This is a genomic window from Litoreibacter sp. (assembly GCF_039974535.1).
In the GTDB taxonomy this organism is placed as follows: Bacteria; Pseudomonadota; Alphaproteobacteria; order Rhodobacterales; family Rhodobacteraceae; genus Litoreibacter.
Genome location: NZ_JBDWIU010000012.1, coordinates 54,373 through 112,043, shown reverse-complemented (window position 1 = coordinate 112,043; position 57,671 = coordinate 54,373). Strand labels below are relative to the sequence as shown.

The 57,671-nt window shown below is 56.7% G+C and carries 55 protein-coding genes (2 of these 55 only partly in view); 26 read left to right on the top strand and 29 right to left on the bottom strand.

The window, feature by feature from the left end; all coding sequences use genetic code 11:
* The 3 genes in view from ABJN86_RS13485 to ABJN86_RS13475 are tightly spaced (at most 29 nt apart) and all read left to right on the top strand, a layout consistent with a single transcriptional unit that may run on beyond the window.
* Nucleotides 1-60: the end of an SDR family oxidoreductase gene (locus ABJN86_RS13485; RefSeq protein ID WP_348363582.1), read on the top strand. The gene continues 696 nt to the left of window position 1, outside the view; only the last 60 of its 756 coding nucleotides appear in the window; its start codon lies off the left edge, out of view; it ends in the stop codon at nt 58-60.
* 29 nt (nt 61-89) lie between these two features.
* A complete protein-coding gene (locus ABJN86_RS13480) occupies nt 90-983 on the top strand; it encodes a DMT family transporter (protein WP_348363584.1) in 894 nt (297 codons plus the stop codon).
* A 20-nt stretch (nt 984-1,003) separates the two neighbouring features.
* A complete protein-coding gene (locus ABJN86_RS13475) occupies nt 1,004-1,402 on the top strand; it encodes a hypothetical protein (protein ID WP_348363586.1) in 399 nt (132 codons plus the stop codon).
* A gap of 51 nt (nt 1,403-1,453) precedes the next feature.
* On the opposite strand, the gene ABJN86_RS13470 is transcribed toward ABJN86_RS13475, so the two are convergent.
* The 3 genes from ABJN86_RS13470 to ABJN86_RS13460 form a co-directional block, all read right to left on the bottom strand.
* A complete protein-coding gene (locus ABJN86_RS13470; RefSeq protein ID WP_348363588.1) occupies nt 1,454-1,831 on the bottom strand; it encodes an MAPEG family protein in 378 nt (125 codons plus the stop codon).
* 107 nt (nt 1,832-1,938) lie between these two features.
* Complete coding sequence (locus ABJN86_RS13465) at nt 1,939-2,727, bottom strand: transglycosylase SLT domain-containing protein (RefSeq protein WP_348363589.1); 789 nt, start codon at nt 2,725-2,727, stop codon at nt 1,939-1,941.
* Nucleotides 2,728-2,861: 134 nt separating this feature from the next.
* Nucleotides 2,862-3,182 carry a helix-turn-helix domain-containing protein gene (locus tag ABJN86_RS13460; RefSeq protein ID WP_348363590.1) on the bottom strand — a complete coding sequence of 107 codons (321 nt, stop codon included), beginning with the start codon at nt 3,180-3,182 and terminating at the stop codon, nt 2,862-2,864.
* A gap of 85 nt (nt 3,183-3,267) precedes the next feature.
* On the opposite strand from ABJN86_RS13460, the gene ABJN86_RS13455 reads away from it, so the two are divergent.
* From ABJN86_RS13455 to dtd, 11 genes are all read left to right on the top strand, one after another.
* The gene (locus ABJN86_RS13455) at nt 3,268-4,005 is read left to right on the top strand and encodes a hypothetical protein (protein ID WP_348363592.1); all 738 of its coding nucleotides are present in this window, start codon (nt 3,268-3,270) and stop codon (nt 4,003-4,005) included.
* Between the two features lie 82 nt (nt 4,006-4,087).
* The gene (gene gatB / locus ABJN86_RS13450; RefSeq protein ID WP_348363594.1) at nt 4,088-5,602 is read left to right on the top strand and encodes an Asp-tRNA(Asn)/Glu-tRNA(Gln) amidotransferase subunit GatB; all 1,515 of its coding nucleotides are present in this window, start codon (nt 4,088-4,090) and stop codon (nt 5,600-5,602) included.
* Between the two features lie 59 nt (nt 5,603-5,661).
* On the top strand, nt 5,662-7,377 hold the full coding sequence (locus ABJN86_RS13445; RefSeq protein ID WP_348363596.1) for a hypothetical protein: 1,716 nt from the start codon (nt 5,662-5,664) through the stop codon (nt 7,375-7,377).
* Nucleotides 7,378-7,641: 264 nt separating this feature from the next.
* Complete coding sequence (locus tag ABJN86_RS13440; protein ID WP_348363597.1) at nt 7,642-8,466, top strand: TerC family protein; 825 nt, start codon at nt 7,642-7,644, stop codon at nt 8,464-8,466.
* Nucleotides 8,467-8,618: 152 nt separating this feature from the next.
* Nucleotides 8,619-9,503, top strand: a complete 885-nt coding sequence (locus tag ABJN86_RS13435; RefSeq protein WP_348363599.1) for a 5-bromo-4-chloroindolyl phosphate hydrolysis family protein — start codon at nt 8,619-8,621, stop codon at nt 9,501-9,503.
* A gap of 4 nt (nt 9,504-9,507) precedes the next feature.
* Nucleotides 9,508-10,695 (top strand): toxic anion resistance protein, encoded by a 1,188-nt coding sequence (locus ABJN86_RS13430; protein WP_348363601.1) that lies wholly within the window; start codon nt 9,508-9,510, stop codon nt 10,693-10,695.
* Nucleotides 10,696-10,698: 3 nt separating this feature from the next.
* Nucleotides 10,699-11,652 (top strand): DUF2927 domain-containing protein, encoded by a 954-nt coding sequence (locus ABJN86_RS13425; protein ID WP_348363602.1) that lies wholly within the window; start codon nt 10,699-10,701, stop codon nt 11,650-11,652.
* A gap of 27 nt (nt 11,653-11,679) precedes the next feature.
* Nucleotides 11,680-12,819: an SPFH domain-containing protein gene (locus tag ABJN86_RS13420; protein ID WP_348363604.1), complete on the top strand. Its 1,140-nt coding sequence runs from the start codon at nt 11,680-11,682 to the stop codon at nt 12,817-12,819.
* A gap of 72 nt (nt 12,820-12,891) precedes the next feature.
* Complete coding sequence (locus ABJN86_RS13415; protein ID WP_348363605.1) at nt 12,892-14,001, top strand: primosomal protein N' (replication factor Y) - superfamily II helicase; 1,110 nt, start codon at nt 12,892-12,894, stop codon at nt 13,999-14,001.
* A 16-nt stretch (nt 14,002-14,017) separates the two neighbouring features.
* A complete protein-coding gene (locus tag ABJN86_RS13410) occupies nt 14,018-14,938 on the top strand; it encodes a carbohydrate kinase (RefSeq protein WP_348363789.1) in 921 nt (306 codons plus the stop codon).
* Nucleotides 14,935-15,378: a D-aminoacyl-tRNA deacylase gene (gene dtd, locus ABJN86_RS13405; protein ID WP_348363607.1), complete on the top strand. Its 444-nt coding sequence runs from the start codon at nt 14,935-14,937 to the stop codon at nt 15,376-15,378. The genes ABJN86_RS13410 and dtd overlap by 4 nt, the downstream gene beginning before the upstream one ends.
* 42 nt (nt 15,379-15,420) lie before the next feature.
* On the opposite strand, the gene ABJN86_RS13400 is transcribed toward dtd, so the two are convergent.
* The 7 genes from ABJN86_RS13400 to ugpB form a co-directional block, all read right to left on the bottom strand.
* The gene (locus tag ABJN86_RS13400) at nt 15,421-15,894 is read right to left on the bottom strand and encodes a hypothetical protein (RefSeq protein WP_348363608.1); all 474 of its coding nucleotides are present in this window, start codon (nt 15,892-15,894) and stop codon (nt 15,421-15,423) included.
* A 155-nt stretch (nt 15,895-16,049) separates the two neighbouring features.
* Nucleotides 16,050-17,705 carry a Na/Pi cotransporter family protein gene (locus ABJN86_RS13395; protein WP_348363609.1) on the bottom strand — a complete coding sequence of 552 codons (1,656 nt, stop codon included), beginning with the start codon at nt 17,703-17,705 and terminating at the stop codon, nt 16,050-16,052.
* 51 nt (nt 17,706-17,756) lie between these two features.
* Nucleotides 17,757-18,674 carry a glycerophosphodiester phosphodiesterase family protein gene (locus tag ABJN86_RS13390; protein ID WP_348363790.1) on the bottom strand — a complete coding sequence of 306 codons (918 nt, stop codon included), beginning with the start codon at nt 18,672-18,674 and terminating at the stop codon, nt 17,757-17,759.
* Nucleotides 18,667-19,719 (bottom strand): sn-glycerol-3-phosphate import ATP-binding protein UgpC, encoded by a 1,053-nt coding sequence (locus ABJN86_RS13385; protein ID WP_348363610.1) that lies wholly within the window; start codon nt 19,717-19,719, stop codon nt 18,667-18,669. Before ABJN86_RS13385 ends, ABJN86_RS13390 begins: the two co-directional genes overlap by 8 nt.
* Nucleotides 19,720-19,724: 5 nt before the next feature.
* Nucleotides 19,725-20,561 carry a sn-glycerol-3-phosphate ABC transporter permease UgpE gene (gene ugpE / locus ABJN86_RS13380; RefSeq protein ID WP_348363792.1) on the bottom strand — a complete coding sequence of 279 codons (837 nt, stop codon included), beginning with the start codon at nt 20,559-20,561 and terminating at the stop codon, nt 19,725-19,727.
* Nucleotides 20,562-20,587: 26 nt separating this feature from the next.
* On the bottom strand, nt 20,588-21,469 hold the full coding sequence (gene ugpA, locus ABJN86_RS13375) for a sn-glycerol-3-phosphate ABC transporter permease UgpA (protein WP_348363612.1): 882 nt from the start codon (nt 21,467-21,469) through the stop codon (nt 20,588-20,590).
* Nucleotides 21,470-21,546: 77 nt separating this feature from the next.
* Nucleotides 21,547-22,860, bottom strand: coding sequence for a sn-glycerol-3-phosphate ABC transporter substrate-binding protein UgpB (gene ugpB, locus ABJN86_RS13370; RefSeq protein WP_348363614.1), 1,314 nt, complete (start codon nt 22,858-22,860; stop codon nt 21,547-21,549).
* 133 nt (nt 22,861-22,993) lie between these two features.
* Here ugpB and ABJN86_RS13365 point away from each other — a divergent pair, with 133 nt between their 5' ends.
* Nucleotides 22,994-23,890, top strand: coding sequence for a LysR family transcriptional regulator (locus tag ABJN86_RS13365; protein WP_348363616.1), 897 nt, complete (start codon nt 22,994-22,996; stop codon nt 23,888-23,890).
* 331 nt (nt 23,891-24,221) lie between these two features.
* Complete coding sequence (locus ABJN86_RS13360) at nt 24,222-24,656, top strand: DUF4177 domain-containing protein (RefSeq protein WP_348363617.1); 435 nt, start codon at nt 24,222-24,224, stop codon at nt 24,654-24,656.
* 30 nt (nt 24,657-24,686) lie between these two features.
* Here ABJN86_RS13360 and ABJN86_RS13355 read toward each other — a convergent pair whose 3' ends face one another.
* Nucleotides 24,687-25,070: a hypothetical protein gene (locus ABJN86_RS13355; protein WP_348363619.1), complete on the bottom strand. Its 384-nt coding sequence runs from the start codon at nt 25,068-25,070 to the stop codon at nt 24,687-24,689.
* A 61-nt stretch (nt 25,071-25,131) separates the two neighbouring features.
* Nucleotides 25,132-25,389, bottom strand: a complete 258-nt coding sequence (locus ABJN86_RS13350) for a BolA family protein (RefSeq protein ID WP_348363620.1) — start codon at nt 25,387-25,389, stop codon at nt 25,132-25,134.
* A 74-nt stretch (nt 25,390-25,463) separates the two neighbouring features.
* On the opposite strand from ABJN86_RS13350, the gene ABJN86_RS13345 reads away from it, so the two are divergent.
* From ABJN86_RS13345 to ABJN86_RS13325, 5 genes are all read left to right on the top strand, one after another.
* On the top strand, nt 25,464-26,102 hold the full coding sequence (locus ABJN86_RS13345) for a J domain-containing protein (RefSeq protein ID WP_348363622.1): 639 nt from the start codon (nt 25,464-25,466) through the stop codon (nt 26,100-26,102).
* A gap of 146 nt (nt 26,103-26,248) precedes the next feature.
* Nucleotides 26,249-27,235, top strand: a complete 987-nt coding sequence (cobS, locus tag ABJN86_RS13340) for a cobaltochelatase subunit CobS (RefSeq protein ID WP_348363624.1) — start codon at nt 26,249-26,251, stop codon at nt 27,233-27,235.
* Nucleotides 27,228-29,105 carry a cobaltochelatase subunit CobT gene (gene cobT, locus ABJN86_RS13335; protein ID WP_348363625.1) on the top strand — a complete coding sequence of 626 codons (1,878 nt, stop codon included), beginning with the start codon at nt 27,228-27,230 and terminating at the stop codon, nt 29,103-29,105. The genes cobS and cobT overlap by 8 nt, the downstream gene beginning before the upstream one ends.
* Before the next feature lie 177 nt (nt 29,106-29,282).
* The gene (locus ABJN86_RS13330; protein WP_348363627.1) at nt 29,283-31,046 is read left to right on the top strand and encodes an aminopeptidase P family protein; all 1,764 of its coding nucleotides are present in this window, start codon (nt 29,283-29,285) and stop codon (nt 31,044-31,046) included.
* Nucleotides 31,047-31,126: 80 nt separating this feature from the next.
* Nucleotides 31,127-31,468 (top strand): DUF427 domain-containing protein, encoded by a 342-nt coding sequence (locus ABJN86_RS13325; protein ID WP_348363629.1) that lies wholly within the window; start codon nt 31,127-31,129, stop codon nt 31,466-31,468.
* A 40-nt stretch (nt 31,469-31,508) separates the two neighbouring features.
* On the opposite strand, the gene ABJN86_RS13320 is transcribed toward ABJN86_RS13325, so the two are convergent.
* The 14 genes from ABJN86_RS13320 to ABJN86_RS13255 form a co-directional block, all read right to left on the bottom strand.
* Nucleotides 31,509-33,119, bottom strand: a complete 1,611-nt coding sequence (locus ABJN86_RS13320) for a chloride channel protein (protein WP_348363793.1) — start codon at nt 33,117-33,119, stop codon at nt 31,509-31,511.
* A 161-nt stretch (nt 33,120-33,280) separates the two neighbouring features.
* Nucleotides 33,281-34,924, bottom strand: coding sequence for a DNA repair protein RecN (gene recN, locus ABJN86_RS13315; RefSeq protein ID WP_348363630.1), 1,644 nt, complete (start codon nt 34,922-34,924; stop codon nt 33,281-33,283).
* Nucleotides 34,925-34,962: 38 nt separating this feature from the next.
* Nucleotides 34,963-35,844 (bottom strand): outer membrane protein assembly factor BamD, encoded by an 882-nt coding sequence (locus ABJN86_RS13310; protein ID WP_348363632.1) that lies wholly within the window; start codon nt 35,842-35,844, stop codon nt 34,963-34,965.
* 103 nt (nt 35,845-35,947) lie between these two features.
* Nucleotides 35,948-36,868, bottom strand: a complete 921-nt coding sequence (lpxC, locus tag ABJN86_RS13305; RefSeq protein ID WP_348363795.1) for a UDP-3-O-acyl-N-acetylglucosamine deacetylase — start codon at nt 36,866-36,868, stop codon at nt 35,948-35,950.
* A 247-nt stretch (nt 36,869-37,115) separates the two neighbouring features.
* Nucleotides 37,116-38,705, bottom strand: coding sequence for a cell division protein FtsZ (gene ftsZ / locus ABJN86_RS13300; RefSeq protein WP_348363634.1), 1,590 nt, complete (start codon nt 38,703-38,705; stop codon nt 37,116-37,118).
* 361 nt (nt 38,706-39,066) lie between these two features.
* Nucleotides 39,067-39,477, bottom strand: a complete 411-nt coding sequence (locus ABJN86_RS13295; RefSeq protein ID WP_348363636.1) for a hypothetical protein — start codon at nt 39,475-39,477, stop codon at nt 39,067-39,069.
* Nucleotides 39,478-39,486: 9 nt separating this feature from the next.
* The gene (gene ftsA, locus ABJN86_RS13290) at nt 39,487-40,821 is read right to left on the bottom strand and encodes a cell division protein FtsA (protein WP_348363637.1); all 1,335 of its coding nucleotides are present in this window, start codon (nt 40,819-40,821) and stop codon (nt 39,487-39,489) included.
* Nucleotides 40,822-40,841: 20 nt separating this feature from the next.
* Entirely contained in the window at nt 40,842-41,729 is an 888-nt protein-coding gene (locus ABJN86_RS13285; protein ID WP_348363639.1) for a cell division protein FtsQ/DivIB, read from the bottom strand.
* The gene (locus ABJN86_RS13280; protein ID WP_348363641.1) at nt 41,717-42,631 is read right to left on the bottom strand and encodes a D-alanine--D-alanine ligase; all 915 of its coding nucleotides are present in this window, start codon (nt 42,629-42,631) and stop codon (nt 41,717-41,719) included. The genes ABJN86_RS13285 and ABJN86_RS13280 overlap by 13 nt, the downstream gene beginning before the upstream one ends.
* A gap of 84 nt (nt 42,632-42,715) precedes the next feature.
* Nucleotides 42,716-43,633, bottom strand: a complete 918-nt coding sequence (murB, locus tag ABJN86_RS13275) for a UDP-N-acetylmuramate dehydrogenase (protein ID WP_348363642.1) — start codon at nt 43,631-43,633, stop codon at nt 42,716-42,718.
* Nucleotides 43,634-43,782: 149 nt separating this feature from the next.
* A complete protein-coding gene (locus ABJN86_RS13270) occupies nt 43,783-44,829 on the bottom strand; it encodes a DUF475 domain-containing protein (RefSeq protein WP_348363643.1) in 1,047 nt (348 codons plus the stop codon).
* A 3-nt stretch (nt 44,830-44,832) separates the two neighbouring features.
* Nucleotides 44,833-47,307 (bottom strand): TRAP transporter large permease subunit, encoded by a 2,475-nt coding sequence (locus ABJN86_RS13265; protein ID WP_348363644.1) that lies wholly within the window; start codon nt 47,305-47,307, stop codon nt 44,833-44,835.
* Between the two features lie 113 nt (nt 47,308-47,420).
* Nucleotides 47,421-48,515, bottom strand: coding sequence for a TRAP transporter substrate-binding protein (locus tag ABJN86_RS13260; RefSeq protein ID WP_348363646.1), 1,095 nt, complete (start codon nt 48,513-48,515; stop codon nt 47,421-47,423).
* Nucleotides 48,516-48,660: 145 nt separating this feature from the next.
* Nucleotides 48,661-50,262 carry a GMC family oxidoreductase N-terminal domain-containing protein gene (locus ABJN86_RS13255; protein ID WP_348363647.1) on the bottom strand — a complete coding sequence of 534 codons (1,602 nt, stop codon included), beginning with the start codon at nt 50,260-50,262 and terminating at the stop codon, nt 48,661-48,663.
* A 93-nt stretch (nt 50,263-50,355) separates the two neighbouring features.
* On the opposite strand from ABJN86_RS13255, the gene ABJN86_RS13250 reads away from it, so the two are divergent.
* Nucleotides 50,356-51,135, top strand: a complete 780-nt coding sequence (locus tag ABJN86_RS13250) for an IclR family transcriptional regulator (RefSeq protein ID WP_348432274.1) — start codon at nt 50,356-50,358, stop codon at nt 51,133-51,135.
* A gap of 40 nt (nt 51,136-51,175) precedes the next feature.
* On the opposite strand, the gene ABJN86_RS13245 is transcribed toward ABJN86_RS13250, so the two are convergent.
* Nucleotides 51,176-51,967, bottom strand: a complete 792-nt coding sequence (locus ABJN86_RS13245) for an inositol monophosphatase family protein (RefSeq protein ID WP_348363651.1) — start codon at nt 51,965-51,967, stop codon at nt 51,176-51,178.
* 100 nt (nt 51,968-52,067) lie between these two features.
* Here ABJN86_RS13245 and ABJN86_RS13240 point away from each other — a divergent pair, with 100 nt between their 5' ends.
* Nucleotides 52,068-52,979, top strand: a complete 912-nt coding sequence (locus ABJN86_RS13240; RefSeq protein WP_348363652.1) for a DMT family transporter — start codon at nt 52,068-52,070, stop codon at nt 52,977-52,979.
* Here ABJN86_RS13240 and ABJN86_RS13235 read toward each other — a convergent pair.
* Nucleotides 52,976-53,929, bottom strand: coding sequence for a 2OG-Fe(II) oxygenase family protein (locus tag ABJN86_RS13235; protein ID WP_348363654.1), 954 nt, complete (start codon nt 53,927-53,929; stop codon nt 52,976-52,978). The genes ABJN86_RS13240 and ABJN86_RS13235 overlap by 4 nt on opposite strands.
* Nucleotides 53,930-53,952: 23 nt before the next feature.
* Nucleotides 53,953-54,870, bottom strand: a complete 918-nt coding sequence (locus ABJN86_RS13230; RefSeq protein ID WP_348363656.1) for a LysR family transcriptional regulator — start codon at nt 54,868-54,870, stop codon at nt 53,953-53,955.
* A gap of 87 nt (nt 54,871-54,957) precedes the next feature.
* Between ABJN86_RS13230 and metF the strand changes: the two genes are divergently transcribed.
* From metF to ABJN86_RS13215, 3 genes are all read left to right on the top strand, one after another.
* Entirely contained in the window at nt 54,958-55,821 is an 864-nt protein-coding gene (gene metF / locus ABJN86_RS13225; RefSeq protein WP_348363657.1) for a methylenetetrahydrofolate reductase [NAD(P)H], read from the top strand.
* Nucleotides 55,822-55,894: 73 nt separating this feature from the next.
* Entirely contained in the window at nt 55,895-56,383 is a 489-nt protein-coding gene (locus tag ABJN86_RS13220; RefSeq protein WP_348363659.1) for a PaaI family thioesterase, read from the top strand.
* Nucleotides 56,384-56,543: 160 nt separating this feature from the next.
* Nucleotides 56,544-57,671: the 5' portion of an MFS transporter gene (locus ABJN86_RS13215; RefSeq protein ID WP_348363660.1), read on the top strand. It continues 162 nt past the right edge of the window; the window shows 1,128 of its 1,290 coding nt (coding positions 1-1,128); its start codon is at nt 56,544-56,546; its stop codon lies beyond the right edge, outside the window.

Sequence of the window (57,671 nt, the reverse complement as noted above, 5' to 3'; positions counted from 1 at the left end):
ATGAGCAGCGGCGCTAGCTACATCACCGGCACCACGCTAGATGTCACCGGCGGGCGGTAAGCCTCTCCAGCACCACAAAGAAGCGATATGTGAATACTCAAACGCCCCCTGCCCGCAGCGCCAACTTCATTGGTGCCGTTCTTATGGTGGCCGCAATGGCTGCATTCGCGATTGAAGACGCAATGATTAAGGTCGCTGCGGCCCGTCTGCCACTCGGTCAGGTTATGCTGATATTCGGGTTGGGCGGCACCACAATCTTCACCGCCATCGCACTGTTTAACAAGGAGCGCCTGTATACTGCGGACGTCATATCCCCTGCCATGCGATTACGGGTCTTTTTTGAGATCGTGGGGCGATTGTTTTACGGATTGGCCCTAGCGTTGACGCCGCTATCGTCGGCCACCGTCATCATGCAGGCCACCCCTTTGGTTGTGGTTGCGGGGGCCGCGCTGATCTTTGGCGAGACGGTCGGCTGGCGCAGGTGGTGCGCTATTCTTACCGGATTAATTGGGGTTTTGATCATCGTTCAGCCCGGCGCTGATAGCTTCTCGGCTCTGTCGATATTGGCCGTGATCGGGATGCTTGGCTTCGCGGGGCGAGATCTTGCAAGCCGTGCAGCGCCCCCATCGATCAGCACCTCCATCCTAGGGCTCTACGGCTTCTTGGCGCTCGTCTTTATAGGGGGCGTGTACTCTCTATGGGACGCTCAGGCCTATATCTGGCCTGACCTCGCATCAAGCCTGTCGTTACTGGGCGCGATACTGGCTGGAACAACCGCCTATGCCTGCTTGATGCGGGCCATGCGGATGGGCGAGGTCTCAGCGGTCACGCCCTTCCGCTACACGCGCCTGCTGTTTGGCATTGGGCTGGGAGTGGTTTTCTTTGGCGAGACATTATCCCTCCCCATGGTCGTAGGGTCAGGCTTGATCGTGCTGTCCGGCTTGTTCATCATGTGGCGGGGGCAAAGGGCCACTCAACAATAACCAACCGAAAAGGTGCCGCCATGAACGACGCACAACCCAATGTGTTCCTTGCAATATGGGTGTCTTTTCGCGCCATGCCCATGTGGGTTCAGATATGGATGGTGGTCTGGCTTGTACCAGTCAACGCCGCCAGCATTTTCTTCATCTACGAGCCTTACGGAATACTGATCGCATTCCTTGCCATCATCGCGATGCTGCTGAATGTGCCGATCATGCTGATCGAGCGCCGCATGTCGAAAACCATGTCCCTGCCACATCTGCCATTTTGGACGCCACTGGTGTTGTTGATCTTGTGGATGTACCCTGATCTATCAACAACTTACGGCGCGTACCTGTGGGTGTTGGCGGCGACAAATATTGTGTCGCTCGCCTTTGATTTTGTCGATGCCTACAAATGGGCATCAGGGGACCGTGGCTAGCACTTTCCGGCCGATTAGCCGCTTGATGCGACGCTGGGCGATCCCGCTGGTCTAGCCGAAAACTGCGCCCAAAAGCGCCAGTAGCAGCAGCGCGGCGACTGCCCCGAGAGACAGCATGAAACCCAGTCCGCGCTTGGACGGGTTGCTTACATATGCCTGAGCATACAACCCGCGCCCCACAAGGTAGACGATGCCAATTGGGGCGATCAATAGGGCTGGCCAGTACTGCCCAGACAGCAACAACACTGGCAAGAACGGAACCAACACCTCAAGGGTGTTCATTTGTACACGGTAGGCGCGCTCAAACCCTTCATGACCCGTCATCGCGGGGGCCTTGAGGCCACTATCGCGGCGCTGAATACCAACCTTGTAGCCAAAGTACATAAACTGGGTGACGGCCAAAAGTGCGATTATTTCGATAAGTGGCATGCTCATATCCTATGCAATAATGAAACGCAGGCCCCTGATGACGCCTGCAAAATTAGGAAATATCTGTACAATTTCGGGCAAGATCACAAGCTGAAACGAACGGCACCTCAGTCTTGCGCAAAAACCGTGCGCACAGTCGCTGGGCGCTCCGCTGGCTTTATCTCGGCCAATCTTTGCTCCAAGGGCAATAGTGCTGCGATTTTTGCGGGGCGAGGCTGGGGTTTTGACGCACTTAACGGCTTGCAATACTTCTGTTTGCGCAGCCACCCAGCCATTTCCTTACGTTTGGACGATTTGGTCATTGGACCCCAATCCGCCGCAACGCCGCCGCGCTTGCCATTGGTCTTCCGCGCCACCGCGTTATCACGCTTAACCGTGACGGCCATGATGCGCACGGCACAACTGAGGTTGTCAGAGCCGTTCTTTAACGCCTCCCCCGTCCCGACACGGCATTTGTAACCGCGCGCAGTTCCGGGCAGTATTTGGGTAAGCCCGTACCACAGACCGCCCCCGCCAACTGCGCGGGGCTTCCATGTGCTTTCGTGCTTGGCCAAAGCGCTTAGGAAGCCGTTCCAGAACTCCGCACGCTTGTCCAAACCATTGGTCGAATATGCAGGGCACCAGTCGTCCATATCATTTGGAACCATCGTCAACAGCGGTAAGCCGTGGCCCTTTAGCGCCTCCAATGTGGTGCGGGTCCAAAGGCGCCCCTCGGGGCGAAAATCCCAACGCGCGGTTGGGATATGGTCATCGCGGGGTATTGGGCGGATGATCTCTGGCGTCGCGACACTCAACGACGCAGGTACAAGCGCAGGCTCAGCGCTTGCGTCTTGCTCCTGCGCAGCAGCAGGTGCGGCTGCCAAGAAGGCAGTAAATATGAGTGCGTGGCAGCGCATGACGGGCATAAAAAACAGAGATGAACGGTGCTGACAATGTTTATGTCCACATCAGCTCTCTATTGTTTCAATAGTCGCAACAAACCGCCAATAGGTTCAGCTTTACACGGCGAAATATAGCCAATCCGAGCCGTTCATAGGTCCGGCGTGTTGTTCATTCCCCAGTTGTAAAGCGCATCCATCACCGGCCCCAGCGCTTTGCCCTTTTCGGTTAAGCGGTATTCGGCACGTGGCGGATGCTGCGTGTATAGATGGCGGTCAATCACCCCAGAATCCTCTAAACGTTTCAAGCGATCGGACAACGTGTTTGGCGACAATTTCAGGTGTGACTGGAGGTCTGTGAACTTGCGCGCCCCCTCCAAGAAGAACTCTCGGATGATTAGAATAGACCATTGGTCTTTGACGATATTGGTCGCCCGTTGGATCGGGCAATTGGCGCGGTCAATCTGCTTCATGGCTTCGTGATACAATATGGAGTTGCTTTTGCATAGTCACTACATAATAAATAGTGACTATCGAAAATGATTCTAGGATTCACTTATGTTCGACTTCTTCCTTGAAGCCTATGTGCGCTTCTTCACCTCTTTCTTGCCGGCATTGGCCATCGGTGCCTTGGTTGTTTCAGCGACCACAGCAAAAGTTCCACCACCAAAAATCGGCAAAGCCGTCTTCATAACAGCTGGCTTTCTTGGCATTTGGCATGCTTTGGCCGCCTTCGCGACAGCGGAAGGGCTAGTTATGCCGCCGCCTACGATGATGGACCCGCCCTACGTCTTGATGCTCATGTTTGGTGGGGCATTTGGGGTGTGGGCCTTGGCCCGCTTAACCTCGCTCGGCAGAGCGATCACCGAACACACAGATCAATCGATACTAATGGCCTACCAACTGCCCCGCGTCATGGGTGGGGTGTTCCTGATCGGGTGGGCCAACGGCACGATTCCGTGGCAATTTGCCCTCCCCGCTGGAATTGGTGATATTTTGGCTGGCGTCGCGGCATGGAAAGCAATGCGGGCAACCCAAAGAGGCGACTCCATTGCGCGCCTTTTGGTATGGCGCGCGAACATCATCGGGCTGGTCGACTTTGCCGTTGCCATTGTGACAGGCCTCATCACCTCCGTGGGCTTTATGCACCTTCTGTCTCATGACGTGCCGAACATTATCAACGCATGGCCACTGGGCTTATTCCCCAGTTTCTTTGTGGGCACCTTCATGGCGGCACATGCATTGTCGATTGGCCAGCTACGCCGCGCCGACCGCAGGTCAACCCTCGCAGTATAAACAAAGCAGTCGGGCGGGGCTTTGCCACCTTGCCCGAGCTGCAATTTCTCACTAGAACGCACTCGACCTAGTGGAGATCCCCATGCTTGATTTGACCTATGAGACCCCGAAGCCCAAAGTTATTGCTGGTGCAAAGCAAGATTGGGAGCTGGTGATCGGACTTGAGGTGCACGCGCAAGTGTCCACCAACTCCAAGCTGTTCTCGGGTGCGTCGACCAAGTTCGGGGCCGAGCCAAACTCCAACGTGGCCTTTGTGGACGCGGGCATGCCCGGCATGTTGCCAGTGATCAACGAGGAATGCGTTGCCCAAGCGGTCCGCACGGGCCTTGGGTTGAAGGCCGAGATCAACCTCTACTCAGCTTTTGACCGCAAGAACTACTTCTACCCTGACCTGCCGCAAGGCTACCAAATCTCGCAGTTGTACCACCCAATCGTGGGCGAAGGTGAGGTACTGGTAGAGTTGGGCTCCGGCGTGGCGCGGACCGTTCGCATCGAGCGCATCCACCTTGAGCAAGACGCGGGCAAATCCATCCACGACATGGACCCGACCATGTCCTTCGTTGACCTGAACCGCACAGGCGTGGCGCTGATGGAGATCGTCTCCATGCCCGACATCCGTGGCCCTGAAGAGGCCGCCGCCTACGTCAGCAAACTGCGCCAAATCATGCGCTACTTGGGCACCTGCGACGGCAACATGCAAAACGGCAACCTGCGGGCCGATGTGAACGTGTCGATCTGCGCGCCGGGCCAATACGAGAAGTTCCAAGAAACCGGCGACTTTTCCCACTTGGGCACCCGCTGCGAGATCAAGAACATGAACTCCCTGCGCTTCATCCAACAAGCGATTGAGGTCGAGGCCCGCCGCCAGATCGCCATCGTTGAGGGTGGCGGCAAGGTGGATCAAGAAACTCGCCTTTACGATCCGGATAAGGGCGAAACGCGCTCCATGCGCTCCAAGGAAGAAGCCCACGACTACCGCTACTTCCCCGACCCCGACCTGTTGCCGCTAGAGATCGAGCAGCCTTGGGTGGACGACTTGGCCGCCAACCTGCCCGAACTGCCAGACGAGAAACGCCTGCGCTTTATGTCGGAGTTCGGCCTATCGGATTACGACAGCTCGGTGCTGACGGCAGACACTGCGGATGCGGCGTATTTTGAGGATGTTGCCAAAGGTCGCGACGGCAAGATGGCCGCCAACTGGGTGATCAACGAGCTGTTCGGCCGCCTGAAAAAGGACGACGACAAGGCCATCGGCGACAGCCCCGTCTCCCCCGCTCAGTTGGGCGGCATCATTGACCTGATCGCTTCGGATGCAATTTCCGGCAAGATCGCCAAGGAATTGTTCGAGATCGTCTACTCCGAAGGCGGCGACCCCGCAGAAATAGTCGAAGCACGCGGCATGAAGCAGGTCACCGACCTTGGCCCGATTGAGGCGGCCCTCGACGAGATCATCGCCGCAAACCCCGCGCAGGTGGAAAAAGCGCAAGCCAACCCCAAGCTGGCTGGCTGGTTCGTGGGTCAGGTGATGAAGGCCACGGGCGGCAAGGCCAACCCTAAGGCCGTGAACGAATTGGTGGCGAAAAAGCTGGGGGGGTAGCTGCTTGCAATTGCTTTCGAACTGAATAGTATTTTCAATAGTTCGAAAGCAATTTCTCCATGCCCCTCCCCGAAGACACTTACTCAACATCATTGCTGCTTGAGGCCTTCAAGAATTTCGAAAAAAGTTTTGAAGGCGAATTATCCCGAGCAAAAGAAGCTCTGGATACGCGTGCTGTTGTCCATCTAATTTCAAGCAATCTAACATCTGGCATTTCCGATAAGGTTAAATTCGACACATTTCGTATTGCAGTTCGAGCGTATCGCTCAAACTCACAAGAATCCGAACTCTGCTTCGAACTAAACGTGGCCATTGAGCTTGCGCAACTCAACGTTGATGTGGCTCAAAGTGAGGCGCAAGTTGCTTCTGCAAAGTTAGATTTAGCTCTTTGCCTCGAACGAAAGGGACATTGGACAGATGGCCCAGAAGGTACTTCTCTGCTGGCACAGTCTGTCGAACTATACCGAGACATTGCGAACCGCTTCGAGCAATCAGATGACCCAGAAGAGCTGAGCGATATCCGGTATTTACTGGCCAACGCGCTGCAGGCGCAGGGTCAAAGAACCCTCGGAACAGCAGGTGATAAGCTGCTAATCAAATCGATCGAAGCCCATAGAGATGCTCTATATGGATGGGCCCCTCAAGACACGCCGCTAGAGCGCGCTTCGGCCTTCAACAGCCTTGCTCGTGCCCTCGAAACTCGGGGAATAAATAGCGAAGGCGAAACTGGGCTAGACCTTCTAAGGCAAGCCGGAAATGCCTACCGGGCCGCACTAACGATATTCACAAAAGCTGACCACCCTTTGGATTGGGCGATGACAACCCAAGACTACAGCAATTTACTACAAGCCCTTGGAGAGCGTGCAAGTAGCACTGAAGGGCAAGCTCTCTTTCGGCAAGCAATCGCGAACTACCGAGAGACATTTGACGTCTACTCCCCACAGACGCACCCTATGGAATGGGCAATGGTCGCTCAAAACCTTGCTGTATCTTTAGAGAACTTGGGCAGCCGCATATTGGGTTCAGAAGGAACGGAGCTGATTGCGCAATCAGCGATAGCCTACCGAAATGCGTTAGAGGTTACCCCTAAATCCAGTCATCCTACCGAGTGGGCAATGACGACGCAAAACCTTGCAGTAACACTCTGCACTCAAGGTCAAAGAACAAAGGGGCGCAGGGGGGTCAAGTTATTGAGGCAATCTGTAGAGGCCTACAATGACGTGCTTACCGTTTTTACATTCGAAGAAGAGCCACTGTATTGGGCTTTCGCCAATTTAAACATTGGGAACACTCAATGCCAATTAGGTTTGCGTACGCGTCGAGCCAAAAGCACCCAATGGTTCCGGCACTCACTCGTTTCTTGCAACGAAGCCCTTAAGGTCCTGACAAGGGATGACTACCCCGTCCACTGGGGAATTGTAAAAAACAACATTGCCAATGCCTTATCTGCGCTGGGGACTCAAACAACCAAGGCAGAAGGGGTGGAACTATTAGAGCAGGCTATATCAACTTTCCAAGAAGCGCTTGAAGTTCGAACCAAGACCACCGACCCAGTCAATTGGGCGCTTACAATCGATAACATCTCCATTGCAGAGGTTGGCCTCGCTCAACACGTTAGAACAACAGCACCGGTCGAACATTTAGAATCTGCCCTAAAACACGTCGAATTAGCTTTGTCAGTCTTTAGCGCTGAAGACATGTCGTTCAACCACGATAAGTCCTCCCGAAGGCGTGACGATATTCTTGCACAGATCACCGCACATTCCTCAGCTTGAGTATGCCAACAGATACAACTAGATCGCGCGCGCCCTTAATCCGGATGAAGGATTTAAATCACCGTTTTGGGCGTCTGATCCCAATATTCCCAATCGATCGCCTGTAGGTCAGAGATATTGGCTTTGCCAAGGTAAAACGACCTATTCGCCATTGGCTTTAACCCAACACTCCCCAAACAAGGTTAAACTCCTTTAAGTAGAAACCTTGCCCCTGCCCTCATGTTCTGTATGCCTATGCGCAACGTGAATTAACGGAGGCTCACAATGGCCGATCTCATTACCGCCGAAAATATCGGCAACCTGCTCATGCTTTGCTTTTTGCAAGCGGTGCTAGGCTTCGACAACCTACTCTACATCTCTATCGAGAGCCAACGCGCGCCAGTGGCGCAACAAAAGGCCGTGCGCTTTTGGGGCATCATCATCGCCGTCGCCCTGCGGGTAATCTTGCTGTTCCTTATGGTAGAGCTTCTCGCCTCACTCACCGAGCCGTTCTACATCTTCACCTGGGAAGGCATTCTGACAGGCGGCGTGAACTTCGCGACCTGCGTCTTCATCTTTGGCGGCATATTCATCATGTACACGGCGGTCAAAGAGATCAGCCACATGCTGTCCGTGGAGCACCTCAACCACGATGTAGAGGGCAAATCCGGCAAATCGGCGGCCAAGGTTGTGGCCCTGATCGTCTTTATGAACCTGATCTTCAGCTTCGATTCCGTTCTGTCGGCGATTGCGATCACCGATGTGTTCCCAGTTCTGGCCGCCGCAATCCTGATCTCGGGCCTTGCGATGCTGGTTTTGGCCGACGGCGTGACTGAATTTTTGCAAAAGAACCGCATGTACGAGGTTCTTGGCCTGTTCATCTTGCTCATCGTGGGCGTGGTTTTGCTGGGTGAAGCTGGCGTTGCGGCGTCTCATGCGACCCACAATGAGGAGCTGGCTTTGAAGGTGTTCAACTACCCGGTCATTCCAATGTCCAAGTCGACCTTCTACTTCTCGGTGGTGGTCTTGTTTGCGGTTGAGTTCATTCAGTCTGGCTACGCCAAAAAGCTCGCAGCGGAACGCAACAGCAACCAAACCGGCACCCACTGACATCTGGTAAGTTGCACGGCGAATGCCTATGTTTGCCGTGCAACTTAATTAACTTTTTCCATCGGAGATGCTATGTCCGCCAACGTTATCCAAAAAATCGCATATGTGCTGCTTCTAGCCCTTGTTGCGATGGCATCGGCAGGCGCACTCTGATGGCGCAAAAATTTGGCGGCAAATTCAGCCCAGACGGCACACAAACGACATCTCAGGCGTCGACGCCCCCCTCCATCGCGAAACCCGCCAAGGGGCGTAGCCGTGCAAATCTTCTGTTTTTGGCAGCCCTTCCCATCGTGTTCACCTCGATCGGCGAAAGTGCAGCGCAGATGATTGTGGCCATTGGCGCCTTTGCGTTGATGGCGCTTGGCGCATGGCTAACCCGCGACGGCATTGATGCGCAAAGCGCCTATGAGGCCCGCACAATTGCCCGCCGCCCTGCCATTCCGCGCAAGCTGTTTGGCGCAGTGGCCTTGGGCTTGGGTGTTGGCGTCGCGACATTCGACACCTCGCTCATGGACGGCATCCTTTACGGCATCATCACCGTGGTGCTGCACCTGACTGCCTTTGGCTTGGACCCAATGCGTGACAAGTCTGTGGACGGCGTCGACACCTTCCAAACCGACCGCGTTGCCCGCGCTGTGGACGAGGCAGAACGCCATTTGCAAGCCATGTCTGACGCCATTGAAACCGCAGGCGACCGCACAATGACCGCCCGTGTGGAGCGTTTCCAAGCCACCGCGCGCAGCTTCTTTCGCACAGTCGAGAATGATCCGCGTGACCTGACCACCGCGCGGCGCTATCTGGGCGTCTACCTGCTGGGGGCCAAGGACGCGACGATCAAGTTTTCCAAACTCTACGCCCAAGGCCGCGATCCATCCGTGAAGGCAGATTACGCCTCGCTTCTTGACGATCTTGAGGCAAATTTCACCGCGAAAAATCAGGCGCTTCTGTCAGATAATCGCACCGATCTTGATATTGAAATTGATGTGCTGCGCGACCGTTTGCAGCGCGAAGGCATCCGCCTGAACGAAGGGGAATAACTTTATGTCCGACACTGTCCGCCAAAAGGCACAACAATCCACCCAAGCCCTAGAAGAGCTTGCAGCAGTGGTTCTCAAAGAACCCTCCACCGACTTGGTCCCCTTGGCCCAAGCAGATGCACCAGTTGCGGCCGACATTCGCCGCCGCATGGACGAAATCGACATGAGTGACACCAACTCGATTGTGTCCTTCGGCTCCAACGCTCAGGCTGGCTTGCAAGAGATCAGCCAATCCATGTTGGCGGACGTAAGGAACAAGGACGTGGGCCCTGCAGGTGGCAGCCTGCGCGACATCGTCACCACGATCCGTGGCTTCTCCATCTCCGAGATGGACATGCGCCGCGAACGCTCTTGGTGGGAAAAAATTCTGGGCCGCGCCGCCCCTGCCGCCAAGTTCATGGCTCGCTACGAAACCGTCCAAGGTCAGATCGACATGATCACCGACAACCTGCTGACCCATGAGCACACGTTGCTTAAGGACATCAAGTCCTTGGATGTGCTCTATGACCACACACTGAATTTCTACGACGAGCTGGCGCTCTACATCACTGCGGGTGAAGAAAAGGTCTCCGAACTCGACACGAAAGACATCCCCGCCAAGGAAGCCGCTGTAAAGGCCGCTGATGAAAACGCCCAAGTCATGGTCGCCCAAGAGCTGCGCGACCTGCGGGCCGCACGGGACGATCTGGAACGCCGCGTTCACGACCTGAAGCTGACCCGTCAGGTGACCATGCAGTCCTTGCCCTCCATTCGTTTGGTGCAGGAAAATGACAAATCCTTGGTCACCAAGATCAACTCAACGCTGGTGAACACCGTGCCACTTTGGGAAACCCAACTGGCGCAGGCCCTGACGATCCAACGCTCCTCCGAGGCGGCGGCTGCCGTGCGTGATGCGAACGATCTGACCAACGAATTGCTGACCGCCAACGCCGCCAACCTGCGCACAGCCAACAAGGCCGTACGCGAAGAAATGGAGCGCGGTGTCTTCGACATCGAAGCCGTCAAGCAGGCCAACGCCGACCTTATCGGCACCATCGAGGAAAGCTTGGCCATTGCCGACGAGGGCAAGCGCAAGCGGGCCGAGGCGGAAACCGAGCTGCAAAACATGGAAGGCGAGCTGCGCGACACGCTGGCCTCTGCCACCGCACGCGGCACTGCATCCGGCCACAACGTCGGCTCTGCCGCCGGTTAATTGGTGCGGGGGGCGCTTCATATCGCATTTGCAGGGCTGGCGGCGGTAACGCTGTCGGCCTGCGATGAGCCTGTGACCAGCCCCCGCCCCGAACAACGCGCGGCGGTCGCCCCTGCGCCCAAGGTCGTGCCAAAGGTCGCACGGCCATCCGCGCGCTCAAACGAGCTGTCGGCCTATTACGCCCAAGTACAGCGTAGCCTGTTGGCCCAAGGCTTGATGCGCACTGATGGTGGTGGCATCGACACGCCGTTCTCGAAGCATCAATTGGTCGATAATTTCGTCCAAATTGGCGTGTTCAATGAATTTACCCTAGTGGATGGCATCTACACCAACCTGCGCTCCGAGGGGCGTGTTCAGCGGTGGGAAAGGCCGGTCAATGTCTCGCTGCAGTTTGGGCCAGCTGTTTCCAAAGATATTCGAAGCAAAGACCAAAAGACCGTTTCAAATTATGCACAACGCCTGTCACGCGTCACAAAATCGCAAGTCGGTTTGACACGTAGCAAGGGCAACTTCCACGTGGCCGTACTGACAATCGACGAGATCGAGGCCTTCGGCCCAGAGCTGATGAGACTCATTCCAGGCCTAGACGAGAGCATAGCCGCACAAATCACCAACATGCCAAGGCCAATTTACTGCGCCGTTTATGCCTTTTCTGACGCCGACAATCCCGACAGTTTCCTATCAGCCGTAGCCATCGTGCGCGCGGAGCATCCCGACCTTTTGCGCAAAAGCTGCTATCACGAGGAAATCGCGCAGGGGCTGGGCCTCAGCAACGACAGCCCCGCTGCGCGCCCTTCGATTTTCAACGACGACGACGAGTTCGCGCTGCTGACCCGCCACGACGAGCTGCTGCTAGAAATCCTATACGACGAGCGCCTACCGCTCGGATCATCCCCCGCACAAGCCCGCCCGATCGTCGAAGTGATCGCGGCAGAGCTTTTGGGCGGCGACAGTTAACCCCTAAGACCATTCAATGAGGACCACATGGGTATTTTTGACTTTCTAACCGGCGAGTTTATCGACGTCATCCACTGGACCGACGATACGCGCGACACCATGGTTTCCCGCTTCGAGCGTGAAGACCACGAGATCAAATACGGCGCCAAACTGACCGTACGCGAAGGCCAATCTGCGGTGTTTGTGCATGAGGGCCAGTTGGCGGATGTCTTCACCCCCGGTCTCTACATGCTTGAGACCAACAACATGCCGATCATGACGACGCTGAACCACTGGGATCACGGCTTCAAGTCGCCGTTCAAATCCGAGATTTATTTCGTCAATACCACCCGTTTCAATGATCTCAAATGGGGTACCAAGAACCCGATCATGCTGCGCGACCCAGAGTTTGGCCCGCTGCGCATTCGCGCCTTCGGCACTTACTCGGTGCGCGTCACGGACCCAGCGCTGTTCCTGCGTGAAATCGTCGGCACCGACGGCGAATTCACCATGGATGAAATCAGCTACCAGATCCGCAACATCATCGTGCAGGAATTCACCCGCGCCATCGCGGCCTCGGGCATCCCCGCGCTTGATATGGCCGCGAACACTGGTGATCTGGGCAAGCTGATTGCCGCAGCGATCACGCCTATTGTTGCGAATTACGGCCTCAGCATTCCTGAATTCTATATTGAGAACATCTCCCTGCCGCCCGCTGTGGAGGCCGCGTTGGACAAACGCACCTCCGTCGGCATCGCGGGGGACTTGGGCAAGTTCACGCAGTACTCCGCCGCCGAGGCGATGACAGCCGCGGCCTCCAACACAGGTGCGGCCGGTGGCGGCATGGGCGCGGGCATTGGTGCGGGTTTGGGCATGGCAATGGCCGGACAATTGGGTCAGGGCGGCCCATGGGGCCAAGCTCCTCAGGCGCAACACGCCCCCGCGCCACAAGTCGCACCGCCACCTCCGCCACCACCGGTTGAACACGTCTGGCACATCGCAGATGCTGGCGCGACCAAAGGGCCATATTCCAAAGCCGCAATGGGGCGTATGGCCTCTGAAGGGGCCGTAAAGCGCGAAACGCTTGTCTGGACGCCTGGTCAAGACGGCTGGTTGCCCGCCGAAGACGTACAAGAGCTGGCGCAACTCTTCACCATCATGCCGCCCCCGCCACCACCGGCAGGCTAAGAAACTCACGGGTGGGGCAATTGCCCTACCCGATCCCTAAATACCCCCACAGCACGCGGACACACCCATTTCATGAGTGACACCCCTCTCGATCACGCAACCCCAGAAACTGAACACAGGTTTCCTTGCGACAACTGCGGCTCGGACCTTCGGTTCGACCCCGTGGGCAACGCGCTGAAATGCGACCATTGCGGCAATGTTGAACCGATGCTGGAAACCGTACGCAGCACCATTCACGAGTTGGACTTTAACTCGGCCCTCCAAGGCACGCTGGACGACTCCGAGATGGAGGAGACCCGTGTCTCCAAATGCCCCAACTGCGGCGCACAAGTGGAGTTCGACCCAGACAATCACGCAACAGAATGCCCCTTCTGCGCGACACCCGTCGTCACCGACACCGGCACCCACCGCCATATCAAGCCACGCGCGGTCCTGCCCTTTGAAGTTGCGGAACGCGACGCGCAAAAGGCCATGGTCGATTGGCTGGGCAAACGATGGTTCGCACCAAATGGTCTACAGGAGTACGCCAAGAAAGGCCGCAAGCTTGACGGCATCTACGTACCATTTTGGACCTATGACGCCGACACAAAGACCAATTACACCGGTCAGCGCGGCAAAATCTACTATGAGACCCGCACCGTAATGCGCGACGGCAAGCGGCACCAGCAACGCGTCGCCAAAACCCATTGGTCCGCCGTGGGCGGGCGCGTGTCGCGCTTTTTTGATGATGTGCTGGTACTGGGGTCCACCTCCCTACCCAAAAGCTACACCGATGCATTGGCACCTTGGGACCTTTCGCATTTGGCGCCCTATACGCCAGAATACCTCGCCGGTTTTCGCGCCGAGGGCTACACGGTCGATCTGGAACAAGGCTTCAAGGAGGCCCGCATCAAGATGGACGCAATGATCACCCGCGACATCCGCTTTGATATTGGCGGCGACAAGCAACGCATCACCTCAGCCAAGACTTCGGTGAAGGATGTGACGTTTAAGCACGTCTTGTTGCCCGTTTGGGTGGCCGCTTATAAGTACCGCGGTAAGACCTACCGCTTTGTCGTGAACGGTCAGACTGGTACGGTTAAGGGGGAACGCCCATACTCTTCCGTCAAAATCGCGATTGCGGTCATCATTGGCTTGATCGTGGCCTTGGCAGTTGGCTATGGGATGGCCTCGACTCAATAGAACGGAAATGGCCACCATGATTCTGTGTTGCGGAGAAGCTCTTATCGATATGTTGCCCCGCGTCTCCCAAGGCGGAGAGCTGGCATTTGCACCCTATGCGGGTGGCGCGGTCTTTAACACGTCTGTCGCCTTAGGGCGCTTAGACGCCAACCCTGGGTTCTTTTGTGGCCTCTCCACCGACTTGTTCGGCGAGATGCTGGAAACCAAGCTCAGTGAAGCTGGCGTATCCTCTGATTTGGCCTTCCGGTCATCGCGCCCGACCACCTTGGCTTTTGTGCGCCTCACAGATGGCCATGCGAACTACACATTCTACGACGAGAACAGTGCGTTGCGTGTCATGACGCATAACGACCTGCCGGAGTTGCCCGACACCGTATCCGCCATGTTCTTTGGTGGTATTTCATTGGTGGGCGAGCCATGCGGCTCCGCCTATGAGGCATTGATGGCCCGCGAGGCCGCTTCCCGCGTGACCATGATTGACCCGAACATCCGCCCGACTTTCATCACAGACCGCGACAGCTACGTGGCGCGGATCAAATCGATGATGGCCATGTCTGACGTTGTGAAGCTTAGTGACGAAGACTTGCACTGGCTGGAAGGTGACGGCGATTTGGACGGCCTCGTGGCCGACTTGATTAAGCGCGGCACCAAGGTTGTGCTGATCACCAAAGGCGCAGAAGGCTCGTTGGGCTACACTGCCAACTACCGTGTGCATGTGCCTGCGAACAAGGTCGAAGTGGTTGATACCGTGGGGGCTGGCGACACGTTTAACGCGGGCTTCCTTGCGGGACTGCAAAAAGCAAACGCGTTGGACAAGGACACACTTGCCAAGCTGTCCGAAGACACCCTGCGCGACGCGCTGGCGATGGGCGCGCGTTGCGCCGCCATCACCGTATCGCGTGCCGGCGCCAACCCACCATGGGTGCACGAGTTGTGAGAGCACTCCTGCAGCGCGTTTCCCATGCATCCGTGTCGGTTGACGGCATCGAGATCGGGAAATGCGGCGCGGGGCTTCTTATCTTGGTCTGCGCCATGCAGGGCGACACACCTGAGCAAGCCACACGTATGGCCGCCAAAATTTCGAAGATGCGCATCTTCAAGGATGACGCGGGCAAAATGAACCGCTCCTTGCTGGACATCGGCGGCTCCGCTTTGGTCGTGAGCCAGTTCACCTTGGCTGCCGACACCCGCAGCGGCAACCGCCCCGGCTTCTCAAGTGCAGCACGACCAGACGAGGGGCGCGCACTTTACGAGACCTTCGCCACCCAGTTGGGCAACTTAGGTGTAGCAGTTGAGACAGGTGAGTTCGGGGCAGACATGGCAGTCAGCCTGACCAATGCCGGCCCCGTCACAATCTGGATGGACGACGCGCAATAGCCCCTTTGTGCTTCACGGTATCAACTGATCCACGATGAGGTCTTAATTCTCACGGCGTGACAACATGAAGTGATTGGTGACGCCGATTGCGACCAATGAGTAGACGATATGCCCCCAAAGTGCTGCGTATGTGATGCCGGTGAAGCCCAAGAATGCCGGTTGCCCACCAATCAAATGCGCGAGCACATACAATGCAAAGACCCACTGGACCGTGCCAAAGGCAACCGCAACCGCGTACCATGGCACTTGTGGCGCAACCTTTTGCCAAATCGGGCGTGCAACGAACGCAAAGCCAATTGGGTATCCAATAATCCCGGCCGTGTAATGCAAGACTTCAGCCATCTCTTTGGAGCTGAAACCTGCGATTGCCTTGAACACCGACGCCGCCAAAGGAACCGGCGCTAGACGGGAAAAGCCTAGTGTTGGGCTAACAACCTGACCGTAAAGTTCGAAGGCACAGGTCGCCAATGCGCCTGCCATCATCAGGAGTAAAATATTGGAAGCGGTCAGTTTCATCAGGCTATCTCGCTGCTAAGTGTGTGTGGCCTTCGAGACTAGCCGATTGCGTTAACAAAGAACCAACATTTTCATGTAAGTCACGAATTTGTTAGCCATAAAGGCAAAATGATGCCTCCAACGCAGGTCATTTTCGGCACCCAACTCCCTAAGGATCAGGCCAGCCGTGAAGACAGTAAATCGCCAGAGCGGTGCAGCAGTTGCGACCCGATCATCGAGAACGATGTGTTCACTTGCTTAAGGCCTCTTAGTGTTTCTTGATGGATCGCGCTGGTCTCAATACTCTCGGGCAACCCATCGCGCAGACGAACGAGGTGGCGTTTTTGCAATTCCTGCTCAACGTCGCGCAAGTTGTCTTTCTCCGACACTAGGGTGCGCGCTGTGTTCATGTCGCTGGTCATGAGCACGCTGAGCCCAAGCTGCACATTGCCCAAAACGCGATCATGGAAGTCCGCGATCTCTTCCTGCCCGGGTTCTGAGAATTGAAGCCCCTCTTTGTTCAGCTTGCTGGCCATCTTGCTCAGGCTGCGCGTGATCGTATCCGCCGCCGCCTCCATCCCCACGGCAATTTTTGCCAGATCATGAGCGTCCCCTTCGACCAGATCATCCTCGGATTTCTTCGCCAGCAATGCCAAGAACATTTTCAGATCATGGTGGATCTTCGACACATAGGCCTCGTTCTCGACAATTGTGCGGGCCTTGGCGTCGTCCCATTCAACAAACAAGTGCCCAGCCGCGCGCAGCATAGCCTCCAAGGTCTCGCCCATTCGCATCACCTCGCGTCGGGCAAGCCCCAAGGCCCGTTCGGGGGTCTCTACGGCAGTCGGGTCAAGCGCACTCACAGGCCCGCGCATGGGTTGATCGCCTACGTTGTTTGGATGAATAGCGGTCGCAAGCTTATGCAGCAGACTGACGAACGATAAGCCTGCCAAGCATAGGATTAAGTTGAACAGCACATGCAAAGCGATGATTTGCCCCGCCACAGACGCGCCTAAGTAATCGGGCAGTCCGCCCGCGAACGCGACCATCACCGCCAAAGCCACCGCCCCTACGCCGCGGATGATGAAGTTGGATGTGGTGACCCTTCGCACTTCCGCCGGAGCGCCGAACGTCAAGGTCGTGGCGATCAAAGCGCCCCCGACGTTGGCCCCGAGGACCATGACTGCGGCGGCCTCTGTCGGAAGCGTTCCTTGCGCGGCCAAGGTCACAAGCAGCAAAATCGAGGCCACGCTAGAATGCATGGCCCATGCCAAAACGCCGCCCAAGATGAAGGCGATGGGCAAGTCCGAGGCAAGTGCTTGCAACGCGCCCGATATTTGCGCCCCCTCTGAAATTGGGGCGGTGGCGGTTCGGATCATCTCCAGCGACAAGAATACCAACCCCAAGCCAACAAGGATACGCCCCACCTGTCGCGCACGACCCGAGCGCCCCTTCAAAAACAGCACCACACCGCACACCAGAAGCAACGGCATAACGAATGACCAACGCGCCACCAAGATCGACGCGACGATGGCCGAGCCCAGGTCCGCTCCCAATATAATCGCGATACCGGCGGTGGTTTTGATGGTGCCTGCAGATACAAACCCCGCGATCAACATCGCCACAGCGGTTGAGCTTTGCAGCAACACCGCTGACCCCACCCCAGTGACAGCAGAACGGAGCCGGCTTTTCGTTGAATGGCGCAACCATCTGCGCAATTGAACGTCAAAGGCCCGCTCCACTCCGGTACGGATTAGTCGAACGGCCCACAGCAACAGGGCCACTGCCCCGGCTACGTTTAATATCAGGATCAATGCGCTGGATTCAGACATTTGGTTTCCAATGATGTGGTAGCTTTTCGTTGGACCGTTTGGACGCGCGCCCTATGTGGCCGCGCGGGCCGCGAGAGCATTTTGCACACGTGCCGGATAGTCCGTGATTATTCCATCCACGCCCATGTCGATCATATTTTGAATGTCTTCTGGCTCATTCACCGTCCACACGTTCACCCTCAGCCCGCATTGCTTGGCCTGAGCAACGTCAGCGGCCGTCACATCCTCAAAATATGGGCACCAAACATGGCCACCCAAATCGGCAATGGTCTGCGGAAGGCTGCCTTGATGATCGCGGCGACTAACCCCATCCATCCACGGCGAGCCATCGATGATGTTCGGCTCCATAGTCGTGCCATGAGTTTCAGCCAAAGACAGATACCCCCGCCGCAAATCAGGAGCGAGGCGCTTGCACGCATGGATCACCCTCCAGTCAAAGCTGGACACGATGGAGCGGCCCAACAAGTCATGGCAGCTCAACATATCAACGACAACCTGCGCCAAAACATCGGGCGGGTCATTGATGTCTGCATTCAAGGCATGTGACTTGATCTCGACATTCACGAGCAAGGTCGGCTCGGCGGTGGCCCAGTCACAAAAGGTCTCGAAGGTGGGAATCCGTTCCCCTGTCAGGCGGGCCTGATCTGGAAAACGTGACCCGTATTCGGAGCCCGGACGAATGGTGCCGACATCCAGATCATTCAATTGATCAATGCTGGCCTGAAGCACCGGGCGAGGCGGGCCATCGATCCATGCCCCCTCCCCGTCACGCGTCAATGCATGCGCAATATAGGGGTCATGGGCCACCACAGGCACGCCGCCCGCCGCGTTTTGCACGTCCACCTCAACTGCATCGACGCCGATCTCTCGCATATAGCGAAATCCGGCCATCGTATTCTCTGGATAGATGCCCCGTGCGCCGCGATGCCCAAACACAGTCACTTTTGATGGCTGCCCGACGCTAACCATCCAAACGGTCGCCAGTGTTCGGGTCAAAGAAGTGCAGGCTTGCAGGATCAACGCGGAAGGCGATTTTGCTGTCAGGTTCGGGGTGATGCACACCCGCCAAGCTGACGGTAAACGCCTGTTCGCTGTCACCAAGGCGGCCGTGCAGAAGCGTGTTCGCACCAAGCGGCTCGCCCATTTTGACGGTCATCGAAAGTGGCCCGCTTTCATCCGCGATCACGTGCTCGGGACGAATACCAACCGTGACCTTGCCTGTTGCAGGCGTGGTCGCTTCGATTTGCACGCCCCCGATGCTTAACTTGCCGTTCTCTATAACGCCGTCGACAACGTTCATTGACGGGCTGCCGATGAATTGCGCCGCGAACAGGGTTTGTGGGCGCTCATACACTTCGAGCGGTGTGCCGATTTGCTCGGCGCGGCCTGCGTTCATCACGATCATGCGGTCGGCCATTGTCATGGCCTCGACTTGGTCATGGGTCACATAGAGCGAGGTAATCCCAAGACGGGCTTGCAAGTCGCGGATCTCAAGGCGCATTTGAACACGCAGCTTGGCATCAAGGTTCGACAATGGTTCGTCGAACAAGAACACCGCAGGTTCGCGCACGATGGCACGCCCCATAGCCACACGTTGACGCTGGCCACCGGACAAATCACGCGGGCGGCGATCTAGATATTCCTCCAGCTGCAACAGCTTGGCGGCATCTTGGACCTTTGCGTCAATCTCGGACTTATCGAGACCTGCAATCTTGAGCCCGTAGCCCATGTTCTGACGCACCGACATATGCGGGTAGAGCGCATAATTTTGGAACACCATCGCAATGTCGCGGTCCATCGGTTCCAGCTCGTTCACGCGGGTGCCACCGATCTGGATTTCACCCGCACTGACACTTTCCAACCCCGCGACCATGCGCAAAAGTGTGGATTTGCCGCAGCCCGACGGGCCGACGATGACGATGAACTCACCGTCTTCGATGTCCATATTCACGCCGTGGATAACTTCGGTAGCACCAAAGCGTTTCTTGACGTCGTTGAGAGATACAGTTGACATAGTTTCTACTTCTCACTGTCCACGAGACCGCGGATAAATAGTTTTTGCATTGAGATGACGACAATCACCGGTGGGATCATGGCTAGGATCGAGGTGGCCATAATGACCGGCCACTCGGCCACATCATCACCTGACGGGAACATCTGCTTGATGCCCATAACGATGGTGTTCATTTCAGGGTCCGTCGTGATCAGCAGCGGCCATAGGTATTGGTTCCAGCCGAAGATAAACAAGATCACAAAGAGCGCGGCGATGTTGGTACGGCTCATCGGGAACAAGATATCCCTAAAGAAACGCATTGGGCTTGCCCCATCGACGCGGGCCGCCTCGGCCAACTCATCAGGCACTGTCATGAAGAATTGCCTAAAGAGGAAGGTCGCCGTGGCGGATGCAATCAATGGGAAAATTAAACCGCCGTAGCTGTTCAGCAACCCGAACCCCGCAACCACTTCGTAGGTCGGCACGATACGCACCTCAACCGGCAGCATGAGCGTCAAGAAAATCAGCCAGAAGAAGATCCGCTTGCCAGGAAACTTGAAGTACACAATCGCGAAGGCCGACAGCAGCGAGATAACGATCTTACCGACCGCAATCCCCATCGCCATGACAAGGCTGTTCAACAGCATGGTCGCCACCGGCACATTCACACCAGAGAACAGCGCCTCGCGGTAGTTGTTCAAGAACTGATCACCCGGCCACAGCGGCATAGGTGGGCTGACGATTTCGGACTGCGTCACGGTGGACGCCACGAAGGCCAACCAGATCGGGAAGAACACAACTAGGACGCCAAGGATCATCAGTACATGGCTCAGCCAAAGCGTTGCCCCACGTTTTTCGACCATACCGGGTGGGGGGTCGTTAGTATGGGTCAATAGTGCACCCTCTTCTCAATAAATTTGAATTGGACGATGGTCAGTGCGCCCACCACGACCAGCAAGATAACCGACTGGGCTGCGGATGAACCAAGGTCTTGGCCAACGAACCCGTCCGAGAACACCTTGTAGACAAGGATCGTCGTGGATTGCTGCGGCCCACCGCTGGTGATCGTGTGGATCACCCCGAAGGTCTCGAAGAAGGCGTAGACGATGTTGACGACCAACAAGAAGAACGTGGTTGGGGACAAGAGCGGCAACACGATTGTCCAGAAACGTTTCCAGAACCGCGCCCCATCAATGGCTGCGGCCTCGATGACAGATTTCGGGACTGCTTGTAGTGCCGCAAAGAAGAATAAGAAGTTGTAGCTGATGCGGCCCCAAGCCGAGGCCACAACGACTAGCCCCATGGCCTCGCCGCCGTTTAGCACGTGGTTCCAGTCATAGCCCAAGTTGCCCAAGTACCATGACACCACACCGACGCGGGTGTTGAACATGAACAGCCACAACACCCCCGCAATCGCTGGGGCAACGGCGTAGGGCCAGATCAATAGCGTCCGGTACACACCGGCCCCTTTGATAAGACGATCAGCCACCACCGCAAGGAACAAAGCGGGGATCATGGACGCCAACGTAACGAGCGTCGAGAAGATCGCCGTCGTCAGGAAGGACGTGCGGTAATACTTATCGGACAGCAGGTACTCAAAGTTACCCAAGCCCACGTATTTCATTGAAAGACCGAACGGATCAGGGATGAACAAGGATTGCCAAATCGCCTGCCCCGCTGGGTAAAAGAAGAAAACTGCTGAAACGATTACCTGCGGTGCAATAAGCAGCAGTGGCAATAGCCAACCTTTGAAAGTGACACGCTTTTCCAAGTGCCCTCCCCCCATATTGTTATTGGCAGCGGGCGCCCCAAAAGGGCCGCCCGCGCTTTCACGTCATGTTGTGCAGATTAACGGTTGGCTTGCTCAAAGCGGCGCAGCAATTGGTTGCCACGCTCTACAGCGCTGTCCATTGCAGTTTGCGCGTCTTTGTCACCGCTCCAAACAGCTTCCAGTTCTTCGTCGATGATCCCACGGATCTGGTCGAAGGACCCAAGGCGCAAGCCTTTGGAGTTTGCCGTCGGCTCTTTCGCTGTCATCTGAATGACGGCCACGTCTGTGCCTGGATTTTGCTCGTAGAACCCAGCAGCGCGTGTCGTGTCGGCAGCGGCGGATGTGATTGGCAGGTAGCCCGTGTCCTGGTGCCATTGCGCCTGAATTGGAGCGGACGACAGGTAGGACAGGAACTGAGCAGCACCCTCATATTCAGGTGACTCGTGACCTTCCATTACCCAAAGCGATGCACCACCAATGATGGTGTTCTGAGGCTCTGCCGCAACCGCTTTCCAGTAGGGAAGTGGACGGACGTCAAAGTCAAACTTGGCTTCGCTCTTGATACCGGCGTAGCCAGCGGAGCTTTCTGTAAACAAGGCACATTCACCAGCGCGGAAGTTTGCGCCACCTTCATTGCGGCGACCCGCGTAGAAGAATTTGCCGTCTTTCGCCCATTGGCCCATCGCCGAGATATGCGCGACTTGTGCTGCGCTGTTGAAAGCCAGCTCTGTGTCGGTGCCCGCGAAGCCATTGTCTTTGGTTGCAAACGGCACATCGTGGTAGGCGGAGTAGTTCTCCAAGTGAATCCAGCTCTGCCAAGCGGTTGTCAGCGGGCAATCAAGGCCAGCGGCTGCCAGCGTGTCGAGAACACCACCAACATTTTCCCAAGTGGACAGGTCTGTGTCTGGGTCAACGCCGTTGTCTTTCAGCAAGTCACGGTTCACCCACAGAACTGGCGTGGAAGAGTTGAAAGGCAGCGAAAGCATGTCGCCATCGGTGCTTGTGTAGTACCCTTTTACGGAACCGATATACGCGTCTTGATTAAATTCTGCGCCGGAGGCATCCATAACGTCTGCAACTGGGCGAACAGCGCCAACTGCGGACATCATTGTGGCCGTACCAACTTCGAATACCATCAAGATTTGAGGCTGCTCACCCGCGCGGAATGCCGCGATGCCGGCGTTGAGCGTCTCGGAATAGTTACCCTTGTGAGTAGCAACGACTTTGAAGTCGTCTTGGCTTGCGTTGAAGCCCTCTACTTGCGCCGCAACCAACTCGCCCAAACGGCCGGTGAAAGCGTGCCAGAATTGCACTTCTGTTTCCGCATATGCAGCCAATGGCGACAAAAATGTGGACCCGGCGAGCACTGCGCCAGTTACTAAATTCTTCATGTATTCCTCCCAGAAATTACTGATTTTGATATCAGCGGTGCAGCCACACTATCTCGCAAAATTAATAATGCAAGCCTATCTAAATTTAAAAAAATATAATACAATGTTATACTTAAGTCAGGGAGATGTGGACATGCGAAGCAAACCAAGAATTCGGCAACTGGAAGCGCTGAAGTCCGTCGCGGACTTCGGCTCTATGACACGGGCTGCAAAATCACTGAGCATTTCGCAACCAGCGGTCAGCCGCTTGATCTCCGATCTATCTGAAGAACTTGGATTTTCCCTACTTGAACGCAAAGACGGGCAACTCGTTGCCACCCAAGAAGCACGCTACATTTTACCCGACATTGGCAGGGTTTTAGAGATGATGGATCACATCTCAGACACCAGCCACAACCTAACCACGCGTACCGCAGGCCATCTGCGCGTAGCCTGCCTGCCAGGCTTTGCGACCAGCCATTTGCCCGCCGTTGTGTCATCTTTTTTAGAAGCCCGTCCGAATGTGACACTCACCATTGAGCCAGATCGACCAGAGCGAATCCTCGAATGGATCATTGGTGAGCAGTACGACTTCGGAATCACCGACAGCTTTGCTGGCCACCCCGCAATCGACAGCACCACGGTGAATATACGCACCGTTTGCATCTTCCCCCACGGCCACCGATTTGCGGAACTGAAAGAGGTTACAGTGGAAGACTTGGACAATGAGCGCCTGATCCACACTCGTCGCGACAGCAAGTTCTACCAAACGTTAACCGATCTGTTTCAAAAATCATCGGTCACGCCCAAACCAGTTGTCGAAGCACGACAATTCACCGCTGCCTGTGAACTTGTGGCCCTCGGGGTCGGGGTGTCGGTGATCAGTGAGCTGGATGCCAAAAGTTATGCAAGCCGGTTGGACTTCCGCCCCTTCGCTGCCGACGCCCCACACCAGCTGTCCTTGGTACGTCCCATCCACACGATGCCATCCATGATCACCCTCGACTTCATGAAGGCGTTTGAGGAAAGTCTGGCCAGCTTGGCAATATAAGTGAAGCGAGGACGACCCAGCTCATTTTTCACACTTGTTTCACGCGCCAAAAGACTGCGAAACCTCTACGAACTAGCGCCATAGTACTTAACGAGTTTCCAAGTTTTCCTCTGGTGGTGACCTCCGCTTAACGAGTTGCATTTTTTGAGCGCCGAAATAAAGCCACCCTCGCCCAACGACGGTTGCCCCCTATCAATAGCTGCGGCCCCACTAGGGCGGCGCTGCTGCGTGGCGTCCCAGCATCAGGTGTACCGAGCTCACTTCGCTTTCACTGGACTCCGCTGCACGGCTTTTGTAACACCAAATCTTCCGGTCTAGGGGGATAGATGCCATGACAAACTTTGAATACCAAGTGGTGCCAGCACCACGTAAAGGCAAATCCGCCCGCAAGATCAAAGGCGTAGAAGCGAAATTCGCCAACACCATCAGCATCTTGATGAACGAGATGGCCGCCGATGGCTGGGAATACCAACGCGCCGAAACCTTGCCATGCGAAGAACGCCAAGGGCTCACAGGCAAAACGATCAAGTATCATTCCATGTTGATATTCCGCCGCGAGGTTGCAGTCGAGGCAGAGGCCGAAGACGCGCCCATTGCTGTCCTCCCCGCCCCCGTAGTCGCCGCAGCAGAGGTTGAGGAAACGACACAAGAGGCCGCTACAGAACATCCCTCCGAGCGCACCGAACCCGTTTTCACCAGAACCGATGGCCCCGCATCGGAAGGCTTCATGGATGAGACAGAAGAAGAATCCCGCAAAGACACCTAGGTCAATGACCGTGACGAGTGTGCCCTCGCTCTAGATCTGCTTTCGCAGCACCGTGAAGCCAACAGTCATTGCTCCGAGGCAAATGATCATGGCTTCAGCCGGCGTTGCAAAGCCCGTGTAAATCAGCCCAAAACCTATTGCGAATACAAGTAAGTTCATAGCGCTGACGCTCATGACCACCTTCAATGCATGTGCTTTCGCGTTTTGCTCGGGGTCAATCATCGCCACTATTCGCGTGACGCGTAGAACGCCCCACGATGAAAGAACCAAGAAAAGCGGCACGACCAATATCATCTGCAAAACTATGTCCGCAGGCATCACCAATGCGGCAAGGATCGACACCGCGTACAGCGAAACCAAGTTGAGCACGCAGCAAACGAGCACGAAAACCGGTGTGGAGGTCAGTTTAAACACCTGGCCCTTTCCCGCGATACTGGTCGGCTGAGTCAAGCGCGCTCAAGCGTCCAAACCACCATTACTCGTCGATATCCAAAGCCAAGGCGTGAATTTTTCCAATCAAATCAGCCCCCAAGGCCGCGTGCACCGCACGGTGGCGTTGAATGCGCGACATCCCTGCAAAGGCCTCTGAGCGGATTGATACGTTGAAATGGCTCTCGCCACCTTCTTGATATCCACCATGACCGCGGTGGCTTTCACTATCATCCACCACGTCCAACCGCGTCGGAGCAAAAACCGTTCGAAGTTTATCGTCAATCTGCTCTGTTATACCCATATTTTTTCCAAACTGCTCTTCACCTCTGTGCTCAAAACACTAAAGTGTCTTCTCCGAGTCTAAAAGGTTAAGTCATGGCCCGTCCTCCGTTTGATCCATTTGAATTTGATATGTCGGCGAAAACTGACAAGGCCCGCCGTGCCAAAGGGCGCCGCGGAATGTCCGGTGCTGTCGAGACATCTCAGCGCACCTGCGAGGCACCGGGTTGTAACGAGCCGGGCAAATACCGCGCGCCAAAATCGCCTGATGTTTTGGATGATTTCTACTGGTTCTGCCAAGCGCACGTGCGCGAGTACAACCTGAAATGGAACTTCTTCGAGACCCACACCCAAGAAGAGATGGAGCGCCAGATGTCTGCGGACAAAGTCTGGGAACGCCCAACCAAGCCTTTGAAAAAGGGCGAAGAACAACGCGCATGGTCGCGCCTTGGCGTAGATGACCCGATGGCCGTTCTGGGTGAGAACGCGACACGCAATCCAGGCCGCAACCCAAGTGGCGCTGGCCGCAAGCTGCCCGCAATGGAGCGCAAAGCGTTGGAAATTCTGGAAGGTACTGTTCACATGAGCAAGCCGGACCTGCGCAAGAAGTACAAAGCGCTGATCAAGGAACTGCACCCCGATATGAACGGCGGCAACCGCACCGACGAGGAGCAATTGCAGCAAGTTGTCTGGGCATGGGACCAGTTGAAAGACAGCCGCAACTTTACCGGATAAGCGGCGCAAGAGATATACGACTGGCGAAAGGCTGACATGGATCCGCCTGCGCCCAACCGATGAATTCAAATTTGACGTAGGCCTAATGCTTGCCCTAGCTCGGAATTTGAGGCATCCCGTGAGAGTTACACTGAGGGAATGAAATAATGGCAGACGGCAGCATTGATTTGAGCGCAAAACCAACCGAGGACATCTCAGTCCGCGAAGTGTTTGGCATCGACAGCGATATGAAGGTCAAAGGCTTCGCCGACCGCACTGACCGCGTCCCAGAACTCGACAGCACCTACAAGTTTGACCGCGACACCACCCTCGCGATCCTTGCGGGCTTCACCCACAACCGCCGCGTGATGATCCAAGGTTACCACGGCACAGGTAAGTCGACCCACATCGAACAGGTCGCCTCTCGCCTGAACTGGCCCTGTGTGCGCGTGAACCTCGACAGCCACATCAGCCGGATCGACCTCATCGGCAAGGACGCCATCAAGCTGAAAGACGGCGTGCAAGTCACCGAATTCCAAGAAGGCATCCTGCCTTGGGCCCTGCGCAACCCAACCGCCATCGTATTCGACGAATACGACGCGGGCCGCGCCGACGTTATGTTCGTCATCCAGCGCGTGCTGGAGGTAGATGGCAAGCTGACGCTGCTGGACCAAAACAAAGTGATCGAGCCGCACCCCAACTTCCGCATCTTCGCGACCGCCAACACTGTTGGCTTGGGCGACACCACCGGCCTCTACCACGGCACCCAGCAAATCAACCAAGGCCAGATGGACCGCTGGTCGCTGGTCACCACGCTGAACTACCTGTCCCACGGGGCGGAGTCGGCGATCGTTTTGGCCAAGAACCCCTACTACAACACCGAAGAGCGCCGCAAAACCGTAGAGCGCATGGTGACTGTAGCTGATCTAACCCGTACCGCCTTCATGAACGGCGACCTGTCGACCTTAATGTCGCCACGGACCGTCATCGCATGGGCGCAAAACGCGTTGATCTTCAACGACGTGGGCTACGCCTTCCGCCTTTCGTTCCTGAACAAATGCGACGAGCTGGAACGCGAAACCGTGGCCGAGTTCTATCAGCGTTGCTTCGACGAAGAACTCCCAGAGAGCGCTGCGAGTGTGAGCCTTGGCTAAAAACGACAACCCAGCCGACCCGTTCAAAAAGGCGCTGGCTGAGGCGACCAAAACGCTTGCCAATGACCCAGAGCTAGGCGTCGCCTTCTCCGTTGACCCTCCGGGGATGACCAACGACCAAGTGCGCTTGCCACAAGTCACGCGGCGGATGACACGCGACGAAGTGCTTTTAGCACGTGGCACGGCGGATGCCTTTGCCTTGCGCCGCCGCTTCCACAATGACACCACTGCCAACCGCTACCTGCCGCAAGGCAACATGGCGCGCGACCTGTATGATGCGATGGAAACCGCGCGTTGCGAGGCCATGGGCGCGCGCGTCATGCCCGGCACCGCAGGCAACATCGACGCCAAAATCGGCGCAGAGGCTACGCGCAAGGGTTACGGACAAGTCACCGAAGCAGCCCAAGCCCCGCTCTCCGTGGCGGCGGGTTACCTGATCCGCCACCTCGCCACAGGCCGCGAGCTGCCATCCGATGCGGCCAATGTGATGAACCTGTGGAAGGACTTCATCGAAGGTGCCGCCGGTGGCACGCTCGAGAACCTGCAAGACGTGCTGTCCGATCAGGCCAGTTTCGCCAAACTTGCACGCCAGATTATCGACGATCTGGGTTACGGCGACCAATTGGGCGAAGACCCTGACGACATCAACGAGGACCAAGAGGACGAGGCCTCCGAGGACCAGCAAGAACAAGAGCAAGACGAAGAGGCGAACCCCGACAAAGAGGACGACGCCGAGGATGAAGACGCCGCCGCCGAGCAGTCTCAGGAGCAGCAAGACGACGCCTCTGCTGCCACAGTGCAGCTCGACGATATGGCCGACGCTGAAATGGGCGATGAAGCAGAGCTGCCCGAGGGCGAGGCCCCAATGGACCCGCCGCCCCCCGCACCGCATTCCGACGCGGACCCGAATTACGAGGTGTTCTCAACCGAGCACGACGAAGTCATTCGCGCCGAAGAGCTGGCAGAACCTGCCGAACTGGAACGCCTGCGCGCCTATCTCGACCAGCAACTAGATCCACTCAAGGGCGCAGTTTCGCGGCTGGCCAACAAGTTGCAACGCCGTTTGCAAGCTCAACAAAACCGCTCATGGGAATTCGACCTTGAGGAAGGGATCCTCGACGCGGGCCGCTTGGCGCGAGTTGTCGTCAGCCCAACGACGCCGCTCAGCTTCAAGCAAGAAAAAGACATGGAGTTCCGCGACACCTGCGTGACCCTTCTTATCGACAATTCCGGCTCCATGCGGGGCCGCCCGATCTCCATCGCTGCGATCTGTGCCGATGTTTTGGCCCGCACGCTGGAGCGTTGCCAAGTGAAGACCGAAATTCTGGGCTTCACCACCCGCGCATGGAAAGGTGGGCTAAGCCGCGAAGGCTGGCTGGCCGGAGGCCGCAGCCAACAGCCAGGTCGCCTCAACGATCTACGCCACATCATCTACAAATCCGCCGACGCCCCATGGCGCCGATCCCGCGATAACTTGGGTCTGATGATGAAAGAGGGCTTGTTAAAAGAGAACATCGATGGAGAAGCGCTCGAATGGGCGCATAAGCGCATGATTGGCCGCCCAGAGGCGCGTAAAATCTTGATGGTGATCTCTGACGGCGCGCCGGTGGACGACTCAACTTTGTCGGTCAACCCCGCGAACTACTTGGAAAAGCATCTCCGCGACGTCATCGCCATGGTGGAGAAACGCCGCGCGGTGGAACTCATCGCCGTGGGCATCGGTCACGACGTAACTCGCTACTATGAACGCGCGGTCACAATTACAGATGTCGAACAATTGGCCGGCGCAATGACCGAACAACTCGCTGCTCTATTCGACAGCGATCCCCGTGCCCGCGCGCGCGTCATGGGCATGAAGCGAACCGGATAGTCGCACGCCGACTGCCATCATTGCTTCAAAAATACCTCGCAGGGGTCTGGGGAGGTCGCACCTCCCCAGCGTAACCGCGCGTGCCACCTCCGTGTAAAGCCACACCGGCTGTCCGCTTTGCTCTTGCACCTACGCGCTATTCTTCGCACCATTTGCACAAACAAAATGAGATGCCACATGTTCCAATCCTTTGAAGACGCCACCTCACCCGACCAAGGCCCACCTCGACTGAAAGCCTTGCGACAAGGGCTTGAAGACGCAAAGTTAGACGGCTTCCTCATCCCCCGTGCTGATGCGCATCAGGGGGAATATGTGGCCCCATGTGATGATCGGCTGGCTTGGCTCACCGGCTTCACAGGGTCTGCGGGTTTTTGTGCGGTCCTTGCAGATATTGCAGGTGTTTTTATTGACGGGCGCTACCGCGTGCAGGTGAAGGCGCAGGTCGATACAGGCAAATTCACTCCCGTAGCTTGGCCCGAAACCAAAGCTGGTCCATGGTTAAAAGAGCATCTACCTGCCTCCCACAAGATGGCCTATGACCCTTGGTTACACACGAACTCCGAGGTGGAGGCCATTGAAAAATCGGGCGTTACCCTCATTCCCAGCCCCAACTTCGTCGATCAAATTTGGGTAGACCGCCCAAGCCCACCGAAGGGTAAAATCATAGTCCAACCGCTAGAACTTGCGGGCGAGACACATGCAGACAAGCGCGGCCGATTGGCAGAACACCTCAAAGATGCGACCCAAGACGCCGCCGTTCTTACCCTACCCGATAGCATCGCTTGGCTGCTCAACATCCGCGGCACGGACATCCAGCGAAACCCTGTGCCTCATTGCTTTGCAATTTTGCACGCAGACGCCAGCGTCGATTTGTTTGTAACGCCCGAAAAACTATCCGACATAGGCGACCATTTCGGCCCCGAAATTCGCCTCCACACGCCCGATGTGTTTCTTGACACGCTGGCAAATCTAAAAGGCACCATTCGGGTCGACAAAACCTCCGCCCCAGCCATCGTGTCACAGACAGTGACGGCAGATGTGGTCTTTGAGGATGATCCTTGCGTCCTGCCAAAAGCCTGCAAAAACGCCACCGAGATCGAGGGCGCGCGCAGCGCCCATATCCGCGACGCCCATGCGATGGTGAATTTCCTCGCATGGCTGAATCTCCAACAGCCGGGCCTGACGGAAATTGAAGTTGTCACCGCCTTGGAGGGCTTTCGTGCCGCGACAAATGCCCTGCGCGACATCAGCTTTGACACCATAGCCGGTGCCGGCCCCAATGGCGCAATCGTGCATTACCGCTGTACCAACACCACCAACCGCGCGGTTCAGGACGGCGAATTGCTGCTCGTCGACAGCGGCGGGCAATATGTGGACGGCACCACAGACATCACCCGCACGGTGGTGATGGGCTTGCCGACGCGAGAGCAGCAAGAGTGTTACACCCTTGTTTTACAAGGCATGATCGCATTGGCGATGGCACGCTTCCCCCGCGGTGTGGCGGGGCGCGACCTAGATGCGCTGGCGCGCGCGCCCTTGTGGCGGCACGGGTTCGATTATGACCACGGAACTGGCCACGGCGTTGGCTCCTACCTATGCGTGCATGAAGGTCCTGCCCGCATCAGCCGCATCTCTGACGTTCCCCTCAAGCCGGGCATGATTTTATCGGATGAACCGGGCTACTACCGCGAAGGCGCATTTGGCATCCGCATCGAGAACCTGATCGTGGTGCAAGAGGCCCCCGCCATGGGAGACAACCGCGACCAGCTCAGCTTCGAGACGCTGACATGGGTGCCATTTGACCGGCGTTTGATCCTCACGGACATGCTCTCTCCAGCCGAGCGGGCTTGGATAGACGCCTACCACGCGCAGATCGCCGACATGTTGGATGTGACCGGTGACGCGCAAACTTGGCTGCAAGCTGCGACACTACCACTGTAATACACGACTTTCCAAAGTCGACTGAACATGCAATGTTCCGCGCTCTGCACAAAATGACCGTCAATAGAGGGGCTTGTTCCATGGCCAATGAGATCAAATTGCGTAACGCATCCGGCACTTACTCCATCCGCGCAGCTGGGGCTGTCTTGGGCGAGAGCGCCAATGTGATCGAATTGTCGGAGGGTGACTTGGCCCCCGTTCTCTACGTTCCGCGCGCAGATTTGGCGATGGCCTTCTTTGATAAGACCGACACCTCCACCCATTGCCCCTACAAGGGCGATGCGACGTATTACACATTTCAAGCCAAAAGCGGCCCGATCCCTGATGCCGCATGGTCCTATGAGGCCCCGATTGACGGCATGGAGGCAATCGCAGGCCATTTGGCGTTCTACAGTGACAAGGTCACCGTCGAAGAGGTTTAATCTCGGCTAAGACTGACGCCAGACTTCCATTTCACGGGCGCTAAGAATGCTCTTCCGCAGCGGTTGCCGCCAAAGCGCGGTTGTATTGCTTAAGCGCATCGACCTGAAACAAGGCCCCCATGATCGTGGGCGGCTGTCCTTCCGCCCCCAGTGTGACCACCGGAAGGAAGACGTCGTTTCTGCGTTCAAACAACGGCATAGCGTCTTCCAACGTCGCATTAGGGTCGATGAAGACCCCCTGCTCAATCAACGCCCATAGGTCATCCTCGGTGGCTGCATGCTCGTGATCCTGCGCACGCATTACGTTTTGCACGCGGAACATCGACAGCAGATACGCCTGTGGGCCAGCCGCCAGATGCACGTCACGGCGCTCCAGCAACGTCAGGAAGAAGGACCGATCCACCAAGCGGCTGGCAAGGGCCGTCGACAGCGACACCGCGACCATCACCGCAAGGCCGGTTTGCCAATCTCCTGTTAGCTCAAACACAATCAAAGTCGTGGAAATCGGCGCCCCTAGGACGGCGGCGGCAACCGCGCCCATGCCCGCTAGTGCATATAGCGTCTCGGAGCCGGACACATTCGGAAACACGCTGGTTGCAATCCCGCCAAAGGCCAAGCCAGTGAGTGCGCCAACCATCAACGACGGCGAGAACACCCCGCCCCCCATGCGACCTGCCATGGTGATGGCGACAGCTGCAACCTTCAGGATCACAAAGATGACCGCCTCATAGAGGATCAACTCCCCCGTAAGCGCCGCCGATGTTGTGCCATACCCAACCCCAATGATGTGCGGGAACCAAACGGCCATGACACCCAGCATTGCCCCTGCGCATACAGGACGCAGCCACCGAGGCATCCCCGTGACCCGCTGCAAATGAGTGCCGACATCGTCCGCCCAAAAAATTGCCCGCATCAAGGCCACGGCTATCAGACCGCACGTAAGCCCCAGCAGAAGGAACGCCGGAAGCTCCACGTAGAAATCCAACGTTGTGTTCAGGGGCAGCACGAACTCTGTCACATCACCAAAGGCCAAGCGGTTGATCACAGTGCCGGCCACGGACGCGATTACAATGGGTGCGAAAGCGTGAACCGCGAAGTGGCGCAGCACCACCTCTAAGGCAAATAGCGCGCCAGCGATCGGCGCATTGAACGACGCGGAAACGGCAGCGGCAACGGCACACCCAAGCAAATCGCGCCCAGTGATCCCGTCAGCCTTAATAAGCCCACAAATCCAGCTGGAAATAACGGCCGCGAGGTGAACAACCGGCCCCTCCCGACCAGAGGAGCCACCGGTGCTAAGCGTAATGATTGATGCCGCAGCCGAGGCCAAACCTGCCCGCTTTTCAACCCGTCCATTGTTTAGCGCAGACCCTTCGATCACATCCGCCACGGACCGCACCCGCCCATCGTCAGTAAACCGATGCAATATCCATCCCGTAAGCAGACCGCCTACAATGGGGATCAAGACGATCCAATACCAATCCACATTCGTGGCAAACTCCTCCAACGCACGCACGTCTTTCGCGTTGTAAAGCACGCCTTGAATGGCGGTAATGATCTTGCGAAACACCAATGCGGCCAAGCCAGCAGCGATGCCAATAAGCAGGGCAATAAACCAAAATTGAAGCTGGGATGGCCCCTTTTCGCGCATGATGCGAAGTGCTTTGCCCAAGGCATTAATTCCGTCGTCACATTGGCCACGGAGGAAGCCGCGTTCGGAATCATTCTGTGATGGTTGCTCGGCCATAAGTCCCCGGCGCCTAGCGTTGCGTTATTCCGTCATAGGACAAAGGCCGAAGGCGGTCTAGGCCACTATACTTTCAACAGTGAGCGCGCCGCATCTTTCGCGGCCTCGGTGATCGTGTCACCGGATACCATACGTGCGATTTCGGTGATACGCGCCCCCTCGTCCAACGGGATCACGGTTGAGAACGTTTGTTCATTTCGAACTTGTTTTTCCACCCGCCAATGGTGGCCACCAAGGGCTGCAACCTGCGGGGAGTGCGTCACGACCAGCACTTGCGATCCATCTGCCAGTGACTTGAGCCTGCGCCCCACCGCATCAGCAGTCGCACCGCCCACGCCACGGTCGATCTCGTCGAAGATCATCGTGACGCCTTCCGTGGTACCTGACAGGCAGACTTTGAGCGCCAGCAAGAAGCGCGATAGCTCCCCGCCGGACGCAATCTTGTTCAACGGGCCAGAAGGCGCGCCAGGGTTGGTCGCCACGGTGAACGACACGTCATCCTGCCCTTCGGGGCCTGCGGTCTCAAGCGTCACATCGGTTTTGAACACCGCGCGCTCCATCTTCAGCGGGGCAAGCTCCGCGCCCATTGCTTTATCCAATTTCGCCGCCGCCGTTTGGCGGGTCTTGGTGATCCGGTCAGCTTCTTCTTGATAGGCTGCCATCGCATCCGTCAATGATTTGCGCAGATCGGCCAATTCTTCCTCCCCGCCGTCAAGGGCGGCCAAGCGAATGCGCAGCCCTTCGGCGAAGGTTGCCAGATCATCAGCGAGAACGTCATGCTTGCGGGCAAGGCCGCGTAGAGCGAAAAGCTGCTCCTCTACCTGCTCCAACTCCATCGGGTCAAACTGCAGCCGGTCCAAAACGACTTCCACGCCCTGTTGCGCCTCGCCCAGTTCATACACGGCGCGTTCCAAGGCCGCCAACGGCGCGTCCAGCTGCCCCTCCGCCTGCTCACCCACACCGTCAAGCCAGCGGGCTGCATCATTCGCCATGCCTTCAGCGCCGTTCAATCCAAGCGCTTGTAATGCCTTGGAAATATCATCTCTGATACGTTCCCCAGCTTGCATTTGGCGGCGCTTCACATCGAGATCTGCTTCCTCCCCCGGTTGCGGGTCTACTGCATCCAACTCGGAGACCGCATGACGCAGGAATTCTTCTTCGGCGCGAATTTCGGCCAGAGCCTTCTCCGCCCGTTTCAACTCGCGCTTGGCGGCACTCAAGTCCTGCCACCGCTTGCCAACCTTGGTTAGATCTAGCCCCGCAAAGCTATCAAGCATCTCGCGATGGGCTTTGGGGTTCAAAATGCCGCGATCATCATGTTGGCCGTGCAATTCAACCAAAGTCTCCGACAGGCTGCGCAGCAGCTCTCCGGAGGTTCGGCGGTCGTTGATATAGGCTTGCTTGCGCCCGTCAGGGTAGTTGGTGCGGCGCAGGATCAGCTCGCCTTCATGCTCAAACCCGGCCTCCTCCAGCACCGCCCATGCGGGGTGCTCTGCGGGCAAATCGAACTGCGCTGTGACTTCACCCTTCTCGGCACCGACGCGCACCAATTCTGCACGGCCCCGCCAACCAAGAACAAACCCAAGCGAATCCAACAAGATAGACTTACCCGCACCCGTCTCACCCGTCAGCACGTTGAGTCCCGGCTGAAACTCAAGTTCCAGCCGATCGATGATCAACATGTCGCGAATATCAAGTGTGCGCAGCATCTACACCACCTGCGGCGCGGGGAAGCCCCCGCTAGCCGTTACAGCCACCGGCCCCGGATTACCTGACGGTAGATGTCCTGCAACCAGCCTTTGCCTGCCGCTTCCGGCTCCAATCCACGCCCTTGAAGCAGATTGAAGCTGTCTTGGTAGAAGCCTGTGGATTGGTAGTTATGGCCCAAAATGGCCCCTGCGGTTTGCGCCTCATCCGTGAGACCTAGCGACAGGTAGGATTCCACCAAACGGTGCAACGCCTCGGCTGTATGGGTTGTCGTTTGGAACTCTTCCACCACCACGCGGAAGCGGTTGATCGCAGCGGGGTAATGTCCGCGCTTTAGGTAGTAGCGGCCAATTTCCATTTCCTTGCCGGCCAAATGGTCGAACGCTAGGTCGAATTTCAGCACCGAGGATTTGGCGTATTCACTGTCAGGGTAGCGCTCGATCACCGTGCGCAGGGATTGCAGGGCTTGGAAGGTCAAGCCTTGGTCACGGCCCACTTGGTCGATTTGATCATAGTAGCTGATCGCCAGCAGGTACTGCGCATATGGCGCATCATCATCCGCGGGGTAGAAATCAATGAAGCGCTGCGCGGAGGCACGGGAGTTTTCGTAGTCGCGGTCCGCATGGTAAGAAAACGCCTGCATGATAAGCGCGCGCTTGGCCCATTCGGAATAAGGATACAAACGCTCCACTTCCCCAAACAGGCGAACCGCCTCGTCGATATCACTCTCGGAAAGTTGGAATTCGGCACGCTTGTAGATTTCTTCGGGACCAAAGGTCTCCAGCGGGGCTTCTTGATTGCTGCCCCAAAATCCCGCAAGAAACCCGTTGCGTTCTCCGCCACGATTTCCGCATGCGGATAAGCTTGCGACAAGCGCAAACGCTGTAACTGTCTTTAGGATAAACCTGCTGCGCCCTACCATTGACCGCCAACCTCTTTGCTTGACCGTACCGGTATCCGGTTCACAGTCTCTTTGCGCTGGTCTAGCACATCTCTTTGCAGGGCAAAATGCCTTTATGCTCGGGTTAGGCAACCAGTGCCAAATCAGCTTTGCGTACACCAACACCCGGTAAACGGGCTGCTTGCTCCGCGGAACACTCAACGATGCGGAATGAAGACGGGTTCGCAAACAGCTTGCGTAACAGCTTGTTTGTCATCGCATGGCCTGCTTTTACACCGGTATAGCGCCCTAAAATGGGAGCACCCGCCAGCGCCAAGTCACCCAAGGCGTCCAGCATCTTGTGACGAACGGCCTCATCCTCGTGGCGCAAACCACCGGGGCTAAGTACGTCATCGCCATCCACGACCACGGCATTGTTATATGTGCCACCAAGGGCCAAACCCTTTTCGTGCATCATGTCGATGTCCGCCTTACGGCAGAAAGTGCGGCTGTCAGACAGCTCGCGCACAAATGTTCCGTTGCGCATATCCAGCGCCATGTGCTGGCGGCCGATTGCGGCATCAGCGAATTCGATGTGAAAATCAATCTCTAGGCCACCGGCAGGCGTCAACATCGCCATGGCTCCATTTTCCTCAACCATAACTGGTGACAGAATTTCAATTGCGTGGAGGCGCGCTGCTTGATTGCGGGCACCTGTCTCTACGATGGCCCGAACGAAATCAGCAGAGCAGCCGTCCATGATCGGAACTTCGGGGCCATTCAACTCGATCAACGCATTGTGAATACCGCAGCCTGCAAGGGCGGCCATGATGTGCTCCACAGTGGAAACCCCAACGCCCGCGTCATTTGTCAGCTCACTACACAAAGGCTTGGCACCCACAGCGGAATAAATCGCGCGGATCATGTTGTCTGCGTCAGTCACATCCGTACGCTTGAACCAGATACCAAAACGGGCGGCCGCAGGGTGCACATCCATATGAACCGGCTTGCCAGAGTGGAGACCCACCCCGTCAAAGCTAATCGTCTGTGTCAAAGTGGCTTGCACGCAAGACCCCCGATAAAGCCGTCGAATGGCTTCTTTGTTTGAATACTGTTCGCGGATCACCATGGATCCGCTTGGATTAGCTGCAAAATATGGGTTGTGGGAGGATGTCACAACTCACTCTTTATGACCGTTTGCAACATACGCAACACGGCTGACAACTTTCAGCGTCCACCTTTGAAAACAAAGGGTAAAAACGAACAAAGCCGGGCAATGCCCGGCTTTGAAACGTTACGTCATCGCAACAATATTAGTTGGCTTGGCGGCGCAGGAAGGCAGGAATTTCGATCTTTTCCTGCTCTGGGTCGGCCTGAGCCTGTGTTTGAGGTGCTGGCGAGTGAGCAACTTGCGCTTGTTGACGTTGAGGTGCTGCTTGCGCCTCTTCCTCGCCCGCGCCAGTCATGCGACCGATCAGGGAGTTGATACCGAAGCGTGGCTTCTCTGCCTGTGTTTCGACCACTTCCTCTTGCTGCATGTGCTGCTCTTGACCAGGGTTACGGCCAACTGCGGCGCGAAGGCGCTGCATAGCTTCTGGCGTCGGAGTGCCAGCCGCTTGTTGACGGGACTGGAAAACCGGCTGCGCAGGTTCTGCCGCAGCAACGGGCTGGTACGCAGGCTCTGGTGCAGGGGAATAAACCGGCTCTGGCAGGCCATCTTCGGTCACTGGTGCGGCTTCTTGTTCTTGGAACAAGGAGGGCTCGGCGACTGCGGCTTGTTGATATGCAGGTGCGGTGGCTTGGGCCATTGGTGCTGCAGCTTGAACTGGCGCTGGAGCGGCTTGCGCTTCCGGCACTGGTGCTGGTTCGACCTGACGATCAAGTGTCAGCGGTGCAGCCAAGGAGCGGCGCGTAACCGGCTGAGCCAAAAGCTCTTCGGAGGCCTCAATGCCCGTCGCAACAACGGAGACGCGCATTTTGCCTTCCATAGTCGTGTCCAGCGTGGAGCCCACGATGATGTTCGCCTCTGGGTCCACCTCTTCGCGGATGCGGTTTGCGGCTTCATCCAGCTCGAACAATGTCAGGTCGTGGCTGCCAGTGATGTTAATCAGAACGCCCTTCGCGCCGCGCAAGGAAATCTCGTCCAACAGCGGGTTGGCGATGGCTTTCTCCGCGGCTTGAACCGCGCGATCTTCGCCCTCGGCCTCGCCTGTGCCCATCATGGCTTTGCCCATCTCGTCCATCACGGCACGAACGTCCGCAAAGTCGAGGTTGATCAGGCCCGGGCGCACCATCAGGTCGGTGACGCCTTTGACACCTTGGTACAGCACGTCATCGGCCATGGAGAACGCTTCGGTGAAGGTCGTTTTCTCATTCGCCAGACGGAACAAGTTTTGGTTTGGAATGATGATCAGCGTGTCCACAACCTTCTGGAGCTGCTCTACGCCCTCCTCGGCTTGCTTCATGCGCTTGCCGCCCTCAAACTGGAACGGCTTGGTCACAACACCCACAGTCAGAACGCCAAGCTCGCGGGCAGCTTGTGCGATGATTGGCGCGGCGCCAGTACCCGTACCACCGCCCATGCCGGCAGTGATGAAGCACATGTGTGCGCCAGCAAGGTGGTCAACGATCTCTTCGATGCTTTCTTCTGCGGCAGCGGCACCCACAGTAGCACGTGCACCTGCACCCAGACCTTCAGTGACCTTGACGCCCATCTGGATCTTCGCGGGGGCTTTGCCCTGCTGAAGCGCTTGCGCGTCGGTGTTGGCGACCACGAACTCAACGCCATCAAGCTCTTTCTCGATCATGTTGTTCACGGCGTTGCCGCCTGCCCCGCCGACACCGAATACGGTGATGCGTGGTTTGAGATCTGCTTGTTCTGGCATCCGAAGATTTAGTGTCATGAGTTGGGTCCGCCCGCTGTAGAAAAGGTGTGTGTACTTTTGACTTAAATGAGCCGTTTCGGCCCTTATGTTTATGCCTCGTTTCGGCAAATCCTATCGACACTGATAGCCGACGTCACGCGAAAAAGGCATTTATGCCACAAAATGTGGAAAAAATACGGTCTCAGTCGGCAGCATTTCGCTTAAACGTGGATATATGGCGGAAACTGTGAGCGCAGGCACAAGACAAAGCATGAACACCCCGCACAGGGCACAATTGCCGCGCGGAATCAGCATCAAAGTCTGGGGGCCACTGCTCGGCCTGATTTGCCTCTTACGGGCAATGTCTAAAGTATAGGATTCAGCAAGGCCCTTGTCACCCCTATTGCTGCGCCGCTTTTTTCTCTTTTAGTGACCGTAAGAACAGCCCAATCCCACCCACAAGCAAGATCAAGATGACCAACAGGTCAAAGGCGCTCATGCGGACCAATTGCAGATTGATATTTGCGATAACCCCGAACACCAAACCAATGAGCGACGCCGCCGCCAACCCCCAGCCAAGGTAGTTCTTTGAGTTATAGAAGATCATGCCAACACCGAAGATGAAGGGCACCAAGATCATACCTGAGGTAATCGGCAATCCGCCCAAGCGAAACGCCACCATCCCTATGCCAAACTGCGGGCGCACGATGATCCCGTTGAGCAGCATATAACCACCCGCACAGATCATCACAAAGCCGAGCAAGAAACTGCCCGTGCCGCCATCAGTGCCGCCTGCTCCGCGATTTGCCATGCCTTGATCCTACCAGTTGTCTTTGAACCACTTCACCGCACGCTTAAGCGAGCGGGCCGGATAGCCTTCCACCGGAATGTCGAAATCCCACCACTCATCCTGCGGGTGCGCCGCGAACAGGCAAGTGCCTACTGCGGATGCAAAACTTGGGCCAGTTACCGACTGCGGCAGGCCCTGAACGCGAAGCGGGCGACCGAGGCGCACTTGCTGGCCCAGAATACGTGTGGCCAGACCATCAAGACCCGGAAGCTGCGACGCGCCCCCAGTGAGCACGATACGTTGGCTTGGCAGGTGCTCGAAGCCAGCGGCGTCCAGGCGCACGCGGACCTCTTCCAAAATCTCTTCCATACGCGGGCGCATAACGCCGATCACCTCGGCACGGCTCACCGTGCGGCGGTCATGCTCCCAATCGCCTGTGTCTGAGGACAGGTCAATCATGTCGCGATCATCCATGCCCGTAGCCTGAACCCCGCCGTAAAACGTCTTGATCCGCTCCGCCGTCGGCATTGGAACCTGCAAGCCCTGAGAGATGTCAGAGGTGACGTGATCCCCGCCCATCCGCACAGTGTCCGCGTAGATCATGTGCTTTTTGATAAAGATCGAAATACCCGTCGAGCCGCCACCAAGATCGATACAGGCCGCGCCCAGTTCTTGCTCGTCCTCAACCAACGAGGAAATACCAGCCGCGTAGCTGGACGACGCGATGCCCGCCAACTCCAGATCACAACGCTTGATGCAGTAAAGAAGGTTCTCAATCGGGGCACGGTCCACGGACAGCATGTGCATATCCACCGACAGCGCATTGCCCGCCTGCCCTCGTGGGTCACCAAGGCCCGAACGGTGGTCCACCGCAAAGTTCACAGGCTGCGCGTGCAGGATTTCGCGGTTCTCGCCGTAATCCGGCACATCGCATGACGACAGAACCCGCGCCACGCAGTTGTCGGTGACTGCCCCGTCATGCAAATCAACACTGCCCGCCAAACCATAAGACCGCGGCTTAGCCCCTGCAAAACACGCAATCACATGATCAACCCGAACGCCTGCCATCTTTTGCGCCGCCTGTACCGCGGTGCGAATGGCGCGTTCGGTCTCGTGCATCGCGTCGATCTCGCCGAAGCGCACGCCGCGTGACCGCGTGGTCGCCGCACCAATGACGCGGAAGGAGGATTGCCCCGCCATCGACCCGATGCCGTCGCTGTCACGGAAATTCTCAGGCCCATCAAAGCGCAACACCAAGCAGGCAATCTTCGAGGACCCGACGTCCAAGACCGCAATGACGCCCCGTTGCATAGCAGCTTGGCGTTTGTTTCTCATGGCGCGTTGCGATTGGTACAGATCGGTCATGGGACGCTTGTCTCTCGTTTTTAGTTGCTGTTCACTTTGATGCCCTGCATTTCGCGCATGGATGTCAGCGCGTCAGAGGTCATACGAAGTGTGGGGCGGTCGGGATTGCGGATATCGATATGGGTGACGTCGCGCTTCAGAAGGTCTTGCGCCTCGTTCAGCGCCAGCACGCGGTCCAGCGCCAAGTCGGGCTGAAGTGGCGGCAACATAATGCGTTGGTCGCGGTTTAGGACAACGTCCCAACGACGCTCTGAAATGCGCACAACACCCAGCACGCGGTCGCGGATCGGGGACGTGCGTTCCAGCAAAGCCAAGGCTTCGGGCACGGCAGTGTTTGCCCCCTCGCCTGCGATCAATGGCAGATCAGGTCGCGCTGCACGGCTTTGCACTGCTGATACGCGGTGTCCTCCGACGTCCAGCAGCTCCAATCCATCAGGGCCACGCCAGACAACGGCAGGCACACGCTCTTCGACATTAATTTGCAGCAAACCGCCCGCGCGAACCCGCACATCAACGCGTTTAACCGCATCAAGGCTTTCCACCTGCTTACGCATCGCTTCCAAATCCAGATCGAAACTGGAGAGCGGCAAATCAACCGGCATCACTTCGCGAATGGCATTATTGAGCCCCGAAGACGCCCCATCAATCGCCATAATTTTCACCATGAATTCAGGACGTTCCTCAACGGAGCGACGAATTTCGGCGTATTTTTCGGATATAACTTTCTGACGATCCGCATCAGAGAAATACAGCCCAATTCCCGCGACAACCAACATCGCAGGCAAAAAGACACGCACGCATTTGCGGAAGGCTGGCGTCAGCCAAAGGCGCTCCATCCGGTAGGACCACCGGCTTGGGGCCGGATCATTGCTCGGCTGGGGTTTGTTAAACGGGTTCAACGGTCGCATGAGGCATCCTCCACCATCCATTGGCAAAGCTGCGCCATAGACATGCCTGTCTTTTGCGCTTGCTCAGGTGTCAGGGACGTCGGCGTCATGCCGGGCTGCGTATTCGTTTCCAGCAAGATCAGCCCATCGGCGCCCTTGCTTTCGTCCCAGCGAAAATCAGTGCGCGTCACGCCGCGGCATCCCAATGCATTATGAGCGCGCAAAGCGTAGTCCATGCAAAGTGCTGTGATCTCTTTAGGAAGGTCAGCTGGCACCACGTGGCTAGAGCCGCCTTCGACATATTTCGCCTCATAGTCATACCAGCCATCGGTCAGGATGTCCGTCACGATCAAAGCTCGGTCTCCCACAACAGATGTTGTCAGTTCGCGACCCGGCGCGAAGGCCTCAACCATCACAGTCTCCGGCATGTCACTCGACAGCTTCGGCGGGCCGTTGGCCCCCTCGTTTACCAGATACACCCCGACCGACGATCCCTCGTTGTAGGGTTTCACCACATAGGGCGCGGGGATCACATGCGCGGCCATCACATCTTCCTTGGAGGCCAACACGCTATGAGCCACAGGCAAGCCAGCTTCGCGGTAAATTTGTTTGGTGCGCTCTTTGTCCATCGCAACCGAGGAGGCCAGCACGCCCGAATGCGTATAGGGAATGCGCATCCATTCCAGCAGGCCTTGGACGCAGCCGTCCTCACCCCATCGGCCATGGAGCGCGTTAAACACGACATCAGGTTGAATTTCAGACAGACGTTCAGCCAGATCAGGACCCGCGTCCAGCTCTGTCACTTCATAGCCCGTTTCACGCAACGCGGTGGCGCAATCACGCCCAGAGGACAGCGAAACTTCCCTCTCAGCAGAGGGGCCGCCCATTATTACCACCACTTTGCGAATTGTCCTGCTCGACATATCCGCCTCAACCGCCCCTTTACTGGGGCTTATTTTGTGTCTGGGATCTTAATGACCCCTATATTTGGTTATTACCCGCTCAGGTTAGCGTTTACCGACCCGAAGCACCTCCCATTCTAGCTCTATTCCGCTGTGTTTGAGAACCCTTTTCCGCACCAATTCCCCCAAATCTTCCAACTCGGCGGCTGTAGCACCACCTGTATTGATCAAGAAGTTGGGGTGCTTCTCGCTCATTTGCGCACCACCTAGTGTGTGACCACGCAGGCCCGCCTCGTCGATCACCTTCCAAGCTTTCAGCTCATGGGTGTCGTCATCGCGCCCTGTCGAAGAGAACCCAGCAGGGTTGCGAAACGTGCTGCCCGCCGTGCGATCCTTGGTGGGTTGCGTCGCGTCGCGCTTGGCCAATTGGTCTGTCATGCGCTGGTGCAAAGCGTCGGCATCCCCCGTCGGGGCCTCCAACACAACCTCCACAATAACCATGCCGCCTGGCAAATCGGAGGAGCGGTAGGCGAATTTCAAATCATCCGTCGTCAACACCACAGTCTCACCACTGCGGGTGATCGCCGTGGCCTCGACGAAGACATCCGCCATATAAGACCCATAGCAACCCGCATTCATCCGCACCGCACCGCCGATAGCGCCGGGAATGGTGCGCAGGAAGGTCAAATCCAACCCCGCATCCGCTGCTTTGCGCGCCACATGGGCGTCCAGCGCCGCTGGGCCGCAGGTCACGCGAGTGCCCTCACACGAGATGCCATTAAAGCCGCGACCCATGCGGATCACCACCGCATCCAAACCACCGTCACGCACGATCAGGTTGGAGCCAACGCCCATAGGAAAAACCGGAACACTGGGATCAAGATCGCGCAAAAAGCTGGCTAGATCGTCACGGTCTGCGGGCTGGAAAAGCGCCATGGCAGGACCACCGACGCGAAGCCACGTGAGGTCTGCAAGCGGGCGGTCCGGCGTCAACACGCCGCGAGGGGTGGGGAAATTGCTCATGTGAATGTGCTAAATGTGAGGGCCGGTTTGAGCAAGGAGAAAGCGATCCGCACCAGACCACAGCACACCCTATGTGAGGGCGCTCGTTCAATTTATGTACTGCACTTCGGCGTGGCCTCCCGCGAGACGCCACGCCAGTTTGTCAACGCTTAGGCTTCATGCTTGTTGTGAACGATAGAGGCATAAAAGGACATGGCAATCAGAGCCATTCCAACTCCGCCTGTTATGAGTTCGTGCACGTGCGTCAGGGACTGCAGGAACATCACGATCGATAGCGCAAAGATCGAATAGAACGCCCCGTGTTCCAGATACCGAAACTCTGCCAGCGTCCCCCGCTCAACCAACATGATCGTCATCGACCGCACGTACATCGCGCCGATGCCCAAGCCAATCGCGATAAGCAGGATATTAGTTGTTAGCGCAAATGCACCAATCACACCGTCAAAGGAAAAACTGGCGTCAAGAACTTCAAGGTACAAGAAGGCCCCCAAGCCCCCTTTCGCGCCGATTGCAGCCGTCGAGCCAGCCATGTTGTCCAGATACGTTCCAAGACCATCGACCATCGTAAAAACCAACAGCCCCATCACCGCGGACGTCAGGAACGGAGCCAACTCATGCTCCGGCAACCACCGCGAAACGAGCAACACAACCACCAGCACGAACGCGATCTCGAAACCTCGGATTGATCCCCAAGACCGCAGGCGTTTTTCGAGCATCCCGATCCAATCCACCGACTTGTCTTCGTCGATGAAAAACTTCAGGGCGACCATCATAAGAAACGTGCCACCAAAGGCCGATATGGGGCCATGCGCGTGGCCGATAATGCGCGAGTACTCGTCTGGGTCGGCCAGCGCCATGTGCATGGCCGCAAATGGGTTGATCCATGCGAAAATGGCAACGATAGCGAGTGGGAAGACAATCCTCATTCCGAAAACGGCGATGAGAATGCCCCACGTCAAAAACCGCTGCCGCCAAAGTGGCGTCATCTCTTCCAGTTTGTTGGCGTTGACGATTGCGTTGTCAAAAGACAGCGCAATCTCAAGCGCAGCCAACACCGCCCCGACCATGAGAAAGGATAGAACGCCCCCCAAGTCGCCCTTGGTCACCCAGCCCAACCAGCCGGACAAACCAAGCCCGATAAAGGTCGTGATCAATGGCCATTTCAGGTAGGAAACAGAACTACGCTGTGTGCTCATACTCTAATTTCCTGACATCACGGCTGGCAACCAAAGCACCAGTTGCGGAAAGAGGAACAAAAGAATTAGCCCCAACAGCTGCACCAGCATAAATTGCATCATACCAAGGTAGATATCCTTGAGATCCCAATTGGGCACAACCCCCTTAAGAAAGTAGGCCGACAGGGCCACAGGCGGCGATAGCCACGCGGTCTGCAGGTTCACGGCGACCAGAATACCAAACCATACCATTAGGTCGTAACGCTCCAGCCCGTATACATCCAAGGCCTCCACGGTTGGCAGAAGGATTGGAACCACGATCAATACGATCGGGACCCATTCCAGCGGCCAGCCAAGCAAGAAGATCAATGCCATCACGATGATCAAGATCAAATAGGGCGACATATCGAGGCCCAGCAGCAGCTCGGTCATCATCTTTGGGGTGCCCAATGCACTGAACTCTGCCCCGAAGAAGTTTGAAGCCGCCACAAGGAACATGATCAGAACCGTGATTTCCAAGGCCTTGATCAGGCTGTCAAAGAAGCTTGGTATGGTGAACTTGCGGTAGCCGATCGAGAGCAAAATGGCACCAAAGGCCCCCATTGCCGCCGCCTCCGCCGGAGTTGCAAGGCCAAGCAAGATCGACCCCAAAGCGAATGAGATCAAGATCGTCGGGGGCATCAACCCCGCAAAGAACTCGTCCCATAGGTCTGAGAAATAGAAGCTTTCGCCCTCCCCTGAGCGGTAAATTGGCCGCCCCAGATATGCGAGGAGCGCGGTGAACAAACCAAAGACAATCGACCAGATCGAGACGCTGCCATCGCTGCCAGCACTCGCAAAGACCATGTAGAGGTGAAACGCCATCGCAATTGGCAAGGCGATCCGCAAAACGCTTAACTTGCGGTAGGCCGCGTTGGCCAAGGCTAGGGTCAGCCCCAAAACGACCAGCCCACCGAAAGGGATTATCCCCGCAAAGGTCCCGCCCAAACTCAGGCCAAAAACGCGGCATATGGTCAGGACGCCCAAACAGATCAAGGCGACCTCTGCCCCGTAGTAGTTTGAGGTCTCAGGTTGGTCTTCCTCCGCTAGGATCGGGCCCAGTTCCGGATTCAACCAGCAGCGCCCAAGGGTATAAAGCAGATAGAGCGTCGCCAGAAGCGCGCCGGGGATGAAGGCGCCGCGGAACAGGTCCAGTGTGGACACTTCCAAGACAGGCCCCATCACGATCAACATGATCGAAGGCGGGATCAAAATACCCAATGTGCCGCCAGCGGTGATCGTGCCCGCAGCAAGTTGCACGTTGTAGCCGGACCGGCTCATGGTCGCGCCAGCCATAATTCCAAGAAGGGTTACCGACGCCCCCACGATCCCAGTTGCCGCCGCAAAGATCGTCGAGACGATCAACACCGCGATAAACAATGCCCCACGCACACGGGCCATAATCATCTGGATAGAGGCAAACAAACGCTCCATCAGACCTGCCGCTTCCATCACGATCCCCATCAAGACGAACAAAGGAACCGCCATCAGCTGGTCGTTCAACATGGTGGAGTTGGTGTTCAAGGTCATCAACAAGGTGGTCAGTTTGAAATTCGCCCCCCAGATACCGAAAACGAATGCCAGAAAGATCAGCGTAAACGAGATCGGAAACCCGATGAAGATCACGAAAAGCATCGCTCCTAGCATGATCAAGCCAATCGTGGGTTTTGACAGGTTGGGTTGTGCCCTCATCAGGTCAGTAAACCACTCGCCACCTGGCACCAATTCAGGCGTGAAGATCGCCAATATAAGCCAAGCCAGCGCAATGAGGTAGACAGGCATCGCCCTCAGGAACCAACGTTCGCGCTCCTTGCCCATCTTGTGGAAGGCGCGGAAAATTTCTGGAATTCCTTGCAGCGTCAAAAGCAGACCACCAACAGGCATCGCCAAACGGGCGGGCCACAGGAGCGGCCCCCAAGCGCTGTCGATTTGCATGGTCTCCCCTCGCGAGAAGGCAAGCCACCAGAACTCGCTCGCGACGATCGTGAAAAAGATCATCGAAGGAATGAAGAACAATAAGTAGAGCGAGGCATCGACCGTTGCCTGCGTTTTGTCCTCCCAGTTCCGGTAAAGGAAGTCGGCGCGAATATGCACGCCGCGCATCAGCCCGTAGCCGGCCGCCGCCATAAACATGACGCCCGCAATCATGCGGCTGGTGTCATAGACCCACAACGTCGGCCCAAGCCCCAGTGATCGCGCAAGGTCTTCAAATCCGGCATTTTGGAGGATGGAAAACGAATTGCGCGAGATTACCTCGAACACCACCACGATGATCAATGGCACCATCAACAGCGCGATGAGCTGCCCAGCGCGGTAGTTCAGAACATCAATCGCCGCAGTAATGGGGCGCTGCCATGCGGTCATGTCTTCCGGCGTTTCACCGGGTGCCTCGGCACGTCGCTCCGCGATCAGCTCGTCTGCAATCTCGAGCTCATCTGGGTTCACCTCATCTGCGGCCATCCCCGTTCTCCCTTTTTATCACTACCCTTTTTGGGCCTTCATTTTGGGGAAAGGCCAGCGCCCATGCCAAAAATGAAGCGCGGGACCACTGGGGCCCCGCACCAAAGTTGGTTTTATTTCAGAGTGTCAGCATGTGCCTTGCCCAAGCTTGCGTTTGAAGCTTGCGCACCTGCCCAGAATGGAACCGCGATGTCCGCGAAATCTTTCTGTGACTGCCATACTTCTGCGAAGAACTCGTTCTCGTCCGAAGCGGCTTGCAGCGATTTTCTGGCTGCGGCCATGTACTCGGTGAAGTAGTCAGCAGGTGTGTCCTCAAGGATAACGCCGTGGTTTTCGGTCAGATCCTTAAGCGCCTTGCCGTTTTCGTAGATACGGTAAGACATGGATTTGGACAGCGACGCGTTTGCCGCGACTTCCAGAGCCTTCTTCTCAAGTTCGCTCAGGCCATTGTAGAAGTCGAGGTTCACGTACATGTCCGCGTTCACCACAACTTGGTGCAGACCTTGCAGGTAGTAGTGCTTCAGCACTTTTTGGAACCCAAAGACAGAGTCAGGCTTCGGGCAGCACCATTCAGCCGCATCGATTGTGCCTTTTTCCAAAGCTGGCAGAATGTCACCGCCGCCCATGGCCACCGCCGGAACGCCGATTTCTGCATAGGCCGCGCCAACCATACCCGGAGGGGCGCGGAAGCGCATCTGACGGAAGTCATCCATGGATTCGATTGGTTTCGGGAACCAGCCCAAAGCCTCAGGACCAACGGGTTGAAGCATGAACCCTTTGACGTTCACACCCATCTCGCCCCACAGACGGTCATACAGCTCTTTGCCGCCGCCATACTGGAACCAGCTCAAGAACGCGATGTTGTCCATGCCAACGCCAGCGCCCGCAACAGGTGCCCCAAAGAGGTTGGCTGCAACGTGCTTGCCACCCCAATAGTGGGTCCAAGCAAAACCGCCCTCAACAAGGCCCGCGTCAACCGCGTCCATGATATCGCGTGGGCCAACAACCGCACCCGCAGGCAGCACTTCGATGGTGAGCGAGCCGCCCGTCAGTGCGGACACGTCCTTGCCGAACTCGTTGAGCATGAAGACTTCATCAGCTGTGCTTGGCAGCACCGACTGAATCCGCAGTACTTTCTCGGCCATCGCAGCGGTAGCCGTAAGCGCCAATGCTGTCACACCGGCTGTTAAGTGTTTTATTTTGAACATGAGTGTTCCTCCCTAGTTTCAATACCTTCGCGGATCGTTTTCTTTGCTGCCAAAGGCGAAGGTGCACAGCTGGCAGTGTTTCGTTGTTGGCCAAGCGAACCGGTAGGTCCGCCCAGCGTTGAATTCTTTTTTGTGCGTGAATGGCTCATTGGCGTGCATCCTTCAGGATGAGGGCGCTCGCCTTTTCCCCAATCATGATTGCTGGGGCGTTGGTGTTGCCACTCACAATCTTAGGCATGATTGATGCATCTGCGACCCGCAGGCCGCGGACCCCTTTAACCCGCAAATCGGGATCCAGAACCGCCATCGGGTCAATGCCCATCTTACAAGTTCCGGTTGGATGGTAGATCGTCACAGAGGTGCGGCGCGCCCAATCAAGTGTCGCGGCCTCATCGTCAAATGCCACGTCTGGGCCAGGAGCATGCTCCTCGGTGACATGGCCTTTCAACGGCTCTGTCTGAGCAATCTTGCGCGCAATCTGGATGCCTTTCACAAGGGTTCGGCAATCAGTTTCTGTCGACAGGTAATTCGGGTGAATTTCGGGGTGATCGTCCATATCCGCCGAACTTAAGGTTAAATGCCCCGTGCTCTCTGGGCGAAGTTGCAGCACCGATGCCGTAAATGCCGAGAACTTATGCGGGCCGTCGGCGGGCTTATCAGCGCTCCACGGTTGTATATGAAACTGGATGTCCGGCGTCGCGAGATGGTCTTCCGTTTTCAAGAAACCGGTGCCAAGGCTCGCCGCCATGGCCATTGGCCCCCGTTGAGTGAGGAGATATTGCGCACCGATCATCGCTTGCTTGAAGATGTTGCTGGCCTCAGTGTTGATCGTGCTAAGATCGGTTTTGAAAACTGGGCGCGCTTGCAAATGGTCTTGTAGGTTTTTGCCCACACCTTTCAGCGCAACCTTCACGTCAATGCCATGCGCCTGAAGCTCATCTGGGTCGCCAACGCCAGACAGCATCAAGATTTGCGGAGACCCAATCGCCCCCGCACTCAGGATCACTTCACAACGCGCGGAGATCTTCTTCATCTGGCCATTGTGACGCGCCCAAACACCAACCGCGCGACCACCTTCAATCAGAACCTTTTCGGTTTGGGTGTTGGGCAGGACATGAAGATTCTTACGGCTCCGGTAAGGGGTCAAATACGCAGCAGCAGCTGAACACCGCCGCCCACCCTTCATCGTCAACTGGAAATGCCCTACGCCATCTTGCTCACCGCCATTATAATCTGGGTTGCGTTGGTAACCCGCCGCCACGGCAGCATCGACCCACGTGTCGACAATATCGCGCTTCAATCGAGAATGCTGAACTGAAAGCGGGCCGCCTTTGCCGCGCAATTCGTCCTTGTTGTCACCTTCCCAATTTTCCGAGCTTTTGAAGTGGGGAAGCACATCGTCCCAGCTCCAACCAGTGCACCCCATCTGGGCCCAGCCGTCGTAATCTTCGGCTTGCCCGCGAACATAAAGAAGCCCGTTTATCGAGCTTGATCCGCCTAAAACTCGGCCGCGCGGCCAAGGGATCGAACGTCCGGCAATGCCGGGGTCGGCTTGGGTTTTATACTGCCAATCACTGAGCGGATTGCCCATCGTACGAAAGTAGCCGACCGGAATATGTATCCAAGGATTGCTATCCTTCGGCCCAGCCTCAAGCAACGCAACCGAGTGCTCTCCACTTTCCGAAAGGCGATTGGCAAGCGCACATCCTGCCGATCCAGCACCTACGATGACGAAGTCAAAGTCCAAAAAATTCCCCAATGTTTAAAAAATGAGACTTTTTGTCTCGTTTTTGGTAGAAAATCACAGTACAATGATTCTAAAAAAATACATCATTCTTTTTTGGAGGGCTTTGCTTTGGCTTCATCAGATCGAATTCCAACCAACCTGAGGACGCTGCTCATCCTCGAGGTTTTGGGGCGAAGCAATCAGGCCATGACCGCCAGTGAGATCAATGAATCCCTTGGCCTACCCAAACAAACGATCCATCGCCTTTGCGCGACCCTTGCAGAGAACGGCTTCATCGCCCAACACGGAAACTCAAAGCGATATCAAGTTGCAAGAAGGCTGCGCGAGCTCGGGTCTGGCCTCATTCACAGTTCCAGAGACCACATCGCCAGACGCCAAATTCTATCTGACCTCGCAGCCAAGATCGGGGAGACCGTTAACTACGTCGTTCCAGAAGACGAAGGCATGCAATATCTAGACAGGGTTGAAACCGACTGGGCCTTTCGAATTCAGCTCCCCATCGGGACCAACGTCCCCTTCCATTGCACGGCGAGCGGCAAGTGCTTCCTTGCGAGCCTGCCCCTAAAACAACGGGAAACTTTGGTTCAATGCCTAAACTTCGAGAAAATGACCGAACGAACGCACACATCCCCCGAGACCTTGCTTGAGGAATTGGCGGAGGTTCGAAAGCTGAAGTATTCTTTGGACCGCGAAGAGTTCCTCGACGGCATGATCGCGCTGGCTGTGCCGATCACAGATGCAAATGGTCGATTTGTCTCGGCCCTTGCCATGCACGGCCCCACTCAACGGCTGTCTATCGAGCTATTGATCTCTCAGGTGCAATTGATTCAAGACGCCGCGAATAGGCTCAGCAAAGACCTATTGTCAGACTAGGGGTTTCCACCGCCTTCAAAACGCCCGGTCTTGGTGGGCTTTACTCGCGTTCGCGGATGGTTTTGGCAAAGGCTGGGAAAATCTCTGCGTTCGCGGCGATCATATGACCGTCTACCAAAATGCTCTGCCCCTCGCGGATCGGCTCGATAAAGCCGCCCGATTCTTGGACCAACAACACGCCACCCGCGATGTCCCAGATGTTCAGGCCCCGCTCCCAGTAGCCGTCATAACGACCAGCGGCAACGTAAGCCAAGTCCAGCGCGGCAGAACCCCAACGGCGAATACCTGCACATTGTGGTGCCAATCGCGCAAGGTCCTGTAAAGCGGCAGGCAGGTAGCGGCTACCACCAAAGGGCACGCCAGTGGCGAATACGGATTCGATCATTTTGTGGCGGCCAGACACCCGCAGGCGCTGCTCGTTCATGAACGCACCTTCACCCTTTTCAGCCACGAACATCTCGTCCTTGGCGGGGTCATAAACCACGGCGGATACGATTTCGCCCTTATGTTCCAAAGCGATAGAGACTGCGAAGTGCGGCATCCCGTGCAAGAAGTTAGTCGTGCCGTCCAACGGATCCACGATCCAGCGACGTGTCGGGTCCTTGCCTTCAATCTCAGCACTTTCCTCACCAAGCCAGCCGTAAGTCGGGCGCGCTTCCATCAGTTGTTCTTTGATGATGGCCTCGGCGGCGAAATCGGCCTTGGACACGAAGTCGCCAGCTCCCTTCATCGAGACCTGCAAGTTCTCGACTTCGCGGAAGTCTTTTACCAGCGATCGGCCAGCAACACGTGCGGCTTTGATCATAACGTTAAGATTGGCGCTGCCTTGCATGGGTCATCATCCTGTGGAGAGGTTCGGAGGCGCGTATAGACCTATCCCGCGCTTAGGGAAAGCCCTTGCGGACAGGGTAAATATGAACGACTGCTAACTTATGTCCACAGACCGTCCCCTCCTAGGCATCATGTTCATGATTGGCTTCTGCGTCCTTGCGCCCATCGGGGACTCGCTGGCCAAGATTTTGGGCGAGAGCATTCCTCTCGGGCAGCTCATGTTAATCCGTTTTGGAGTACAAGCCTTGGTGCTGCTTCCATTGGTCTGGATCACTGGCCGAAACGTGTTTTTTAAAGGGCGATTGTTGCGGCTGACCATATTGCGCTCCGTGCTGCATATCATCGGGATCGGGGCGATGTTTTCCTCCCTGCGGTTTCTACCACTGGCGGACGCGGTGGCCATCGCCTTCGTGATGCCCTTCATCATGTTGCTACTCGGCAAATACGTGTTGAACGAGGAGGTCGGCATGCGGCGTTTATTGGCCTGCGTGGTGGGTTTCCTCGGCACGCTTTTGGTGATCCAACCCAGCTTTGCGGCTGTCGGCGCACCCGCCTTGTTGCCCTTGGTCGTTGCCGTGGTCTTCGCCCTGTTCATGCTGGTCACGCGCCAAATCGCCAAGGACGCGGACCCGATTAGCCTACAAGCCGTCAGCGGCCTCGTTGCCTTGGCTATCCTTAGCGCGATGTACCTGATCCCCGGTACAGACGCTATTGAGCAATTCCAAATCGTGAAGCCCGAAAGCGCTAAGGTTTGGACCATGCTTGTGGCCATCGGCCTGCTGGGCACCTTCGCGCATTTGGTCATGACTTGGAGCCTCCGGTACGCGCCCTCCGCCACGGTCGCCCCTATCCAATATCTGGAAATTCCGATTGCCACGATGGTCGGCTTTGCGGTCTTTGGGGACTGGCCCAACTCGCTCGCCATGCTTGGCATCTGCATTACGATGGCGGCGGGGCTCTACATCCTCATGCGCGAACGTCGCATGGCCAAACTTGTGCCGCCTGCGGCCTAACCCTCATCATCCGCGTGATGCGCGTCGTATCCCGCCTCTAGCTCGCTTCGCAGGAATTCACCAAAGTTGATCGAGGCGAACCGCGGTTCTCCAGTCCCCGCAAGTGGCGCAATATCCGCCGAGACATGCGGATCGAAGAAGAACGGCACCGAGTACCGCTCGCGCCCCGACGCATTGATCACACGGTGCGGCGTCGACAACAAACGGCCATTCGACAAGCGGTGCAACATATCCCCCACATTCACCACCAACGCCCCGCTCAGCGGCGGCGCATCCACCCAGTTTCCCGCAGGGGTTTGCACCTGTAACCCGCCCACATCGTCTTGCGCCAAAAGCGTCAGACAGCCGAAATCTTTATGCGGGGCGGAACCATATAGATCCTCAGGCGCTTGCGCGGGTTGCGGTGGGTAATGCAGCAGTCGTAGCCACGTCGTCGGGGTGTCAAACCCCGCCAATATGCTGCGGTCCTCTATGTTAAGAGCATCCAGCGCCAACCCGATCAGCTTACGACCCAAATCGGTCATAGCATCCGCATAAGCTTCGCAAGCCTCACGAAAACCATCCAATTCAGGCCATTGATTGGGACCAGACAGATAGACATCCGAAGAGATCGCCGCATCCTCGCGCATCATCATAAAAGACGCGGATTGGTTGGGCTTGGTCACCTCCGCCAGATCAGAATTTACATCCGTTGAGGTGTTGATCGCGATATACCCACGGTGGCGGGGATCAAGGGCGATCGCGTCTTTGGTCGCATTCGGCAAGGCGTGGAACTGTGCAGAGGCGTCGAAAACCGCTTGGCGCAACGTCTCGTCCACACCGTGGTTCACCACATAGCCGAACCCCGTTTCCCCATAAGCGCGCACAAAATCGCGCGCCAAATCGGTGGTGTCCTCGCCAGCAATTAAGGGCGCGAGATCAAGAATTGGAATGCTCGTAAATTCAGCCACGGCCAGTCTCCACCCGCAGGTTGCTAACTCAGCTCCGGCGCACGCTGCAGTTTCAGCGGTTCCGTGCGGGCCAATCGGATAACGTTAGCCATAAACGGTTTGGCCGTGTCTTCGCTACGCGTCGCCGCATAAAGCCGTTTGGTCCGACCCTCTTTGGTCAAAGGCCGCGTCACATAGTCGGAATTATAGCGCACCTCGCGCACGACCCAATCCGGCAGCACCGCCACCCCGCGATTGGACGCCACCAACAGCAAGATCACCGCCGTAAGTTCCACCTGACGCACCCCCTTCGGCTCAACCCCAGCGGGGGCCAGCAACTCGGTGAACACATCAAGGCGCGTGCGGTCCACTGGGTAGGTGATTAAATTTTGGTCGCGCAGGTCTTCGGCCTCAATGAAGCCCTTCTTAGCCAATGGGTTTTGGCTAGAGGCCACGAACACCGGCTCATAATCAAACAACGGGGTAAAATCCACGCCCGGCAGGTCTTCAGGGTCCGAGGACACGACCAAATCCACCTCTTCGCGCACCAAAGCAGGCAAGCCGTCGAACGACAATCCGGGACGGATATCCACATCTACATCGGGCCAGTTCTTGCGGAACCCTTCCAGCACGGGAAATAGCCACTCGAAGCAGGCGTGGCACTCAATCGCTATATGTAAGCGACCGGTTTTTCCAACGCGCAAGCCCTCAAAGTCCGCTTGCAACGCTTCCACCTCGGGCAAAATGCGCTCCGCCAGCCGCAGCAATTTGCGCCCCGCAGCGGTCAGTTTCATCGGCTTGGCACGGCGAATGAACAGCTCGACACCCGCCTGATCTTCCAAGCCCTTGATCTGATGGCTCAGCGCGCTTTGTGTAATATTCAGCTGATCCGCCGCCTTGGCCAAGCCGCCAGCCTCGTGAATGGCACGCACCGTTCGCAGGTGTCGAAATTCGATATGCATGCGATCCTCATAATCATCGTGAAAGTTATGAATTTGTCTCACATCGAGGCTTGTGGCACAAGCAAGCAACCCCAAAAGGACCCTGATATGACCCGCCCTAACGTCTCGTTTGAATTCTTCCCGCCCAAATCCGTTGAGGCAAGCTTCCGGCTGTGGGACACAATTCAGGCGCTGGCCCCGCTCGATCCCACTTTTGTTTCCGTGACTTATGGCGCTGGCGGCACGACCCGCGAGTTGACCCATGAGGCGGTCACAGCCCTAAACAAATCCACCGACCTGCGCGTCGCGGCGCATCTGACCTGCGTCAGCGCCACCCGCGAAGAGACCATGTCTATCGCGTGTGACTACATGAAGTCCGGCGTGACAGACATCGTCGCCCTGCGCGGCGATGCGCCAAAGGGCGAAGATTTCGCGCCAACCAAGGATGGTTTTGCCTCCTCTATCGAATTGATCGAGGCGTTGAAAACCGAAACCGACGCCACCATCCGCGTCGGCGCCTACCCTGACAGCCACCCCGAGGCAGGCTCGATGGACGACAATATCGCCTACCTCAAGCGCAAGTTTGACGCGGGCGCAGATGCGGCGATCACGCAGTTCTTCTTTGAGGCGGACACCTTCTTCCGCTTCCGCGACGCCTGCGTAAAAGCTGGCATCGACAAGCCGATCTTGCCGGGCATCTTCCCGATCGAGAACTGGACCCGTGCCCGCAACTTCGCCATTCGCACTGGCACGATGGTCCCTCAATGGCTCGACGATGCCTTCACAGCCGCGATCCGCGACGATCGCCACGACCTGTTGGCCCAGTCGGTGATCAGCGAGCTGTGCACCGATCTTGTGGAGGGCGGCGTCGATGATTTGCACTTCTACACCCTCAATCGCCCCGAGCTGACCCGCGACATCTGCGCGGCATTGGGCGTCGCACCTAAAACAGCGTTGGCGCAAGTGGCCTAATACTCCGGCCTATTGCGCCCAATGGGCCTGTCTCTTACCGTCTCCCTGACACCTTAAGAGACAGGCCCGCCATATGCCCGAACAATACCAGCCAACCTCCATAGATCAGCTCCCCTCGCGGGAGGTGATTTTGTCCATGTCCGGCTTGGAATTCATGCAAAAGGTCCTCGCAGGGGATCTACCGATGCCCCCCATCGGCAAGGCGCTAAACTACAGATTGCACAGCGTTAAACCCGACGAAGTCGTCTTTCGAGGCACGCCCACCTTCGACACGCTAAACCCAAGTGGCACGGTGCATGGCGGCTGGTATGGCACCCTATTGGACAGCTCGATGGCCTGCGCAGTGATGACGCGGGTGCCCAAGAGCTCCTTCTACACAACGATGGAATTCAAGGTGAACATCATCCGCCCGATACCTCTAGATGTAACCGTGGACAGCATCGGCACGGTAGAGCACGCGGGCCGCTCCACTGGCGTGGCCACAGGCAAAATCGTCGGCATCGAAGACGGCAAACTCTACGCCACGGGCTCCACCACCTGCATCATCATGACGCCGAAATAGACGGGGCAGATCAGTTGATTGCGCAATTAGCCTGTGTTCACCCTGTAGAACTTTGCTGATCTTCACCGTTATTCTTCGAATGACCTCTTTGGCGGGCTAATGACGACCGTAGCGCTGCAAAGGTATTGTGTTCGAAGCGAGCACCCCCGAAACTGCGTGCATGGCGAACGACGTAGAATTCTCTTTCAATACACTGTCAGGAACTGCTCGACGGCACATTCGGGTGTTTCAGATACATCAGTTTCTGGATCGCTTCGCCATGGGCCTCACCGTGGCCGTGGTTGCGCTGGCACTGACGGATCGCGGCATGGACCTCTTCCAGATTTCGCTTCTCTTCGGGGTCTATTCTATCACAACAATGGCGATGGAGCTCCCATTCGGGGGCTTAGCCGATAGTATTGGACGCAAACCGGTTTTTCTTACGGCGGTCCTTGCCAGTTTGATTTCGTTGGCGCTTTTCCTGTCAGCGAATGATTTTTATGTTCTGGCTCTTTCGTTTGCCTTCATTGGATTTGGGCGTGCTTTGCGGTCAGGCACGCTTGACGCGTGGTTTGTTGAAACTTTCAAAGCCAATGCGCCAAATGTGGATGTCCAACCCGCGCTTGCCAAAGCTCAGTCGGCCAACGCTATGGGTCTAGCAATCGGAGCCGTTTTGGGAGGCATCCTGCCCGATGCATTCGGCTCAGTCGTTCAGCGGTATGGATTGAGCATCTATGATGTTTCCTACGCTGCAAGTTTTGCTGTGATGGTCGGAGTGTTGATTTACACCATGCTTGCCATCACTGAGGAACCACGCCCCCTTAATCCCAACGCCCTCAAACAAGGGTTCGCCAACGTCCCATCGGTGATCACTCAGGCCAGTCGTCTTGCGTTGAAGCACCCTACGCTTTCGGTCCTGTTGGCGGCGCTGGCGTTTTTCCTAATGGCAACCAATCCGGTCGAGGTGATCTGGCCGACATACGCCAAGCCAATGTTGGATCAGGGCTACGCAAATACCGCTATTGGGGCTCTGACGGCCTGCTACTTTTTCTCAATCGCGTTTGGTGCATCGCTGTCTCCCCACATCAGCCGAATATTCAAGCGTCGCCACGCGGTCACACTGTCGGTAATTTTTGCGTGTCTCGCGGCTGTTCAAGTCGCACTGGCGATGCAGGATGGAATAGTCGGCTTTATTGGCGTTTTTATTGTGTACTCCATCGCTCTTGGGGCAAGCGAGACACCTGCCAGCAGCATCCTGCATAGCTGTGTGGAAGATCGTCAAAGGTCTACAATGCTGTCTCTGCGATCC

Coding starts and splice junctions, on each gene's coding strand:
- ABJN86_RS13360 (WP_348363617.1), top strand. CDS start 24,222: ATGACAAACTTTGAATACCAAGTGGTGCCAGCACCACGTAAAGGCAAA.
- ABJN86_RS13260 (WP_348363646.1), bottom strand. CDS start 48,515: ATGTTCAAAATAAAACACTTAACAGCCGGTGTGACAGCATTGGCGCTT.
- ABJN86_RS13280 (WP_348363641.1), bottom strand. CDS start 42,631: ATGTCGAGCAGGACAATTCGCAAAGTGGTGGTAATAATGGGCGGCCCC.
- ugpE (WP_348363792.1), bottom strand. CDS start 20,561: ATGGTCGAAAAACGTGGGGCAACGCTTTGGCTGAGCCATGTACTGATG.
- metF (WP_348363657.1), top strand. CDS start 54,958: ATGACCCGCCCTAACGTCTCGTTTGAATTCTTCCCGCCCAAATCCGTT.
- ABJN86_RS13400 (WP_348363608.1), bottom strand. CDS start 15,894: ATGAAACTGACCGCTTCCAATATTTTACTCCTGATGATGGCAGGCGCA.
- ABJN86_RS13390 (WP_348363790.1), bottom strand. CDS start 18,674: ATGGTTAGCGTCGGGCAGCCATCAAAAGTGACTGTGTTTGGGCATCGC.
- ABJN86_RS13415 (WP_348363605.1), top strand. CDS start 12,892: ATGAGTGACACCCCTCTCGATCACGCAACCCCAGAAACTGAACACAGG.
- ABJN86_RS13365 (WP_348363616.1), top strand. CDS start 22,994: ATGCGAAGCAAACCAAGAATTCGGCAACTGGAAGCGCTGAAGTCCGTC.
- ABJN86_RS13265 (WP_348363644.1), bottom strand. CDS start 47,307: ATGGCCGCAGATGAGGTGAACCCAGATGAGCTCGAGATTGCAGACGAG.
- murB (WP_348363642.1), bottom strand. CDS start 43,633: ATGAGCAATTTCCCCACCCCTCGCGGCGTGTTGACGCCGGACCGCCCG.
- cobS (WP_348363624.1), top strand. CDS start 26,249: ATGGCAGACGGCAGCATTGATTTGAGCGCAAAACCAACCGAGGACATC.
- gatB (WP_348363594.1), top strand. CDS start 4,088: ATGCTTGATTTGACCTATGAGACCCCGAAGCCCAAAGTTATTGCTGGT.
- ABJN86_RS13220 (WP_348363659.1), top strand. CDS start 55,895: ATGCCCGAACAATACCAGCCAACCTCCATAGATCAGCTCCCCTCGCGG.
- ABJN86_RS13440 (WP_348363597.1), top strand. CDS start 7,642: ATGGCCGATCTCATTACCGCCGAAAATATCGGCAACCTGCTCATGCTT.
- ABJN86_RS13460 (WP_348363590.1), bottom strand. CDS start 3,182: ATGAAGCAGATTGACCGCGCCAATTGCCCGATCCAACGGGCGACCAAT.
- ABJN86_RS13350 (WP_348363620.1), bottom strand. CDS start 25,389: ATGGGTATAACAGAGCAGATTGACGATAAACTTCGAACGGTTTTTGCT.
- ABJN86_RS13240 (WP_348363652.1), top strand. CDS start 52,068: ATGTCCACAGACCGTCCCCTCCTAGGCATCATGTTCATGATTGGCTTC.
- ABJN86_RS13295 (WP_348363636.1), bottom strand. CDS start 39,477: ATGGCAAATCGCGGAGCAGGCGGCACTGATGGCGGCACGGGCAGTTTC.
- ABJN86_RS13270 (WP_348363643.1), bottom strand. CDS start 44,829: ATGAGCACACAGCGTAGTTCTGTTTCCTACCTGAAATGGCCATTGATC.
- ftsZ (WP_348363634.1), bottom strand. CDS start 38,705: ATGACACTAAATCTTCGGATGCCAGAACAAGCAGATCTCAAACCACGC.
- ABJN86_RS13320 (WP_348363793.1), bottom strand. CDS start 33,119: ATGCGCGAAAAGGGGCCATCCCAGCTTCAATTTTGGTTTATTGCCCTG.
- ABJN86_RS13330 (WP_348363627.1), top strand. CDS start 29,283: ATGTTCCAATCCTTTGAAGACGCCACCTCACCCGACCAAGGCCCACCT.
- ABJN86_RS13470 (WP_348363588.1), bottom strand. CDS start 1,831: ATGCCACTTATCGAAATAATCGCACTTTTGGCCGTCACCCAGTTTATG.
- ABJN86_RS13435 (WP_348363599.1), top strand. CDS start 8,619: ATGGCGCAAAAATTTGGCGGCAAATTCAGCCCAGACGGCACACAAACG.
- ABJN86_RS13385 (WP_348363610.1), bottom strand. CDS start 19,719: ATGTCAACTGTATCTCTCAACGACGTCAAGAAACGCTTTGGTGCTACC.
- recN (WP_348363630.1), bottom strand. CDS start 34,924: ATGCTGCGCACACTTGATATTCGCGACATGTTGATCATCGATCGGCTG.
- ABJN86_RS13325 (WP_348363629.1), top strand. CDS start 31,127: ATGGCCAATGAGATCAAATTGCGTAACGCATCCGGCACTTACTCCATC.
- ABJN86_RS13475 (WP_348363586.1), top strand. CDS start 1,004: ATGAACGACGCACAACCCAATGTGTTCCTTGCAATATGGGTGTCTTTT.
- ABJN86_RS13245 (WP_348363651.1), bottom strand. CDS start 51,967: ATGCAAGGCAGCGCCAATCTTAACGTTATGATCAAAGCCGCACGTGTT.
- ABJN86_RS13455 (WP_348363592.1), top strand. CDS start 3,268: ATGTTCGACTTCTTCCTTGAAGCCTATGTGCGCTTCTTCACCTCTTTC.
- ABJN86_RS13430 (WP_348363601.1), top strand. CDS start 9,508: ATGTCCGACACTGTCCGCCAAAAGGCACAACAATCCACCCAAGCCCTA.
- ABJN86_RS13395 (WP_348363609.1), bottom strand. CDS start 17,705: ATGTCTGAATCCAGCGCATTGATCCTGATATTAAACGTAGCCGGGGCA.
- ABJN86_RS13285 (WP_348363639.1), bottom strand. CDS start 41,729: ATGCGACCGTTGAACCCGTTTAACAAACCCCAGCCGAGCAATGATCCG.
- ABJN86_RS13310 (WP_348363632.1), bottom strand. CDS start 35,844: ATGGTAGGGCGCAGCAGGTTTATCCTAAAGACAGTTACAGCGTTTGCG.
- ABJN86_RS13445 (WP_348363596.1), top strand. CDS start 5,662: ATGCCCCTCCCCGAAGACACTTACTCAACATCATTGCTGCTTGAGGCC.
- ABJN86_RS13465 (WP_348363589.1), bottom strand. CDS start 2,727: ATGCGCTGCCACGCACTCATATTTACTGCCTTCTTGGCAGCCGCACCT.
- ABJN86_RS13420 (WP_348363604.1), top strand. CDS start 11,680: ATGGGTATTTTTGACTTTCTAACCGGCGAGTTTATCGACGTCATCCAC.
- ftsA (WP_348363637.1), bottom strand. CDS start 40,821: ATGACCGATCTGTACCAATCGCAACGCGCCATGAGAAACAAACGCCAA.
- ABJN86_RS13345 (WP_348363622.1), top strand. CDS start 25,464: ATGGCCCGTCCTCCGTTTGATCCATTTGAATTTGATATGTCGGCGAAA.
- ABJN86_RS13230 (WP_348363656.1), bottom strand. CDS start 54,870: ATGCATATCGAATTTCGACACCTGCGAACGGTGCGTGCCATTCACGAG.
- ABJN86_RS13410 (WP_348363789.1), top strand. CDS start 14,018: ATGATTCTGTGTTGCGGAGAAGCTCTTATCGATATGTTGCCCCGCGTC.
- ugpB (WP_348363614.1), bottom strand. CDS start 22,860: ATGAAGAATTTAGTAACTGGCGCAGTGCTCGCCGGGTCCACATTTTTG.